Source organism: Escherichia sp. KTE159 (genome assembly GCF_000408805.1).
GTDB lineage: Bacteria > Pseudomonadota > Gammaproteobacteria > Enterobacterales > Enterobacteriaceae > Escherichia > Escherichia marmotae.
In genome coordinates this window covers 1-57,671 of sequence record NZ_KE137293.1, presented here as the reverse complement: position 1 = coordinate 57,671, position 57,671 = coordinate 1, and the positions used below count along the sequence as shown (strand labels likewise).

At 51.0% G+C, this 57,671-nt stretch carries 42 protein-coding genes, 1 rRNA gene, 1 pseudogene and 1 riboswitch (1 of these 45 running past the window's edge); of the genes and pseudogenes, 25 read left to right on the top strand and 19 right to left on the bottom strand.

Features of this window, described 5'->3' with window-relative positions:
- The 3 genes from ftsN to priA form a co-directional block, all read right to left on the bottom strand.
- Positions 1–654: the 5' portion of a cell division protein FtsN gene (gene ftsN, locus A31E_RS04800; RefSeq protein WP_000068823.1), read on the bottom strand. The gene continues 306 nt to the left of window position 1, outside the view; only the first 654 of its 960 coding nucleotides appear in the window; its start codon is at positions 652–654; its stop codon lies off the left edge, out of view.
- A gap of 91 nt (positions 655–745) precedes the next feature.
- Positions 746–1,738: a DNA-binding transcriptional regulator CytR gene (gene cytR, locus A31E_RS04805; protein ID WP_194245949.1), complete on the bottom strand. Its 993-nt coding sequence runs from the start codon at positions 1,736–1,738 to the stop codon at positions 746–748.
- 191 nt (positions 1,739–1,929) lie between these two features.
- A complete protein-coding gene (priA, locus tag A31E_RS04810; protein WP_001517517.1) occupies positions 1,930–4,128 on the bottom strand; it encodes a primosomal protein N' in 2,199 nt (732 codons plus the stop codon).
- Between the two features lie 203 nt (positions 4,129–4,331).
- Here priA and rpmE point away from each other — a divergent pair, with 203 nt between their 5' ends.
- Entirely contained in the window at positions 4,332–4,544 is a 213-nt protein-coding gene (rpmE, locus tag A31E_RS04815) for a 50S ribosomal protein L31 (RefSeq protein WP_000710770.1), read from the top strand.
- A gap of 70 nt (positions 4,545–4,614) precedes the next feature.
- Here rpmE and pgtA read toward each other — a convergent pair whose 3' ends face one another.
- The 4 genes from pgtA to A31E_RS04835 all read right to left on the bottom strand — a co-directional run bounded on the left by pgtA (position 4,615) and on the right by A31E_RS04835 (position 9,506).
- Positions 4,615–5,895 carry a two-component system response regulator PgtA gene (pgtA, locus tag A31E_RS04820; protein ID WP_000132598.1) on the bottom strand — a complete coding sequence of 427 codons (1,281 nt, stop codon included), beginning with the start codon at positions 5,893–5,895 and terminating at the stop codon, positions 4,615–4,617.
- A 2-nt stretch (positions 5,896–5,897) separates the two neighbouring features.
- Entirely contained in the window at positions 5,898–7,925 is a 2,028-nt protein-coding gene (locus A31E_RS04825; protein ID WP_194314693.1) for an ATP-binding protein, read from the bottom strand.
- The gene (locus A31E_RS04830; protein ID WP_010376577.1) at positions 7,862–9,094 is read right to left on the bottom strand and encodes an ABC transporter substrate-binding protein; all 1,233 of its coding nucleotides are present in this window, start codon (positions 9,092–9,094) and stop codon (positions 7,862–7,864) included. The genes A31E_RS04825 and A31E_RS04830 overlap by 64 nt, the downstream gene beginning before the upstream one ends.
- Before the next feature lie 157 nt (positions 9,095–9,251).
- Positions 9,252–9,506, bottom strand: coding sequence for a hypothetical protein (locus tag A31E_RS04835; protein ID WP_232015671.1), 255 nt, complete (start codon positions 9,504–9,506; stop codon positions 9,252–9,254).
- Between the two features lie 373 nt (positions 9,507–9,879).
- Between A31E_RS04835 and pgtP the strand changes: the two genes are divergently transcribed.
- Positions 9,880–11,265, top strand: coding sequence for a phosphoglycerate transporter PgtP (gene pgtP / locus A31E_RS04840; protein WP_000949936.1), 1,386 nt, complete (start codon positions 9,880–9,882; stop codon positions 11,263–11,265).
- A 33-nt stretch (positions 11,266–11,298) separates the two neighbouring features.
- Here pgtP and A31E_RS04845 read toward each other — a convergent pair whose 3' ends face one another.
- Positions 11,299–11,907, bottom strand: coding sequence for a YiiX family permuted papain-like enzyme (locus A31E_RS04845; RefSeq protein ID WP_016249369.1), 609 nt, complete (start codon positions 11,905–11,907; stop codon positions 11,299–11,301).
- Positions 11,908–12,116: 209 nt separating this feature from the next.
- On the bottom strand, positions 12,117–12,434 hold the full coding sequence (metJ, locus tag A31E_RS04850; RefSeq protein WP_000852812.1) for a met regulon transcriptional regulator MetJ: 318 nt from the start codon (positions 12,432–12,434) through the stop codon (positions 12,117–12,119).
- Positions 12,435–12,710: 276 nt separating this feature from the next.
- Here metJ and metB point away from each other — a divergent pair, with 276 nt between their 5' ends.
- The 5 genes from metB to yijE all read left to right on the top strand — a co-directional run bounded on the left by metB (position 12,711) and on the right by yijE (position 21,067).
- A complete protein-coding gene (gene metB, locus A31E_RS04855) occupies positions 12,711–13,871 on the top strand; it encodes a cystathionine gamma-synthase (RefSeq protein ID WP_016249368.1) in 1,161 nt (386 codons plus the stop codon).
- A gap of 2 nt (positions 13,872–13,873) precedes the next feature.
- Positions 13,874–16,306, top strand: coding sequence for a bifunctional aspartate kinase/homoserine dehydrogenase II (gene metL, locus A31E_RS04860; protein WP_000110800.1), 2,433 nt, complete (start codon positions 13,874–13,876; stop codon positions 16,304–16,306).
- 350 nt (positions 16,307–16,656) lie between these two features.
- Positions 16,657–17,547 carry a methylenetetrahydrofolate reductase gene (gene metF, locus A31E_RS04865; RefSeq protein ID WP_000007531.1) on the top strand — a complete coding sequence of 297 codons (891 nt, stop codon included), beginning with the start codon at positions 16,657–16,659 and terminating at the stop codon, positions 17,545–17,547.
- Positions 17,548–17,887: 340 nt separating this feature from the next.
- Entirely contained in the window at positions 17,888–20,068 is a 2,181-nt protein-coding gene (gene katG, locus A31E_RS04870) for a catalase/peroxidase HPI (protein WP_000107702.1), read from the top strand.
- 93 nt (positions 20,069–20,161) lie between these two features.
- Positions 20,162–21,067: a cystine transporter YijE gene (gene yijE, locus A31E_RS04875; protein WP_001271260.1), complete on the top strand. Its 906-nt coding sequence runs from the start codon at positions 20,162–20,164 to the stop codon at positions 21,065–21,067.
- Between the two features lie 26 nt (positions 21,068–21,093).
- Here the strand turns inward: yijE and A31E_RS04880 are convergent, their stop codons facing one another.
- The 4 genes from A31E_RS04880 to ptsP all read right to left on the bottom strand — a co-directional run bounded on the left by A31E_RS04880 (position 21,094) and on the right by ptsP (position 26,275).
- The gene (locus A31E_RS04880; RefSeq protein WP_000647904.1) at positions 21,094–21,711 is read right to left on the bottom strand and encodes a DUF1287 domain-containing protein; all 618 of its coding nucleotides are present in this window, start codon (positions 21,709–21,711) and stop codon (positions 21,094–21,096) included.
- A 274-nt stretch (positions 21,712–21,985) separates the two neighbouring features.
- Positions 21,986–23,089 carry a bifunctional L-1,2-propanediol dehydrogenase/glycerol dehydrogenase gene (gene gldA / locus A31E_RS04885; RefSeq protein WP_000373979.1) on the bottom strand — a complete coding sequence of 368 codons (1,104 nt, stop codon included), beginning with the start codon at positions 23,087–23,089 and terminating at the stop codon, positions 21,986–21,988.
- Positions 23,090–23,099: 10 nt separating this feature from the next.
- Positions 23,100–23,762 carry a fructose-6-phosphate aldolase gene (gene fsa, locus A31E_RS04890; RefSeq protein WP_000424828.1) on the bottom strand — a complete coding sequence of 221 codons (663 nt, stop codon included), beginning with the start codon at positions 23,760–23,762 and terminating at the stop codon, positions 23,100–23,102.
- Between the two features lie 11 nt (positions 23,763–23,773).
- Positions 23,774–26,275, bottom strand: a complete 2,502-nt coding sequence (gene ptsP / locus A31E_RS04895; RefSeq protein WP_001185149.1) for a phosphoenolpyruvate--protein phosphotransferase — start codon at positions 26,273–26,275, stop codon at positions 23,774–23,776.
- Positions 26,276–26,585: 310 nt separating this feature from the next.
- Here ptsP and A31E_RS04900 point away from each other — a divergent pair, with 310 nt between their 5' ends.
- From A31E_RS04900 to A31E_RS04920, 5 genes are read left to right on the top strand one after another with little or no spacing between them, the layout of a single operon-like run.
- On the top strand, positions 26,586–27,665 hold the full coding sequence (locus A31E_RS04900; protein WP_016249367.1) for a PTS fructose transporter subunit EIIC: 1,080 nt from the start codon (positions 26,586–26,588) through the stop codon (positions 27,663–27,665).
- 14 nt (positions 27,666–27,679) lie between these two features.
- Positions 27,680–28,000 (top strand): PTS fructose-like transporter subunit IIB, encoded by a 321-nt coding sequence (locus A31E_RS04905; RefSeq protein ID WP_000161265.1) that lies wholly within the window; start codon positions 27,680–27,682, stop codon positions 27,998–28,000.
- A 50-nt stretch (positions 28,001–28,050) separates the two neighbouring features.
- Positions 28,051–30,348, top strand: coding sequence for a formate C-acetyltransferase (locus A31E_RS04910; protein WP_016249366.1), 2,298 nt, complete (start codon positions 28,051–28,053; stop codon positions 30,346–30,348).
- On the top strand, positions 30,314–31,192 hold the full coding sequence (locus A31E_RS04915; protein ID WP_000175534.1) for a [formate-C-acetyltransferase]-activating enzyme: 879 nt from the start codon (positions 30,314–30,316) through the stop codon (positions 31,190–31,192). Before A31E_RS04910 ends, A31E_RS04915 begins: the two co-directional genes overlap by 35 nt.
- 1 nt (position 31,193) lies before the next feature.
- Complete coding sequence (locus A31E_RS04920) at positions 31,194–31,535, top strand: PTS fructose-like transporter subunit IIB (protein WP_000323857.1); 342 nt, start codon at positions 31,194–31,196, stop codon at positions 31,533–31,535.
- Here A31E_RS04920 and A31E_RS0123140 read toward each other — a convergent pair.
- From A31E_RS0123140 to argE, 4 genes and pseudogenes are all read right to left on the bottom strand, one after another.
- Positions 31,522–32,297: pseudogene (locus A31E_RS0123140) on the bottom strand (helix-turn-helix transcriptional regulator). The gene A31E_RS04920 and the pseudogene A31E_RS0123140 sit on opposite strands and share 14 nt — an antisense overlap.
- 214 nt (positions 32,298–32,511) lie before the next feature.
- The gene (locus tag A31E_RS04925; protein WP_016249364.1) at positions 32,512–34,245 is read right to left on the bottom strand and encodes a phosphoethanolamine transferase CptA; all 1,734 of its coding nucleotides are present in this window, start codon (positions 34,243–34,245) and stop codon (positions 32,512–32,514) included.
- Positions 34,246–34,425: 180 nt separating this feature from the next.
- Complete coding sequence (gene ppc / locus A31E_RS04930) at positions 34,426–37,077, bottom strand: phosphoenolpyruvate carboxylase (protein ID WP_001005558.1); 2,652 nt, start codon at positions 37,075–37,077, stop codon at positions 34,426–34,428.
- Between the two features lie 351 nt (positions 37,078–37,428).
- Positions 37,429–38,580, bottom strand: coding sequence for an acetylornithine deacetylase (gene argE / locus A31E_RS04935; protein ID WP_001517526.1), 1,152 nt, complete (start codon positions 38,578–38,580; stop codon positions 37,429–37,431).
- Positions 38,581–38,733: 153 nt separating this feature from the next.
- Here argE and argC point away from each other — a divergent pair, with 153 nt between their 5' ends.
- The 6 genes from argC (at position 38,734) to oxyR (ending at position 46,206) form a co-directional block, all read left to right on the top strand.
- The gene (gene argC / locus A31E_RS04940) at positions 38,734–39,738 is read left to right on the top strand and encodes an N-acetyl-gamma-glutamyl-phosphate reductase (RefSeq protein ID WP_000935354.1); all 1,005 of its coding nucleotides are present in this window, start codon (positions 38,734–38,736) and stop codon (positions 39,736–39,738) included.
- Between the two features lie 7 nt (positions 39,739–39,745).
- Positions 39,746–40,522, top strand: coding sequence for an acetylglutamate kinase (argB, locus tag A31E_RS04945; RefSeq protein WP_001362445.1), 777 nt, complete (start codon positions 39,746–39,748; stop codon positions 40,520–40,522).
- 59 nt (positions 40,523–40,581) lie between these two features.
- Positions 40,582–41,955 (top strand): argininosuccinate lyase, encoded by a 1,374-nt coding sequence (gene argH / locus A31E_RS04950; RefSeq protein ID WP_001240113.1) that lies wholly within the window; start codon positions 40,582–40,584, stop codon positions 41,953–41,955.
- 501 nt (positions 41,956–42,456) lie between these two features.
- Positions 42,457–43,671 (top strand): D-mannonate dehydratase ManD, encoded by a 1,215-nt coding sequence (manD, locus tag A31E_RS04955; RefSeq protein WP_001517527.1) that lies wholly within the window; start codon positions 42,457–42,459, stop codon positions 43,669–43,671.
- A gap of 83 nt (positions 43,672–43,754) precedes the next feature.
- The gene (locus tag A31E_RS04960; protein ID WP_000382161.1) at positions 43,755–45,038 is read left to right on the top strand and encodes an MFS transporter; all 1,284 of its coding nucleotides are present in this window, start codon (positions 43,755–43,757) and stop codon (positions 45,036–45,038) included.
- 250 nt (positions 45,039–45,288) lie between these two features.
- Positions 45,289–46,206 (top strand): DNA-binding transcriptional regulator OxyR, encoded by a 918-nt coding sequence (gene oxyR, locus A31E_RS04965; protein WP_001025929.1) that lies wholly within the window; start codon positions 45,289–45,291, stop codon positions 46,204–46,206.
- On the opposite strand, the gene sthA is transcribed toward oxyR, so the two are convergent.
- On the bottom strand, positions 46,189–47,589 hold the full coding sequence (sthA, locus tag A31E_RS04970; protein ID WP_000019889.1) for a Si-specific NAD(P)(+) transhydrogenase: 1,401 nt from the start codon (positions 47,587–47,589) through the stop codon (positions 46,189–46,191). The two genes, oxyR and sthA, sit on opposite strands and share 18 nt — an antisense overlap.
- A 329-nt stretch (positions 47,590–47,918) precedes the next feature.
- Between sthA and A31E_RS04975 the strand changes: the two genes are divergently transcribed.
- From A31E_RS04975 to A31E_RS04990, 4 genes are all read left to right on the top strand, one after another.
- A complete protein-coding gene (locus A31E_RS04975) occupies positions 47,919–49,085 on the top strand; it encodes a M20 aminoacylase family protein (protein WP_016249363.1) in 1,167 nt (388 codons plus the stop codon).
- Positions 49,086–49,127: 42 nt separating this feature from the next.
- Positions 49,128–50,444: a citrate-proton symporter gene (locus tag A31E_RS04980; RefSeq protein ID WP_000125454.1), complete on the top strand. Its 1,317-nt coding sequence runs from the start codon at positions 49,128–49,130 to the stop codon at positions 50,442–50,444.
- A 103-nt stretch (positions 50,445–50,547) separates the two neighbouring features.
- Entirely contained in the window at positions 50,548–51,198 is a 651-nt protein-coding gene (fabR, locus tag A31E_RS04985) for an HTH-type transcriptional repressor FabR (RefSeq protein ID WP_001309117.1), read from the top strand.
- Entirely contained in the window at positions 51,198–51,557 is a 360-nt protein-coding gene (locus tag A31E_RS04990) for a YijD family membrane protein (protein ID WP_000806410.1), read from the top strand. Before fabR ends, A31E_RS04990 begins: the two co-directional genes overlap by 1 nt.
- A gap of 39 nt (positions 51,558–51,596) precedes the next feature.
- Here A31E_RS04990 and trmA read toward each other — a convergent pair whose 3' ends face one another.
- Positions 51,597–52,697 carry a tRNA (uridine(54)-C5)-methyltransferase TrmA gene (trmA, locus tag A31E_RS04995; protein ID WP_016249362.1) on the bottom strand — a complete coding sequence of 367 codons (1,101 nt, stop codon included), beginning with the start codon at positions 52,695–52,697 and terminating at the stop codon, positions 51,597–51,599.
- Positions 52,698–52,810: 113 nt separating this feature from the next.
- Positions 52,811–53,002, top strand: a riboswitch (cobalamin riboswitch).
- A gap of 64 nt (positions 53,003–53,066) precedes the next feature.
- Here trmA and btuB point away from each other — a divergent pair.
- The 3 genes from btuB (at position 53,067) to A31E_RS05010 (ending at position 57,627) form a co-directional block, all read left to right on the top strand.
- Entirely contained in the window at positions 53,067–54,911 is a 1,845-nt protein-coding gene (btuB, locus tag A31E_RS05000) for a TonB-dependent vitamin B12 receptor BtuB (protein WP_016249361.1), read from the top strand.
- Positions 54,856–55,713 (top strand): glutamate racemase, encoded by an 858-nt coding sequence (gene murI, locus A31E_RS05005; protein ID WP_000201835.1) that lies wholly within the window; start codon positions 54,856–54,858, stop codon positions 55,711–55,713. The genes btuB and murI overlap by 56 nt, the downstream gene beginning before the upstream one ends.
- A gap of 372 nt (positions 55,714–56,085) precedes the next feature.
- Positions 56,086–57,627 (top strand): 16S ribosomal RNA (locus A31E_RS05010).
- Positions 57,628–57,671 lie beyond the last annotated feature (44 nt).

The window sequence follows — 57,671 nt, the reverse complement described above, 5'->3', positions numbered from 1 at the left end:
AGCAGTATGCGCAGGCGTTTGCAGCAGATCCTGGTACGGTTGCTGAGTGGACGCAGGTTTAGACTGCCGCGGCTGAGACTGTACTGGCGCGGCTTGCGCAGTACGTGTCTGTTGCTGCCAGCTTTGTTCTGTCGCACGTGGCTGCTGGGCCAGACGTTGCTGTTCTGCTAACTGCTGCGCCTGACGCTGGCGTTGTAGCGTTTGCTGGCGCTGTTCCGGCGTCTGCTCATTCCACGGAACTTCAATTAGCTGCGTTGGCTGCTGGCGCATATCGGCCTGCATTTGCTCAAGAAGCTGGCGCTGTTCCGGTGTCAGTTGTTCCGGCGTTTTCACTTCACCACCGGCAGAAGGTTCTGTTGGCGCACGCACACCAGGCTGGCGACTTTCCAGCTCTTTTATGTAACGCCAGCGTTCTTCTGGTTTCGGAGGTAGTCCATTTCCGGTCACTTTCTGGCTTTGCAGCGTCTCGGACTCTTCTTTCTTGTGATGCGTAATGAAGTACAGACCACCGATAAAGGTCACAAGAACGGCGGCAGCAATAGCGACCATTGCGGGAGAAACCGCAGGCAGATTTCGTTGCTTTTTCCGTGAGGTGCTCTTTTTTCGCCGCGAAGGTGCCGGTTGGCTGCGGCGTACATAATCTCGTTGTGCCACTATCGTTTCGCTGTATTTATTCGTTCGTCAGCCCGCCATGTTACTTAAGCGGCGGGCCTTTGACCAGTCACGGAAGTCTTAAAGGTTTACTTTAAGTCAATGTGCGCGTCGATCCCCGGATAATAAGCTCGCAGTCCATTAAACGTGAGCCACTGCCGACCGTTTGCCCTTGCATTTGATCAAGCAATAACAGCATAGCTTCCCGACCGATTTCGTAACGCGGCTGCGCAATGGTTGTCAGCGGCGGATCACAGAATTGCGTCAGGTCGATGTTATCAAAACCGATGATGGAAAGGTCGTCAGGGATTTTCAGCCCCTGACGTTTGGCCTGTGAAAGTGCGCCGAGCGCCATCACATCGCTATGACAGAAGACGGCAGTAGGCGGCTGCGGAAGGTCGAGCAACTGTTGCATGGCCTTACTTCCGGCTTCGAAGGTGAAATCGCCTCGGGCGATATATTGCGGATCAACCATAATTCCGCAGCGACGCAGCGCCTGAACGTAGCCTTGCAGGCGATAGTGACACAGCGGCATCTCTTCTGGACCAGCAATACAGCCAATCCGTTTATGTCCCTGTTCATACAGGTAATTTACCGCATCGAATGCCGCGGTCAGGTTGTCGATATGAACCGTCGGCAGCTCCAGCTCCGGCGCAAATTCGTTCGCCATCACCATAGGCGGCAGATTACGTTGCTCCTCTATGCTGGCATCAAACGGCAGCCTTGAACCCAGCAGCAACATGCCATCAATTTGCTTGGTGATGATTAAATCGATAAAGGTTTTTTCCTGCTGATTTTGATGTGCGCAGTCGCCAATCAGCACCAGATATCCGTGACTTGCCGCCGTAATTTCGATACCGCGAATAATTTCGCTAAAGAAGGGATCACAGATATCCGGGACAATTACCAGAACTGTACGGGACTCATTACGCTTAACGTTACGTCCCATTGGCTGTGGTAAATAACCCACTTCCCGAGCGGCTTTTTCAACCCGATTACGAGTGGCCAGGGAGACTTTATCGGGATTCATCAATGCTCGGGAAACGGTCGCTGTAGAGACTTTTGCTTTCAGGGCAACGTCTTTCATGGTTGCGGCAGTTTCCTGCTTCTTCTTCGCTTTCACACTCACTCCTCGCCTGGCACGTCAGGCGTACTACATCCATGTTTACTTCATATCGGCAACATTTTTAGCAGATAGTGCGTGAAAACGGTTACAGAATTTTCATGAAAAGTGTGATGAATATTTAATTTTTCGATCCGCCTCGCATCGTGAGCGGTTTAGCCTTCAATGGGATCGACATCCAGCACCCATTTCACTTTTCGTGAATCCGGTATTGTGTTGATAAGCGCCAGAGTGCCATTAATGATGTGCTGCAAGCGCACGCGGGAAGGGTGTTGCAACAAGATCTGCCAGCGCCAGCGACCGCCTCGTTTGGGTGCCAGTGCCGGAACCGGGCCGAGAACCCACAGTTTGTCATCCGCCAGCGGACTGGAGAGGATCAGATTGCGCAACTGCTGCAGGAACAGAGGTGCGTGCTGATTATTATGATCTTCTGCGCGCACAATCACATGGCTGGTCCACGGTGGCAGTTGCATCATTCGCCGTTCGGCCAGCGCCTGTTCGGCAAAGGCGTCGTAGCCTTTATAGAGCAACGTTTGCAACAGAGGATGTTCCGGATGGTGTGTTTGCAGCACCACCTCACCCTGTTTACCTGCACGCCCCGCACGACCAGCGACCTGAGTGTAAAGCTGGGCAAAACGTTCTGCTGAGCGAAAATCGGCAGAAAATAGCGCGCCATCGACGTCCAGTAACGCCACAAGCGTGACATCCGGAAAGTGGTGACCTTTCGCCAGCATTTGCGTACCAATCAAAATCCTCGCGCCACCGCGATGCACTTCCGCCAGTTGCTGCTCCAGCGCGCCTTTACGGCTGGTGGTGTCGCGGTCGATACGTGAAATGGCTACACCAGGGAACATCGGCGCAAGCGTCTGTTCAAGCTGCTCAGTGCCCAGCCCCACCGGCATCAGGTGCGTAGAGCCGCAGGACGGACACTGGCGCGGCACCGGGCGCTGGCTATCGCAATGGTGGCAGCGCAGATGTTGCTGTGCCTGATGCAGCGTGTAGTAGTGATCACAACGTGGGCATTCGGCAATCCAGCCGCAGTCGTGGCACAGCAGCGCAGGCGCAAAACCACGGCGATTAAGAAAGAGAATAACCTGGTTGTCGGCCTGTAAATGCTGGCGCATACGACTGATTAACGCTGGAGCCAGCCCCGCCTGCACCTTCTGACCTTTTAAATCCAGCACGTGTTGAATTGCCGGACGCGCATTACCCGCCCGACGTGTCAGGCGCAGCAGGCGATATTTTTTCTGTTGCACGTTGCATAGCGTTTCCAATGCAGGCGTTGCCGAACCGAGAATGATCGGGATTTGCTCGCTGTGCGCGCGATATACCGCCAGGTCGCGGGCATGATAGCGCCAGCCTTCCTGCTGCTTGTAGGAACTGTCATGCTCTTCGTCGATGACAATCACGCCGAGATTTTTAAATGGCGTAAACAGTGCGGAACGCGTACCAATCACAATCGCTGCTTCGCCATTTTTCGCTTTCAGCCACGCCGAAAGGCGTTCGCTGTCGTTCAGACCAGAATGCAGAACTTCCACGGGGGCGTTAAATCGTTCACGAAAACGGGCGATAGTTTGCGGTGTCAGGCCGATTTCCGGCACCATTACCAGAGCCTGCTTGCCCTGGCTGAGAACGTTTTCCAGCACGCTTAAATAGACTTCCGTTTTACCGGAACCGGTGACGCCCGCCAGCAGCCAGGCAGAAAAAGAATCGGCCGCGCTATGAATTGCGCCAACGGCGGTGGCTTGTTCAGTATTCAGCCGCAGACGTTCGCCAGAAACGGCATAGCCCGTTCGCCAGTCGCTAAATTCTGGCGTTTCGCTTGCCAGTTCACACAAACCTTTTTTGCGCAGCGCCTGTAGTGCGGCATCATTAAATTCGAGAGTGGCGACCTGGTCGCGCCAGATTTTCCCTTGCCGCAATGCTGCCAGCGCTTGCTGCTGTTTTGGCGAACGTTTCAGGCTGTTGATATCCACCGCCTGGCCCTGCTCGGTGGCAAACCAGTACCACATTGGCGTGTTCGCCGCAGGTCGCCCCTGGCGCAGTAAAATCGGCAAGGCATGAAATAACACATCGCCAATCGGATGATGATAGTAATCCGCCGCCCATAGCAGTAATCGCCAGACGGAGTGAGTAAACACCGGCTCACTGTCCAGCACTTCTCCCACCGCTTTCAGTTCGTTGAGTGGCAACTCGCTGACGTCGCTAACCGACACCACAATCCCGATGCGTTCTTGCTGTTTGCCAAACGGCACGCGCACGCGACACCCGGCTTTAACCGTCATGCCTTCAGGCAGCAGATAGTCAAAGGTACGAGGGAGCGGAACGGGCAAGGCAACGTGGGCAACGGGCATAGCATCATCCTGACTTGAAATTCGGTGGAACAGTATACACATTGCCGTAGAGGAGTGCGGATCAGTTTGCATACGCTGGTTAATTTCTGTATGATTCGGCGCCTTTGATACGAAATGATCGTATTGAAACTATACTTTAAACATCGCGTGGTGTCTGGCGTTAGGGCTGGAAGAGCGACGCGGCCTTAAACCGAGGTTTTCCCATGAAAAAAGATATTCACCCGAAATACGAAGAAATTACTGCTAGCTGCTCTTGCGGTAACGTAATGAAAATCCGCTCCACCGTTGGTCATGACCTGAACCTCGACGTGTGCAGCAAGTGCCACCCGTTCTTCACTGGCAAACAGCGTGATGTTGCTACCGGTGGCCGTGTTGATCGCTTCAACAAGCGTTTCAGCATCCCAGGCAGCAAATAAGACCGGATTTCCGAAAAAAGCGCCGCACGGCGCTTTTTTTGTGCCTGAAAACTTTCATCAGCAACATAACTCATTGAGTTTGTGTTTTTTTATCTTTTCTTTCATCGCGAAAATCCATTTTATCGATACCGTATTTTTTCATGCGCAAATACAGCTTTTTTCTGGGTATCTGAAAGTAATCTGCAACGTCGTTTATACGACCCTGGTGGAAGTTGAGAGCATCAATAATTATTTGTCTTTCATAACTTTCTACTCGTTCATCCAGCGGTGCTGGATCAGTCTCCATCATCTGCAAATTGACCGAATCGTCCAGCATTAAAACACCTACTGCAACCAGTTCTGCCGCATTCACCAATTCAATGATATTACCCGGCCAGGCACGCGCCATCAGCCGTTTATAAAACGTTTTTCCCAGCAACGGCTGTTGGCGATTTAATCGTTTACAGGTGAGTGTCAGATAATGGTGAAAAATAGGTTCAATATCCCCCGGTCGTTGGCTTAGTGGTGGGCATTCAATGTGGGTGAGTGAAAAAAGAAAATACAATGCGGGAATGATTTTCTGTGCGGCGGCCAGTTCAGCCAGAGGGCTTTGATTAACAACCATCAGACGAAACGATCGATCCTGTGGGCGTTCCTGGAGTTGAATCAAGAGACGCTGATTTTCTTGTGTTAAATGTTCAAGTTCTTTTAATAACAGCGTGCCACCTTCTGCCTCTTTCACCCATTCTTCCAACGGTTGCTGACTATTAGCGCTGAGTGTGCGTTCAATTAAAGGTCTTTCTTTGCGAGAACTAAATTGATGAAGATAATGAGCAGCTAATGTTCTCCCTGTACCCGGTTCGCCGTAAAAACAGACGGGAAGATCGGTTTCTGCCAGTGTTTCAAGTTGTTGGCGTGTCTGGCGGATCCAGCCGCTGTTACCGATTAAGTGTCGATTAAACTGAGTGTGTCGCCATTTTTTTTGTTCCAGATAAGCTTCACGCTCTGCCAGTGCTTTTTCGATAAGTGATAGAAATTGTTCCGGATTGACCGGTTTTTGCAGGAAATCCCACGCTCCCTTTTTTACCGCTTCAACGGCCATAGGAACATCGCCATGACCGGTGATCATCAGAATAGGAAGATTAGGGTCGATCAGCGTTATTTTTTCCAGCAGCGTAATGCCTGAAATATCTGGCATGCAAACGTCGCACACAACGATGCCTTCCCAGGTATTTTGCAGCAATTGTAGGGCCTCTGAAGGGTTGCTACAGGTACATACTACATAACCCTCTTGCTGTAAGAGAGCGCTGTAGGCTTGCAGAACATCATTATCGTCATCAATTAACAGTATTGTTGGGTGAGTGTCTGTCATGCTTAAAGCTTCCTGAAACGTAGAATAACCAGCGCATGGTGGTCGAGAGTAGACGCGATATGTAACTCTCCCTGGCACTGACGCATAATAGAATGACTAATCGAAAGGCCAATACCCAAACCTACAGCTTTGTCAGTGGTAAAAGGTGTTAATAGTCGATCAGCCAGAAGCACAGGCCAGCCTTTTCCATTGTCAGCAATATATAGCGTTACAGTGGTGGCTTCTTCTTCAAAGTTAATGGTTATTGTGGGCGGTTCTTCCAGACAGGCTTCCAGGGCATTGGTAAATAAATTAACTAAAACTTGTTGAATTAAAACATCATCGCCATACACAGCAGGGAAATGATCCGGGTAGTGAAGAGAGGCTTTCAGTGGTCGATGTTTCAATGCCAGAAGTTCCCAGGATGAATAAATTACCTGCTGTAAATTGATTGCGCCGCCAGCTAATTCACTATCACGACGGCGGGCGAAGTTGCGCAGTCGTTTAACGATGTTATCCATGCGTTCGACCAGCGATCGCATAGTGACGATATAATTTTTTACCAAACCAACGTCTTGTTGTTCTAAAGCGCGGTTGGCACTGAACAGATACATAGATAATGCATTAAGTGGTTGATTAATTTCATGTGCCAGTGTTGTCATTGTCTGCCCGACTACGGCCAGTTTTGCGGTTTGGATCAATTCACTTTGTGCAGTACGAAGGTTTTTTTCAGTCGCTATTCGATCGCATATTTCCTGCTCCAGTTGACGTTGTTGTTGATTAATTTGTTCAATGGTCTGGCGGAGCAGGTTGGCAATTCTCCCAAGTTCATCGTTGCCGGAGACAGGGATATCAGCATCGAGTTCACCATTACTTAACTTGACGACGGCATCATTCAGTAACTGAAATCGGCGGATCATTCTGGGACGAATGTAGAGGTAATTTACCAGAATGACGAACAGCAAGGCGGTAACCATAGCCGACAAAATCAGTAGCCCGCTGATTTGCATTATTTTTTCCAATCGTAGATTGAATGTTTGTAGTTGTTGATGGCTATTTCCTAATTGAGTTTCTAATTGGTTGCGTATTTGCGTAAATACACGCTCTTTATCCCCGATAGTACTCATGAGGGTCTGTTGAGCTTGCTGCCAGGCAGCGAGGGTTCCGGGTAGATAATTTTGTTGAGTACCAAGCTCCCACAAGGAATAAACCGTCTGATGTAATGTGATGGTACTGGAATAAGACGATAACGATCTCACATTTTCGTCAATGCTGTGCTTCAAAAAATTCAGGTATTGAATATGTTGTTTTAACGAATCTATATCTCCACTATGTGTGTTAAGCATCTCCTTCAGTGTGCTGACGATCTGGGTTTCTATATGTGAAAGTTCGAAAACAAGTTGTAATTCTTTTTGAATAGTTTGTTGAGCATTTTGCAAATCCTGATTTTCGTGCAGATCTTTTCGTTGGCTGAGTTGATTGAGCAACGACGATTGTTGCCAACTTAAATCCTGAGTCAGAGAGTTAAGCTCATTATTGAAATCATCATGTAACCAGTTAACTCTTGAGGATATAACGTCGAGTTTTCCTTTTTCTTGATTGTTGTTATTCACCGCGCTATCGAGCTTGCTAAGCAATCTGTGACTACTGGCAACCTGTTGGTTAAGCGCATTTTGATGTACTGAATCAAGATGGGGATTAATGGCCTTAATTTTTTGTAGCCGTTGTTCAATTTGTTCCCTCACCTGAAGACGATTAACGGTATTGGTTGTCTGTTGTAGCTCATTGAATTCATTTACCAATGCGGTAAGGTTTTCTTCAAAAAGAAATGAAGCCTGAATCCGCGGGAAATAATCATCAAGCGCGTAGCGAACCTGAGAATTTTGTTCATACCACGAATAGAGGCTAACTACGCTAACGAATAGCGTAAGAACGGCACTAAAAACAAAGGCGAGGCGTAAGCTCGTCCCTATAGTATGTAGTTGTTTCACTTTAATGACTCGAGTTGCATGTTCACTAATTGCTGTTGATGCAGGAAAAACTGCTGCCATGCCATGATCTGAGCTTCACGAAAGCCTGATTGCAGTTCGAATTGCTGCAGATACATGGAATTAATAGCCTGTTGTGGGGTAACAGGAACGGCTGTTAATAATGCGCGCACATCTGGCAATTTACGCTTAAGCCGATGTTCTGCGGCATATAATGATTTCCAGGTGTTTTGAAGTTCGGTAAGGCGAAAAGTAATCGCATTATCAAATAACAATTGCACGAGCTTTTGGCGTTGCATAATCAACGGATAATCAAGGGAAGGGGAGGAAAATAATCGTAGTTGTTGCTCCGCGAGAGGAGTGCCGGAGGGCAGTGGGTATACCGGATACTTTCCTGAGTCAGAATCGCTCAATGCTTGTTGTCCTTCCGGGCTCAATAAGAAATTAATAAAACGACCCGCCTCCTGTGAATGTTCACTGCCGTTTGTGATAGCAATAAACATAGGTGCTGCGCGAGAGTTTGGGAAATAACTGAAACGTAAGGTTGAATTATTAAGCAGTACGTTAGCGTAATTGTCGATTATCGGACCAGCGTCTCCCAACCCTGTGCTGATCTTATTTGCTACACCGAAACTACGTGATGAAATGGTCGCGAGATTGCCGCCTATTTTCAGTAGTGTGCTCCAGCCGTTATTCCATCCTTGTTGTTGCAGGAGATCTTCAATCATCAGATGAGTGGTATCTGAACGCGAAGGGCTACTCATTAATAAGGTTCCTTGATAACGTGACCTGCTTAATTCCTTCCATGAAGTAGGTACTGGCTCATTTTTATCTTCCAGATGCGCTACATTGATCAGGATGCCATAGCCCGATACTGCAACTGCAACGGTGGTTGACCGAATAGAGTCGGGGACTAACTTTCTGCTTGTTTCTATCTGATTATTAAATGGCTGGAGCAGGTTTTTACTTTGTAATCGCTGTAGCAACATGGGGGATGAACTCAATACCAGATCAATATTTTCACCCAATGGATTTTCAAGCAGGCGCTCAATGGATGCACTGGTTCGGTTGAGTGTTCGGATTTGGGTTGCCAGGGGTTGCTTTTGCCATTGACTGATAATGTGCTCTGTCGCTTCCGAAGAAAGCGTTGTAGCAATCACCAGCTCTTGTGCTGAGGTGACGTTGACGCATAAAAGCCAACAGATTAGTGTTCGTTGTATAATACGAATCATGTCAAAAATCCTATTAACGAGAGAAAAACTCTTACGCTGTAATTCATATCATTATCCGTTCGCTAATATACTCAATGAACAGCAAGACACTTGTGTCAGTATCGGAAATTATCATTAATTTGGATGTAGCCAGCGTCACTATATCCGGAAGCGTTTGTTAAAAAAAGATCAATATTGCACCTCTGAACACGTGTATCTTGCGGAAATAGCGGTTGTTATGGGTATGCTCGGTAATTAATTTCCACACTTGCGCTATCGGATTCAGGTTATGACCGGATTCTATTGTTTCTTTGCGCCAGTCTTCATGCGCCGGAAGAATGGCTTTAATTCGAGCGCAAATGTGCTTGTCATGAAGGATATCATGAAAATGTTTAAGTCCTCCTTGTTGTTGAGCGGTGATGAAAACTTTCATGTTGCGCAGCATGATCCTCCGATAGGGTAAAATCAAGTATCTTCAATGATCACGTGTATAGATACAAAATATGTGACTGACATCAAAAACTGAAAAAATTAATAAAAGGAATTATTTTTATATTGGGGCTGTTGTAACCCGTTAAGACTTAAATAAGAGCCGAATTCTATTTTGGGATGTGAAAATGGGAAAGAAATGGAACATGATATTTGTATTTTTGAGTCAATTTTGACTCATTTGCCTTGTATTGTAACTTAAACTCTCTTGCTTCACTATCTTCAAAACCAATGAAGCAAGGGCTTTTGAAATACTCATCAGAGAGTAGCAACTAGCATTGCTGTTTAAAATAACTCTATGAACTGGAAGGTGATGTATGCTTTCTCTATTGAAACCTCAAGTGGCAACACATAAGGTTCCTGAAAGTGAAATAAAGAATACCTATAATCGTTATCGTATGCAGGCGCTATTTAGCGTGTTTATCGGTTATCTTTCGTATTATATTGTCAGGAATAACTTTGTTCTCTCCACACCTTATTTAAAACAAGATCTTAATCTGTCTGCGACTCAAATAGGGCTACTTAGCAGTTGTATGCTAATCGCCTATGGTATTAGTAAAGGGGTAATGAGTAGCCTGGCAGACAAAGCTAATCCTAAAGTCTATATGGCTGTGGGTTTAGTTCTTTGCGCCCTCGTTAACGTGGCGCTTGGTTTTAGTTTTGCTTTTTGGATGTTTGCGGGACTTGTCATTCTGAATGGCCTCTTTCAAGGGATGGGCGTTGGCCCTTCGTTTATTACAATAGCCAACTGGTTCCCTCGTAAAGAACGGGGCATCGTCGGTGCGGTCTGGAATATTTCGCACAATGTGGGGGGCGGTATTGTTGCTCCGATTGTTGGTGGTGCATTTGCCGTATTGGGTACTGAACACTGGAAAATAGCAACGTATGTTGTTCCAGCGATTGTATCAGTTGTCATTGCTATAGTCGTGCTGATGACAGGTAAAGGTTCTCCCGTAAGTGAAGGTTTACCACCATTAAGCGAAATTGTTCCGGACGACGTCAGCATTAAAGCAAAAGATGATCGTGCGCCAGAAGATATGACTGCCTGGCAAATTTTTTGTACCTATGTGCTAAAAAACAAGAATGCATGGTTCGTCTCTTTCGTTGATGTTTTTGTCTATATGGTGCGTTTCGGAATTATCAGTTGGTTGCCCATTTACCTGTTAAGCGTGAAACATTTTACGAAGACTGAAATGAGCACGGCATTTTTAATTTTTGAATGGGCGGCTATTCCAACGACGTTATTTGCTGGCTGGTTGAGTGATAAATTATTTCATGGTCGCCGTATGCCACCCGCGATTATCAGTATGGTATTGATTTTCTTCTGCCTGCTGGGCTACTGGAAAAGCGACTCTCTGCTCTCTATTACCATTTTTGCTGCTTGCGTAGGCTGCCTTATCTATGTTCCGCAGTTCCTGGCTTCTGTGCAGACAATGGAAATTGTCCCCAGTTTTGCCGTGGGTTCCGCAGTCGGTTTGCGTGGTTTTATGAGTTATATTCTTGGCGCAACGCTTGGTACAAGTTTGTTTGGTGTTATGGTCGATCAGGTAGGTTGGGATGGCGGTTTTTATCTTCTGCTTGCTGGTGTTATCTGTTGCATTATTTTCTGTACGCTAACGCACTTTGGCGCGGTCGCTATGGAACGACAGCGTCAAAATGACGTGGCTGCGTTTTCGCAAGAGCTTCAGACCAATAAAAATTAGATTTTGGGGGCCAGTCACGAGGTGATTGGCCCATTACCAGGAAAACAGCGGCCATTCTTTAGCGACGGTAGTGAGTTGTGGCGCATCGAAAACGGCCTGTGGTGAAACCACCGTTTCTTCAAGCGGGATATTTTTGCCGTAGCGTTCTTTGAGCTTCGCCTGGACCAGCGGGTTGCTAAGATCGAACTCTTTCAGTTTTTGCTGCTCGCCCACGCTCATTCCCAGCGCGTTCTGATACACCTTCCACACCACTTCTGAACAATACTGGCGATCGTCGCTCCACGAGAAGCTGAAGTCATACGGTTTACCAAGATAACGTTTTGTCGCTTGCGCCAGTTTTTGCTGTTGTTCGGTATTCAGCCCGCCTTCAACACGGCGCACAATGTATTTGCCCTTTTCACCGTGGGCGATCCACTGCTTCAGCGGGGTGTATTTCACCGGGCCGACGGCTTCAAAGACGTAGGGCTTTTTATTGCGTATCACCAGCATACCGGTATGGCTGTAATCGGAATGGGTCGCCAGTTGGATCGCTTTACTTTGCGATGAGCGAGAGATCTGAAAGATGATGTCGCCGGTTTGTGGCTGCCAGGCAAAGGCTGGCGCAGAAACCAGCAGGCTGGGGATGAGTAGCCTGATTTTCATCGTTAAACGTCCATGTATAAAAAGGCGGTGGGTTAGATCTGAGCCGCTGACAACGTGCTTGTTGTTTATGCCGGATGCGGCGTGAACGCCTTATCCGGCCTACAAGTTCGTGCAAATTCAATAGATTGCAATATGACGTAGGCCTGATAAGCGTAGCGCATCAGGCGATTTTGCCTTTGGCAGCACTCCCCACGCCGCTCTTTTCCGCTTTAGTATTCCCACGTCTCCGGGTTAATCCCCATCTCACGCATGATCTCTTTTGCCGCTTCCGGGATTTCGTCGCTGCGCTCTTTACGCAGATCGGCATCATCCGGCAGCGGTTGCCCGGTAAAGGCATGCAGAAACGCTTCACACAGCAGTTCGCTGTTGGTAGCGTGACGCAGGTTATTCACCTGACGACGCGTGCGCTCATCGGTGAGGATTTTTAACACCTTAAGAGGAATGGAAACCGTAATCTTTTTGACTTGTTCACTCTTCTTGCCGTGCTCAGCGTATGGGCTGATATATTCGCCGCTCCATTCAGCCATGAGATACTTAATCCTCTTCGTCAATAAATTGAGACCAGACCGTACAATTAATAAGGTTACTGGTCATAAACCCGCATAGTTTACCGTACAGGCGCTACCGTGACATCGTGTAATGCGCCTGTCAGCGTGATAATGCATGTAATTTTAACGGCAATTTCTGATTTGCTCAATCTATACGCAAAGAAGTTTAGATGTCCAGATGTATTGACGTCCATTAACACAATGTTTACTCTGGTGCCTGTCTTTTCACCGACTCAGCCCAGGGAACTTCATCACATGACGCGTAAACAGGCCACCATCGCAGTGCGTAGCGGGTTAAATGACGACGAACAGTATGGTTGCGTTGTCCCACCGATCCATCTTTCCAGCACCTATAATTTTACCGGATTTAATGAACCGCGTGCGCATGATTACTCGCGTCGCGGCAACCCGACGCGCGATGTCGTGCAGCGTGCGCTGGCAGAACTGGAAGGTGGCGCTGGCGCGGTGCTTACTAATACCGGCATGTCAGCCATCCATCTGGTGACTACCGTCTTTTTGAAGCCGGGCGATCTGTTGGTTGCGCCGCACGATTGTTACGGCGGCAGCTATCGTCTGTTCGACAGTCTGGCGAAACGTGGTTGTTATCGCGTGCTGTTTGTTGATCAAGGTGATGAGCAGGCATTACAAGCGGCACTGGCAGAAAAGCCCAAACTGGTGTTGGTAGAAAGCCCCAGTAATCCATTGTTACGCGTCGTGGATATTGCGAAAATCTGCCATCTGGCAAGGGAAGTTGGGGCGGTGAGCGTGGTGGATAACACCTTCTTAAGCCCGGCATTACAAAATCCGCTGGCATTGGGTGCCGATCTGGTGTTGCATTCATGTACGAAATATCTGAATGGCCACTCTGACGTAGTGGCTGGCGTGGTGATTGCTAAAGATCCGGATGTGGTCACCGAACTGGCCTGGTGGGCAAACAATATTGGCGTGACGGGTGGTGCGTTTGACAGTTATTTGTTGCTGCGTGGTCTGCGAACTCTGGTTCCGCGTATGGACCTGGCTCAGCGCAACGCGCAGGCGATTGTGAAATATCTGCAAACCCAACCGCTGGTGAAAAAACTTTATCACCCGTCGCTGCCGGAAAATCAGGGGCATGAAATTGCCGTGCGTCAGCAAAAAGGCTTTGGCGCAATGTTGAGTTTTGAACTGGATGGTGATGAGCAGATGCTGCGTCGCTTCCTGGGCGGGCTGTCGTTATTGACGCTGGCGGAATCATTAGGGGGAGTGGAAAGTTTAATCTCTCACGCCGCAACCATGACACACGCAGGCATGGCACCAGAAGCGCGTGCTGCCGCCAGGATCTCCGAGACGCTGTTGCGTATCTCCACCGGTATTGAAGATGGCGAAGATTTAATTGCCGACCTGGAAAATGGCTTCCGGGCTGCAAACAAGGGGTAAAAATGAGTGTGATTGCGCAGGCAGGGGCGAAAGGTCGTCAACTGCATAAATTTGGTGGCAGTAGTCTGGCTGATGTGAAGTGTTATTTGCGTGTTGCGGGCATTATGGCAGAGTACTCTCAGCCCGACGATATGATGGTGGTTTCCGCCGCGGGTAGCACCACTAACCAGTTGATTAACTGGTTGAAACTAAGCCAGACCGATCGTCTCTCTGCGCATCAGGTTCAACAAACGCTACGTCGTTATCAGTGCGATCTGATTAGCGGCCTGTTACCCGCCGAAGAAGCCGATAGCCTCATCAGCGCCTTTGTCAGCGATCTGGAACGTCTGGCGGCGCAGCTCGACAGCGGTATCACCGACGCAGTATATGCGGAAGTGGTAGGCCACGGTGAAGTATGGTCGGCGCGTTTGATGTCCGCGGTGCTTAACCAACAAGGACTGCCTGCGGCCTGGCTCGATGCCCGTGAATTTTTACGCGCTGAACGCGCCGCACAACCGCAGGTTGATGAAGGCCTGTCTTATCCGTTGCTGCAACAATTGCTGGTGCAGCATCCGGGCAAACGTCTGGTTGTGACCGGGTTTATCAGCCGTAACAACGCCGGTGAAACGGTACTGCTGGGGCGTAACGGTTCCGACTATTCCGCCACCCAAATCGGTGCGCTGGCGGGTGTTTCCCGCGTAACTATCTGGAGCGATGTCGCCGGGGTATACAGCGCCGACCCGCGCAAAGTGAAAGATGCCTGTCTGCTGCCATTGCTGCGTCTTGATGAAGCCAGCGAACTGGCGCGTCTGGCAGCCCCTGTTCTCCACGCCCGTACCTTACAGCCCGTTTCTGGTAGCGAAATCGACCTGCAACTGCGCTGTAGCTATACGCCGGATCAAGGTTCTACGCGTATTGAACGTGTACTGGCTTCCGGCACTGGTGCGCGAATTGTCACCAGCCACGACGATGTCTGTTTGATTGAGTTTCAGGTGCCAACCCGCCAGGATTTCAAACTGGCACATAAAGAAATCGACCAGATTTTGAAACGTGCTCAGGTGCGTCCGCTGGCAGTTGGCGTGCATAACGATCGCCAGTTGCTGCAATTTTGCTACACCTCCGAAGTGGCTGATAGCGCCCTGAAAATTCTCGATGAAGCAGGATTGCCAGGCGAACTGCGTCTGCGTCAGGGGCTGGCGTTGGTAGCGATGGTAGGCGCAGGTGTCACCCGTAACCCACTGCATTGCCACCGTTTCTGGCAGCAACTGAAAGGTCAGCCGGTCGAATTTACCTGGCAGTCGGATGACGGTATCAGTCTGGTGGCAGTACTACGCACCGGCCCGACCGAAAGCCTTATTCAGGGACTGCATCAGTCCGTCTTCCGCGCGGAAAAACGCATCGGCCTGGTCCTGTTCGGTAAGGGCAATATCGGTTCGCGTTGGCTGGAACTGTTCTCTCGTGAGCAAAGTACGCTCTCGGCGCGTACCGGATTTGAGTTTGTGCTGGCAGGCGTGGTGGACAGCCGCCGCAGCCTGTTGAGCTATGATGGCCTGGACGCCAGCCGCGCGTTAGCCTTCTTCAATGATGAAGCCGTCGAGCAGGATGAAGAGTCGCTGTTCCTGTGGATGCGCGCCCATCCGTATGATGATTTAGTGGTGCTGGACGTTACCGCCAGTCAGCAGCTTGCTGACCAGTATCTCGATTTCGCCAGTCACGGTTTCCACGTTATCAGCGCCAACAAACTGGCGGGAGCCAGCGACAGCAACAAATATCGCCAGATCCACGACGCTTTCGAAAAGACCGGACGTCACTGGTTGTATAACGCCACCGTCGGCGCGGGCTTGCCGATCAACCACACTGTGCGCGATCTGATCGACAGCGGCGACACTATTTTGTCGATCAGCGGGATCTTCTCCGGCACGCTCTCCTGGCTGTTCCTGCAATTCGACGGCAGCGTGCCGTTTACCGAACTGGTGGATCAGGCGTGGCAACAGGGCTTAACCGAGCCTGACCCGCGTGATGACCTTTCCGGTAAAGACGTGATGCGCAAACTGGTGATTCTGGCGCGTGAAGCGGGTTACAACATTGAACCGGACCAGGTGCGCGTGGAGTCGCTGGTGCCAGCACATTGTGAAGGCGGCAGCATCGACCACTTCTTTGAAAACGGCGATGAACTGAATGAGCAGATGGTGCAACGACTGGAAGCCGCCCGCGAAATGGGGCTGGTGCTGCGCTACGTGGCGCGTTTCGATGCCAATGGCAAAGCGCGTGTTGGTGTAGAAGCGGTGCGTGAAGACCATCCGCTGGCATCACTGCTGCCGTGCGATAACGTCTTTGCCATCGAAAGCCGCTGGTATCGCGATAACCCGCTGGTGATCCGTGGGCCAGGCGCTGGGCGCGACGTCACCGCCGGGGCGATTCAGTCGGATATTAACCGCCTGGCGCAGTTGTTGTAATTTCAGGAATCTAATAATGCCTGGTACACATGTTTTCGTGTCTATGGTTTCTAACTAAATATATTGATTTATCATTTGGTTATAGGCCGGATGAAGCGTTTGCGCTACATCCGGCAAGAAGCAATAAGTACGTTGTCAGCCTGCATCTGTAATCCGGTCTGCCTTGCATTCCGGATTTTCTTTTCCTTACCATCCTGAATTTTTCTCATCTTTCCTGATTTTTCCTCACCATCATTGGTCATTTTTCGGTTGACGCTCCTCCGCTTTTCCTTCATCTTTACATCTGGACGTCTAAACGGATAGATGTTCACAACACAACATATAACTACAAGCGATTGATGAGGTAAGGTATGAGCTTTTTTCACGCCAGCCAGCGGGATGCCCTGAATCAGAGTCTGGCAGAAGTCCAGGGGCAGATTAACGTTTCGTTCGAGTTTTTCCCGCCGCGTACCAGTGAAATGGAGCAGACCCTGTGGAACTCCATCGATCGTCTTAGCAGCCTGAAACCAAAATTTGTTTCGGTGACCTATGGTGCGAACTCCGGCGAGCGCGACCGCACGCACAGTATTATTAAAGGTATTAAAGAGCGTACTGGTCTGGAAGCTGCACCGCATCTTACCTGCATTGATGCGACTCCCGACGAGCTGCGCACCATCGCCCGTGACTACTGGAATAACGGTATTCGCCATATCGTGGCGCTGCGTGGTGACCTGCCGTCGGGAAGCGGTAAGCCGGAAATGTATGCTTCTGACCTGGTGGAGCTGTTAAAAGAAGTCGCGGATTTCGATATTTCAGTAGCGGCGTATCCGGAAGTTCACCCGGAAGCGAAAAGCGCCCAGGCGGATTTACTCAACCTGAGACGCAAAGTGGATGCTGGAGCCAACCGCGCTATCACTCAATTCTTCTTTGATGTCGAAAGCTACCTGCGCTTTCGCGACCGTTGTGTCTCTGCGGGGATTGATGTGGAAATTATTCCGGGCATTTTGCCGGTCTCTAACTTTAAACAGGCGAAGAAATTTGCCGACATGACTAACGTGCGCATTCCGGCGTGGATGGCACAAATGTTTGACGGCCTGGATGACGACGCCGAAACCCGTAAACTGGTGGGTGCAAATATCGCGATGGATATGGTGAAAATTTTAAGCCGTGAAGGGGTAAAAGATTTCCACTTCTATACTCTGAACCGTGCTGAAATGAGTTACGCGATTTGCCATACGCTGGGTGTTAGACCGGGTTTATAAGTGTTTTTGTTTCGGTGAAAATCACACAGTGATCACAAAATTAAAACAAAGCACAAAATGCCTCCTCGAAGCGAGGGGGCAGACCAGCAAAACTATTGACTCGCTTTTTCTCCTTTATTCCTTAAAGGAACAGGGAGAAAACAGCGATAAAGCCTCTTTGTATAAAGTATTTATCCGTAATCGGACATAATCAAAAAGGCTTATTTAAGATCATTTTGATCTACATCTCTTTAACTAATGATATGTAAGATCCCAACTATCGCATCCGTGGATTAATTCAATTATAACTTCTCTCTAACGCTGTGTATCTTAAGGGTAACACTGTAGAGGGAGCATATTGATGAGCACGTCTGACGATATCCATAACACAACAGCTAGCGGAAAATGTCCGTTCCATCATGGCGGTCATGACCAGAGCGCCGGTGCGGGAACAACCACTCATGACTGGTGGCCAAAACAACTCCGTGTTGACCTGTTAAACCAACATTCTAACCGTTCTAACCCACTGGGTGAGGACTTCGACTACCGCAAAGAATTTAGCAAGCTAGATTACTACGGCCTGAAAAAAGATCTGAAAGAGCTGCTGACAGAGTCCCAACCGTGGTGGCCAGCAGACTGGGGCAGCTACGCGGGTCTGTTTATTCGTATGGCCTGGCACGGCGCGGGGACTTACCGTTCAATCGATGGTCGCGGTGGCGCGGGGCGTGGTCAGCAACGTTTTGCACCGCTCAACTCCTGGCCGGATAACGTCAGCCTGGATAAAGCGCGTCGTCTGTTGTGGCCAATCAAACAAAAATATGGTCAGAAAATCTCCTGGGCCGACCTGTTTATCCTTGCGGGTAACGTGGCGCTGGAAAATTCTGGCTTCCGTACTTTCGGTTTTGGTGCCGGTCGTGAAGACGTCTGGGAACCGGATCTCGACGTAAACTGGGGTGATGAAAAAACCTGGCTTGCCCACCGTAATCCGGAAGAGCTGGCAAAACGGCCATTAGCAGCAACCGAAATGGGGCTGATTTACGTTAACCCGGAAGGACCAAATGCCAGCGGTGAACCGCTTTCTGCGGCTGCAGCTATTCGCGCGACATTTGGCAATATGGGAATGAACGACGAAGAAACCGTTGCGCTGATCGCAGGTGGTCATACGTTAGGTAAAACTCACGGCGCAGGCCCGGCAACGCACGTAGGTCCTGATCCGGAAGCCGCACCGATCGAAAACCAGGGCTTAGGCTGGAAAAGTGATTTTGGTTCCGGTGTCGGTGCCGATGCGATTACTTCAGGCCTGGAAGTGGTCTGGACGCAAACGCCGACTCAGTGGAGCAACTATTTCTTCGAAAACCTGTTCAAATATGAGTGGGTACAGACTCGTAGTCCGGCAGGTGCCATCCAGTTTGAAGCAGTCGATGCACCGGAAATTATCCCGGATCCGTTCGATCCGTCGAAGAAACGTAAGCCGACGATGTTGGTCACTGACCTGACTCTGCGTTTTGATCCAGAGTTTGAGAAGATTTCACGTCGCTTCCTCGATGATCCACAAGCGTTCAACGAAGCCTTTGCCCGTGCATGGTTCAAACTGACGCACAGGGATATGGGGCCGAAATCTCGCTACATCGGACCGGAAGTGCCGAAAGAAGATCTGATCTGGCAAGATCCGCTGCCACATGCGTTCTTCAACCCGAGCGAGGAAGATATCCTTAATCTTAAGGCGGCGATTGCTGAATCTGGCCTCTCCGTGAGCGAGCTGGTTTCTGTTGCCTGGGCTTCCGCCTCCACCTTCCGCGGTGGGGATAAACGTGGCGGCGCGAATGGTGCGCGTCTGGCATTGGCTCCACAGCGCGACTGGGAAGTTAATGCCGCAGCAGCACGTGCATTGCCGGTGCTGGAAGGGATCTACAAATCCTCCCATACAGCGTCGCTTGCCGACATTATTGTTCTTGCCGGTGTCGTTGGTGTTGAAAAAGCGGCGAGTGCGGCGGGTATCAGCGTTAATGTTCCGTTTACACCGGGCCGTGTAGACGCGCGCCAGGATCAGACTGACATTGAGATGTTTGAGCTGCTCAAACCTGTTGCCGACGGTTTCCGTAACTATCGTGCTGCGGCGGGTGAGGCTACAACTGAATCTCTGTTGATCGATAAAGCACAGCAATTGACCCTGACTGCACCGGAAATGACGGTGTTGGTCGGCGGGATGCGCGTACTGGGTGCCAACTTCGATGGCAGCAAAAACGGCGTCTTTACTGACCGCGTGGGCGTATTGAGCAATGACTTCTTTGTGAACTTGCTGGATATGCGTTACGAGTGGAAAGCGACCGACGAATCGAAAGAGCTGTTCGAAGGCCGTGACCGTGAAACGGGTGAAGTGAAATACACTGCCAGCCGTGCGGACCTGGTATTTGGTTCTAACTCCGTCCTGCGTGCGCTGGCAGAAGTTTACGCCAGCAGCGACGCCCACGAGAAGTTTGTTAAAGACTTCGTGGCGGCATGGGTGAAAGTGATGAACCTCGACCGTTTCGACCTGCTGTAATCTGAACTCCTTCAGCGACTGCCTTTCAGGCGGTCGCTGAAGTTTCTTTACCAGCGTATAGTGTCCACAGGAAAACTACACACTGGATCTCTCATGTCTGCCGCAGGAAAGAGCAACCCACTGGCAATCAGTGGCCTGGTTGTGCTCACACTTATCTGGAGTTATAGCTGGATTTTCATGAAGCAAGTCACCAGCTACATCGGTGCCTTCGACTTTACTGCTTTACGCTGCATTTTTGGCGCTCTCGTTTTATTCATCGTCCTTTTATTACGTGGTCGCGGTATGCGTCCGACGCCGTTTAAATACACTTTAGCTATTGCCCTGTTACAAACCTGCGGGATGGTGGGACTGGCGCAATGGGCGTTGGTGAGCGGCGGAGCAGGGAAGGTGGCAATCCTGAGCTATACCATGCCGTTCTGGGTGGTGATTCTCGCGGCGCTGTTTCTTGGTGAACGCCTGCGACGCGGGCAATATTTCGCTATTCTGATTGCCGCCGTTGGATTATTGCTGGTGTTACAGCCGTGGCAACTCGATTTCTCCTCGATGAAAAGCGCCATCCTGGCAATCCTCTCCGGCATCAGTTGGGGGGCGAGTGCGATTGTTGCGAAACGCCTTTATGCCCGCTATCCGCGCGTGGATTTATTGTCGTTAACATCCTGGCAGATGCTTTATGCGGCGCTGGTGATGAGTGTGGTCGCCTGGCTGGTGCCGCAACGTGAAATTGACTGGCAGCCCACGGTGTTCTGGGCGCTGGCCTACAGTGCGATTCTGGCGACGGCACTGGCCTGGAGTTTGTGGCTATTTGTACTGAAAAACTTACCTGCCAGTATTGCCAGCTTAAGCACGCTGGCGGTTCCTGTTTGCGGCGTACTCTTTTCCTGGTGGCTGCTTGGTGAAAACCCCGGCGCGGTTGAAGGCAGCGGTATTGTGCTGATTGTGCTGGCACTGGCGCTGGTAAGCCGTAAGAAAAAAGAAGCCGTCAGCGTAAAAAAAATCTGAAGAGCGTCTTCCCTGGGCGCTATCGCTTATTTAGCAAAATAGCGGTAGTGCCCGACAATCTGCCAGCTAAACAACACATCTTCTTCCTGCGCGCCTGCGCCAATGTTATGTATCACCAGTGGCGTACCGTTGCGGGCGAAGCCATCTGAAACCACCCCAATATGTGCCAGCCCGTTATCTAATCGCCAGGAGACAATATCGCCCGCTTGATAGTCACTGGGGTTCTTGCTGGTGGGGCGTGTTTTATCGTGGCGGATAAACCAGGTTTCCAGATTAGGCACCCGACGGTGATCGATGTTGCTGTCCGGGCGCTTTAACTTCCATTTTTGCGGGTACTCGGCAAAATTCTTCGCCATATCTTCATGAACCAGCTTCTGCAAATCTACCTGCTGGCTGCGTAATGCGCGGATCACTACATCAGAACATACGCCGCGTTCCTGCGGGACATCACCGCCAGGATAGGTAAGCTGCACATACGCCGGATCGTAAAATAGCGTGCTGCTAATTTGCTGTCTGGCACCGTCTGCGATGGCAAGGTTGGTGTTGGCCTGGATTTGTACCACGGTTGGTGGAACGGCGGGAGATTTTAAGGAGTGGCTGGTAAATGCCGTTAGAAGGCTGACCAACGCCAGTGAAGCTTTCATCTGTTTCGTCCGTGAAAATAAGAGTCACAGATTCGACCTTCCGGGCTAACGATTGTTCTGTGGAGAAAATGTCCAGAAGCGGATAAAAAACTCCCGAACAACGTGGGAGTTTTAGTTTACTGGCACAGAGTGCCGGATGCGGCGTGAACGCCTTATTCGGCCTACAAAATCACGCAAATTCAATATATTGCAAAGATTACGTAGACCTGATAAGCGTAGCGCATCAGGCTATTTTGCGTTCAAACTCCCGGACAAGCCGGGAGTTTGGCGTAGGTTATTCCCACTCTTGCAGGAAACGCTGACCATACTGGTCGGCTACCAGCAGTGCGGCGTAAACCTGATCTGGCGTGGCGCCGCCAGGCATGTTGTGAATAGTTTCACCTTCTGCACAAGATGCTTCTGCGACAATCCGCATTTTCGCCGGGATATCTTCTTTAATATCCAGTTGTGCCAGGGTAATTGGCAGACCGACAGCATGGCACAGCGCAGCTACGGTTTCGATTTCCTCAACTGGTGCGTTTTCCAGAACCAGTTGCGTCAGCGTACCGAATGCCACTTTTTCACCGTGATAATAGTGATGCGCATCCGGAATGGCCGTCAGGCCATTGTGCACCGCGTGCGCCGCCGCCAGGCCGCCGCTTTCAAAGCCCACGCCGCTCAAATAGGTGTTAGCTTCAATCACACGTTCCAGCGCCGGAGTCACCACATGCTGTTCAGCGGCAAGCATCGCTTTTTCGCCTTCTTCCAGCAGGGTGTTGTAGCACAGTTCAGCCAGAGCCAGTGCTGCCTGAGTACATTTACCGCCCGCCATCGTGGTTGCGCCGCTGCGGGAACAGGCACGTGCTTCAAACCAGGTTGCCAACGCATCGCCAATACCCGCCGCTAACAGACGTGCAGGTGCGCCAGCAACAATTTTGGTATCCACAATGACGCGTTCCGGGTTGTTCGGCAGCAGCAGATAGCGGTCAAACTCACCATCATCGGTGTAGATAACAGACAGCGCACTACACGGTGCGTCGGTAGAGGCGATAGTCGGAGCGATTGCTACCGGAACACCCATGAAATGTGCCAGTGCTTTGGCGGTATCGAGGGTTTTACCGCCGCCAATACCGAGAATTGCACCACACTGTGCGGTTTCTGCGATGCCACGTAGACGATCGATTTCATTTTGCGAACATTCACCGCCAAAGGGTGCGATTTCAACAACCAGCCCGGCATCTTTAAAGCTTTGCTCGACGGTTGCCTGAGCAAAACCTAATACAAATTTATCGCCAACAACTAACCAACGTTCTGCCAGCGGTTTCAGGTATTCGCCCAGGCGATTAATTACATCAGCGCCCTGGATGTATTTACCTGGTGATTGAATAATGCGGTCCATAATTGCTCCTTTAGAGATGAGTATTGCCAAATGCGGCATTCCAGTCGTGCTCGAACTTCTCTATAGCTGACTCTACCGCAGGGGTGTTAAGCATTTGTTGCGCTACATCTAAGGGCAGTGTGATGGATTCACATCCTGCCAGCAAACAATCCAGCGCCTGACGCGGTGTTTTAAAGCTGGCTGCCAGCACCATGCTTTCTGGCGCGTGCATTTCCAGTAACGCTTGCAGCTCCTGTACGGTACGAATGCCGTCTCCGCCCTGAGCGTCCACGCGGTTTACATAGGGGGCCACGTATTTTGCGCCAGCCAGTGCGGCTAATAGCCCTTGTGCGGCGCTGTAGACTGCGGTTCCCAGCGTGGTAATGCCTTCTTTTTTCAGCAATTTAATTGCTGCCAGACCTTCGGATGTTACCGGAATTTTCACCACAATTCCCGGAATAACGTCGCGCAGACGTTTCGCTTCTTCTACCATGCCCTGTGCGTCGCGGCTCATAGTCTGAGCAAACAGAATGCCCTCATCACCAATCGCTTTTTGCAGACGCGGCAGTACATCCCAGATGGACTCCTTGCTGGCAGCAATAATGCTCGGGTTAGTCGTCACTCCGGCAATCGGGAATATGCGTGCCAGACGTTCGACTTCTGCGACGTTAGCGGTGTCCAGATACAGTTCCATGATGTTTCCTTTTACAGTTCCAGTTCATGTTGCAGCAGGCTGGCGATAGCGTCGGCGGAAGCGGCGTTAACCAGCGCGTTACGGAATTCTTCGTGCATGATGCGGCGAGCGAGGCGCGAGAAAATGCGCATATGCTGATCGCCCGCAGCGTGTTTGTTCAGGGTTAACATAATGATGAATTGTGCTTCATCATCGCCCCAGCGCACAGGTGCTTGCAGACGAGCCACACTGATGGTCGACTGCTCAATATGTTCTGATTTGCTGTGTGGAATGGCGAAACTAAAGCCCAGTCCGGTAGAGAAGACGGCCTCACGCGCCCACAGATCGGCTTCCAGTTTCCGCGGATAGCGACAGCGTCCTGCCAGCAGCAGGTTATCGGTCATGCCTTTGAGCACTTCTTCTTTGCTGCGCCAGTCGCTTTCCAGCGTGATGCACTCGGCGGTAACCAGCGGCGCATCCTGTTGCGTCATACGGAACTGCGCCAGCAGATGCTCCACTTCCAGTGAAGTACGGCAGGCCATCGCCTGGTTAAGCAACTGACGACATTCGCGGCTGTCGAGTTGCGCCATGCGTGCTTTTGCCGCCGGAATTGACGGTGCGCTCATGCTAAGTTCATCCAGCCCTAAACCGATCAGCAGCGGCAGTACGGAACCTTTTGCCCCCAGTTCTCCGCACAGGCCGATCCATTTACCCTGGCGATGCACTGCCTGAACGGCGTAATCAAGCGCCCGCAGGAATGCCGGATTCAGACTGTTGTAGTGACGGGTGACTTTAGCGTTATCACGATCCACCGCCAGCAGATACTGCGTCAGGTCGTTACTGCCGATACTAAAGAAATCAATCTCTTCGCAGCACTGGTCGATAATGAACATGACCGACGGCACTTCCAGCATGATGCCGAGTGGGATCTTTTCATCAAACGGAATGTGTTCGTTACGCAGTTGCTGTTTGGCTTCCGCCAGCTTTTCTTTCACCCATAAGATCTCTTCCATTGAGGAGATCATCGGGATCATGATTTTCAGGCTGCCGTGAGCAGAGGCGCGCAGGATCGACCGTAATTGCGTGGTAAACAGTGACGCGTATTCTTCATAAATACGCACCGCGCGATAACCAAGGAATGGGTTGGCTTCTGCGGGAATATTCAGATAATCAACGGGTTTATCGCCGCCAATATCCATAGTACGCACAATAATGCTGCGCCCGTTGGCGGATTCCAGCGCCTGACAAAAAATGTTGTACAACTCGCTTTCGCCCGGTGCACTGGTGCGATCCATATAGAGCATTTCAGTGCGGAACAGACCAACGCCTTCTGCGCCATTGCCAAACGCAGCCTGTGCTTCTACCGAGTGAGCGATGTTAGCAGCAACTTCGATACGAATACCATCAGCGGTGCGGGCTTGCTGGGTCAGCCAGACACGTTGTTGCTCACGCAGAGCGTCCTGTACGCGCGCTTCCTGTTGATAATAACGCGCCACCGCTTCTGTCGGTTCGACCACAATCGCCCCGGCGTTGCCGTCGATATAAATCGTTTGTTGCAGCCACGGGCTAAGGGTCTCGATATCCACGCCGACCAGCGTCGGAATATTAAATGAACGGGCAAGGATCACCGTGTGTGAGGTGGTGCCGCCGCTTTTCAGTAGCAGACCTTTGAGGTGATTTTTATCCAGTTCGAGGAACTGACTGGGGGTTAGTTCATCCGCCATACAAATGGCTGGCTGCGTCAATTTACCCGGTGCCGGGAAGCGTTGTTCGCCGTAAATTTGCTGGAGTAACTGGAAGCAGACGTCGCGCACATCCAGCGCACGCTCTTGCAGGTAGCTACTACTGGAACGGGCGAACTCTTCGCAAAAGTGATTCGCACTGGCAACAATCGCTTCGGCACAGCTTAATCCCTCGCTGACACCCGCCAGTAAGTGTTGACGTAAAGAGGTATCGCCCGCTAACGAACGGTGGGCTTCCAGTATTGCGCTGGTGGCACCGTCGCTATCCAGCAGACGAAACTCAATGTTTTTCAGTACCAGTGTCAGGCCGTTTTCCAGTGCAGATTGTTCGGCGTCAGCATCTTTAGCGGCAGGAAGATTACCCAGTGCATTGAGATCTAAAGAGGAAATCGGCGTCAGGATGCCGCCTGCGCTACCGTTACACACGGTGCGGGCGCGGATAATGCGCGGATTCAGATTAGTCAGTGAAACCGGCAGCGGCTCCAGTTCGTCAGATTTTACTTCTTCCAGCGGCGCGTCACAGTGGGGAAATTCATCGCGCAGCCATTGGCTTAAACGCTGGTGTGCTTCTTGTTCGTCGGCTCCAGAAATCAGTAACTGGCAGTTATCGCCCACCAGTGTATCGGTGCCAATCAGCGCCAGCGCGCTTTTGGCGTTGCCCTTGCGATCGGTACGCAGGTTATGCCACTCAATTTGCGATGAAAAAGTATTACACAGCGTTTCAACGTGGCTTGCCGGACGTGCATGTACGCCATTAGGTAGCTCACAAATAAATTCCACAATCAGGGCCATTGCCTCTCTCCCGGTAAGGTTTTCTGTTTACAGGATAAGAGTGCACGGTAACGGCCTGCCATGTGACAAATCTGTCAAAAGCTGGACAAATGTAATGTAACCGTCAATTTGCGACGCGTCTCACAAGACGCGCCACTCCGGCATGATTCCGAGATAACGCAAGTTATGAGGCGGATCGCATTTTTGTACTGACATTACAAAAGTCCAGTAAATGGCCTTTTTATCCACTGTTTGCTCCGCTTGCGATTGCCTATTGTTTCTCCCATCAAAAAAATATGGACATGGGCTTTTGCAAGCCCAGGAGCAGCTTATGAATGAGTTGGTGCAGATACTGAAAAACACTCGTCAGCATTTAATGACGGGCGTTTCACACATGATTCCCTTCGTAGTATCGGGCGGTATTTTGCTGGCGGTTTCCGTCATGCTGTACGGCAAAGGTGCGGTGCCAGATGCCGTAGCCGATCCGAATCTGAAAAAACTGTTTGATATCGGCGTCGCGGGCTTAACGCTGATGGTGCCTTTCCTTGCTGCTTACATCGGTTATTCCATTGCGGAATGTTCCGCGCTGGCTCCGTGCGCTATTGGTGCCTGGGTCGGTAACAGTTTTGGTGCAGGCTTCTTTGGCGCGCTGATCGCCGGGATTATCGGCGGCATCGTGGTGCATTACCTGAAGAAAATCCCGGTGCATAAAGTTCTGCGTTCTGTCATGCCAATCTTCATTATTCCGATCGTCGGCACCTTAATTACCGCTGGCGTCATGATGTGGGGGCTGGGCGAGCCTGTGGGCGCATTGACTAACAGTCTGACCCAGTGGCTTCAGGGAATGCAGCAGGGCAGCATTATCATGCTGGCGGTCATTATGGGGCTGATGCTGGCGTTCGATATGGGCGGTCCGGTTAACAAAGTGGCGTATGCATTCATGCTGATTTGTGTCGCCCAGGGTGTTTATACCGTGGTGGCGATCGCGGCAGTAGGGATCTGTGTTCCGCCGCTGGGGATGGGGCTGGCGACGCTGATTGGTCGCAAAAACTTCTCCGCAGAAGAACGTGAAACCGGTAAAGCGGCGTTGGTGATGGGCTGTGTTGGTGTCACTGAAGGGGCGATTCCTTTCGCCGCCGCCGATCCGTTGCGTGTGATCCCTTCCATCATGGTGGGCACTGTTTGTGGCACGGTCACCGCGGCATTGGTTGGTGCGCAGTGCTATGCAGGCTGGGGTGGTCTGATTGTGCTGCCGGTAGTTGAAGGCAAGTTGGGTTACATCGCGGCAGTGGCTGTTGGGGCTGTAGCGACGGCTATCTGCGTTAACGTGCTGAAAAGTCTGGCGCGTAAAAATGGGTCTTCAACTGATGAGAAGGAAGACGACCTGGATCTGGATTTTGAAATTAATTAATTGAGGAACGAGCCATGACGAAAATTATTGCAGTAACCGCATGTCCTTCAGGTGTTGCCCATACCTATATGGCGGCAGAGGCGCTGGAAAGTGCCGCGAAAGCAAAAGGCTGGGAAGTGAAAGTAGAAACCCAGGGGTCGATTGGTCTGGAAAACGAACTGACTGCGGAAGACGTGGCGAGCGCCGATATGGTGATTCTGACCAAAGATATCGGCATCAAGTTTGAAGAGCGTTTTGCTGGCAAGACCATCGTGCGTGTCAACATCAGCGACGCAGTAAAACGCGCTGACGCCATTATGAGCAAAATTGAAGCTCACCTGGCGCAAACCGCTTAAGTTCTTATCCCGCCCGCAAGGGCGGGTTCGCTTTCCCACAGGAGTTCCTCATGACGAATCGTATCTCTCGCCTTAAAACTGCACTGTTTGCCAATACCCGTGAAATCTCGTTGGAGCGGGCGCTGCTTTATACCGCCAGCCATCGGCAAACCGAAGGCGAACCGGTGATATTGCGCCGGGCGAAAGCGACAGCGTATATCCTTGAACATGTTGAAATTTCGATTCGTGATGAAGAACTGATTGCCGGTAACCGCACCGTAAAACCGCGCGCCGGGATTATGTCGCCGGAAATGGATCCTTACTGGTTGCTGAAAGAGCTGGATCAATTCCCGACACGCCCGCAGGATCGCTTCGCCATTAGTGAAGAAGATAAACGTATCTATCGCGAAGAGTTGTTCCCGTACTGGGAAAAACGCTCGATGAAAGATTTCATCAATGGGCAGATGACGGACGAAGTTAAAGCGGCGACCAGTACGCAGATTTTCAGCATCAACCAGACGGATAAAGGCCAGGGGCACATCATTATTGATTACCCACGCCTGCTGAATCACGGGCTGGGTGAGCTGGTGGCGCAGATGCAACAACATTGCCAGCAACAGCCGGATAATCACTTTTATCAGGCTGCGCTGTTATTGCTGGAAGCCTCGCAGAAACATATTTTGCGTTACGCCGAACTGGCAGAAACGATGGCAGCAAGCTGCGTTAATGCCCAACGTCGGGAAGAATTGCTGACTATTGCGGAGATCTCCCGTCATAACGCCGAACATAAGCCGCAGACGTTCTGGCAGGCGTGCCAGTTGTTCTGGTACATGAACATCATTCTGCAATATGAATCTAACGCCAGTTCGCTGTCGTTAGGGCGCTTCGATCAGTATATGTTGCCGTTCTATCAGGCCTCGCTGACCCAGGGTGAAGATCCGGCGTTCCTGAAAGAACTGCTCGAGTCCCTGTGGGTGAAATGTAATGACATTGTGCTGTTACGTTCCACCAGCAGCGCGCGCTATTTCGCAGGTTTCCCGACCGGCTATACCGCACTGCTCGGTGGTTTAACGGAAAACGGACGTAGCGCGGTGAATGTGCTTTCGTTTCTCTGTCTCGACGCCTATCAAAGCGTACAGTTGCCGCAGCCAAATCTCGGTGTGCGCACTAACGCCTTGATTGACACGCCGTTCCTGATGAAAACCGCAGAAACCATTCGTCTTGGTACTGGTATTCCGCAAATCTTCAACGATGAAGTGGTGGTGCCCGCGTTCCTCAACCGTGGTGTTTCGCTGGAAGATGCGCGCGACTATTCAGTGGTCGGTTGCGTGGAATTATCCATTCCGGGCAGAACCTACGGTCTGCACGATATCGCGATGTTTAACCTGCTGAAAGTGATGGAAATCTGCCTGCATGAGAATGAAGGTAATTCCGCATTGAGTTATGACGGTTTGCTGGAACAAATTCGCGCGAAGATCAGCCACTACATCACTCTGATGGTTGAAGGCAGCAATATTTGCGATATCGGCCATCGTGACTGGGCACCAGTGCCGCTGCTCTCTTCGTTTATCAGCGATTGTCTGGAAAAAGGCCGCGATATTACCGACAGCGGCGCGCGTTATAACTTTTCCGGCGTGCAGGGGATTGGTATCGCTAACCTGAGTGATTCACTCCATGCGTTGAAAGGGATGGTTTTTGATCAACAACGTTTAAGTTTTGACGAATTGTTGTCGGTATTAAAAGCAAACTTCGAAACGCCAGAAGGCGAAAAAATCCGTGCTCGTTTAATTAACCGCTTTGAGAAGTACGGCAACGATATCGACGAGGTGGATAACATTAGCGCCGAATTGCTGCGCCATTACTGCAAAGAAGTGGAAAAATACCAGAACCCGCGCGGCGGCTACTTCACGCCGGGGTCGTATACCGTTTCTGCTCACGTCCCGTTGGGGTCGGTGGTTGGCGCGACGCCAGACGGCCGCTTCGCCGGAGAACAACTGGCTGATGGTGGTTTGTCACCAATGTTGGGTCAGGACGGACAAGGGCCAACGGCGGTGCTGAAGTCAGTAAGTAAACTTGATAACACGTTGCTTTCTAACGGTACGTTGCTGAATGTGAAATTCACTCCGGCTACCCTGGAAGGTGAAGCGGGATTACGCAAACTGGCTGACTTCTTACGTGCATTTACTCAGCTTAAGTTGCAGCACGTTCAATTTAACGTAGTGAATGCCGACACGTTACGTGAAGCCCAATTGCGCCCGCAGGACTATGCGGGGCTGGTGGTACGCGTTGCCGGATACAGCGCCTTCTTTGTCGAACTCTCGAAGGAAATTCAGGATGACATTATCCGCCGTACAGCGCATCAGTTGTAACGTTGTGGAAACGCGCCGCGAGGATGTGGCGCGTATTTTTAACATTCAGCGTTATTCGCTGAATGACGGTGAGGGTATTCGTACGGTGGTCTTTTTTAAAGGCTGCCCACATCTGTGCCCGTGGTGTGCTAATCCGGAGTCGATCTCCGGCAAAATCCAGACGGTGCGTAGAGAGGCGAAATGTCTGCATTGCGCGAAATGTTTACGTGATGCAGATGAATGTCCTTCCGGCGCATTTGAGCGGATTGGTCGTGATATCAGCCTCGACGCTCTGGAACGGGAAGTGATGAAGGATGACATTTTCTTTCGCACGTCTGGCGGTGGTGTCACGCTTTCTGGCGGTGAAGTGTTGGTGCAAGCGGAGTTTGCTACCCGTTTTTTGCAACGACTGCGGCTGTGGGGCGTGTCATGTGCCATCGAAACTGCCGGAGACGCGCCAGCAAGCAGGTTGCTACCGCTGGCGAAATTGTGCGATGAAGTGTTGTTCGATTTAAAAATTATGGACCCGACAAGAGCGCGGGACGTGGTGAAAATGAATCTGCCGCGCGTGCTGGAGAATCTGCGTTTGCTGGTGAGTGAAGGTATCAATGTGATCCCTCGTTTGCCGCTGATCCCCGGCTATACGCTCAGCAGAGAGAATATGCAGCAGGCGCTGGATGTGTTGATTCCTTTGAATATCAGGCAGATCCACCTGTTGCCGTTTCATCAGTACGGTGAACCGAAATACCGTCTGTTGGGGCGCGAATGGTCGATGAAAGATATACCGGCACCGTCGTCAGCCGATGTGGCATTGATGCGTGAAATGGCTGAACAGGCTGGTTTTCAGGTTACGGTTGGGGGGTAGGATGGCATATCTGGTTGCAGTTACCGCCTGCGTTAGCGGTGTGGCACATACCTATATGGCGGCAGAACGGCTGGAAAAGTTGTGTCAGCAGGAAAAGTGGAGCGTCAGCATTGAAACTCAGGGGGCGCTGGGAACGGAGAACCGCTTATCGGACGAGAATATCCGTCGCGCGGATGTTGTGTTGTTGATTACAGATATCGAGCTTTCTGGTGCCGAGCGTTTTGAACATTGTCGCTATGTACAATGCGGTATCTACGCTTTTCTACGCGAACCTCATCGGGTGATGAGTGCTGTTCGTAAGGTGCTTTCTGCGCCGCAGCAAACGCACCTTATTCTGGAGTAGTTGGTTTTTCTGTCAGTTGGCTGTGGTACTGCCGACGATATTCCGACGGCGAGCGTTCGGTATTTTTACGAAACAGACGGCAGAAGTAGTTGCTGTCGACAAAACCGCAGGCGTGAGCCACTTCTTTTACCTTCAGATCATAGCCTTTCAGTAGCGTCTTAGCATGTTCCAGTCGCGTGTGATTCAGGTATTCGTTAAAGCCAATAGCCCCCGTTTTTTGAAACAGGTGCGATAGGTAGTTTGGTGAAATGTAGAACGCCTGCGCGACAGATTCGCGGGTCAGCGCGGTGGCATAACGTTCGTCGATGTAATCGCGAATGGCTTCGAAAAGTGCCTGGCTGTTTGTTGCTCCTGCGGCTGCATTTGCATTTCATTGAGCGTTTGTAGCAGGAACGAGCCAATACGTGGGCCACGTCGGGCGACGTGTTGCTTCGCCAGATTTTGATATTGTTTGCCATCCCACTGTACGACGCTGAAGCCGAGTTGCTGTTTGCCAAACAGAACGCTAAATGTCGTGGCGGGTGTTTCCCATTGTGGGAAATTCCACCCGCCAGCGGGAACGTACAGTATATCGCCGGAAACTAACGTTGCACCTGTACCGGTATCAACAAACTCGCCTTCCAGCACAATTTCCAGCCGTGGAAAATCGACCTTATACGCGAGATCGGGGGCCGGGCCGTTGCTGCTCGCGAAGTAAACCTGGCGGAGTAACAGCGGGCCGTTGATTAGGCGGGAGAGCAGATAGTTGACGTCGTGATACATGTTATTCCCTCAGGTATGTAGACGGGAAAACAGTAACTGGCATTATGAAAAAAGGCCACCTGAAAAGTGTGGCCTGATGGGAGTGAGATGTAAACATTGCGGCAGTTGTATTGCCGGATGCGGCGTAAACGCCTTATCCGGCCTACCGCCGCGATCTGTAGGCCGGATAAGACGCGTCAAGCGTCGCATCCGGCAAATAGCACCTGGTAGATAATTACTGATTACCCACCTGATCGCCATACGGCAGAGTGTCGTAATCGATCAGCGCATTTTTCTTATACGGGTTACCAATCCAGCGGGTGGTTTCTTTGAATTGCGGGTTCACCACCGAACGGGTTGGATCGTAACCGTCGTAAGATAAGCCCGCCAAATCCGACCAGGTGTGGATCAGTTCAGCCAGGCTGTATTTACGATCGACATCCTGCGAGAAATCACGCGGATGAGTCGCCTGCCATTTTTCCGACGTCCACAGCAGGAACGGAATGGTGTACATGTGGCGCGTCGGGTTGTCTTCATTACGCCCCTGAGTTTTATGCGGTGGTGTGTCATAAACCTCTTCACCGTGGTCAGAGAAGTAAACCAGGAAACCATTCGGATCAGCAGCTTTAAAGTCTTTAATCAGGCTGGCAACTACGTGATCGTTGTACAAGTTGGCGTTGTCGTAATCGTTATACGATTCCAACTCTTCTGCGCTTAATCCCGGCGGCACGTGATCGGTATTGCCATCAAACTTGCCCTGATCTTCCGGGTAACGATATTTGTATTTGATGTGCGTACCCAGCAGATGAACGATGATCAGTTTCTTCGGCGCGGGGTCCTTCAGCACTTCCTGGAACGGCTTCAGCACGTTGGTGTCGTATTCACGCGCACTCTGTGTGCGTTGCTGGTTCATGTAGTACTGTTTATCGGTCTGGCGCGAAAATACCGTCAGCATGGTGTTGCGGGCGGTCATCGTTTGCTGGTTGGTGATCCAGAACGTTTTATAACCCGCCTGTTTCATCATGTTCATCAGCGACGGCTGCGTCAGGTACAGATCCGGATTCTTTTCGTTGGCGAAAGTCAGCGCCTGTTGCAGGATTTCAATGGTGTACGGACGCGATGTGACCACATTATTGAACACGGTCAGGTTTGGGTCGGTTTTATGCAGCGCATCCAGTTCAGGCGTGGTTTCACGCGGATAACCGTACAAGCTCATGCGTCCACGCTGGGTTGATTCGCCAATCACCAGTACTAAGGTGCGCGGTTCGTTGCCCGATTCGTCTTTGAAATTAGCCAGCGGCGGTAATGCGTTATTTTCATTCAGTAGTTTCGTCAGTGAGTTAAGTTGCTGGCGATACTGATAATAACCTGTCAGGAATTGCCACGGCGCGGCGGGTTCCATGCGCGATGCCAGATTATCCAACGTTTTCTCAAACGGTTTGTTTTTGATAAACGTGTTCATGGCGATCGGGTGCAGAATCAAACCATAAAGCAGGGCAAAAGAGACAACATAACGCCACGGCTTCGGAATATAGACCGGGCGCAGGCGTGTCCATAGCAGAACTGCCACTGCTGTATAGGCCAGCGCGATAAGCACAATCTTCAGGCTGAAATACTGGCTTAAATACTCGCTGGCTTCGTTGGTGTTGGTTTCAAACATCACAAACAGAACGCTCTGCGAGAACTCCTGACCGTATATGACGTAGTAACACAGCGCCGCCAGAGAGGCCGCCCACAGCATCACGCCGATTACCGCGGCGATAATTTTAATCCGCTTCGGAAAGAGGAATACCGGGATCAACCACAGCGAACTAAACAACAGCGAGTCGCGCATGCCGTTAGTACCGCTGTAGCCGCTGACGTAAATAATGACCTGTAGTAGGGTAGAGAAAAACCAAAAGTAGAGCAGTGCCCAACCCAGGGCTTTCCAGCTAAAAAGGGGTTTAGCCTGGACTTCTGTGGAATGCATAGTAAGAACCTGTCTCGAAAAAATAGCGCCGAATGTATCGGCAAAACCTTAAGGATATCTGAAGGGATATCCAGAATTTGAATAAAATGCAGACAGAAATATATTGAAAACGAGGGAGTTAGAACAGAAGTATTTCAGAAAACCCTCGCACTATTGCACGAGGGTTGATAGAGGGAGAGATTAGCCGGTATTACGCATACCTGCCGCAATCCCGGCAATAGTGACCATTAACGCTTGTTCTACGCGGGGATCCGGTTCATGACCTTCTTTTTCCGCCTGGCGGGAGCGGTGCAGTAGCTCTGCCTGCAACACGTTCAGCGGGTCGGTGTATATATTCCGTAGCTGAATAGACTCGGCAATCCACGGCAGATCCGCCATCAGATGGGAATCGTTGGCAATCGCCAGCACCACTTTGATGTCTTCTTCTTGCAGATTGCGTAACTCTTTACCTAACGGCCACAGTTCTTTGTCGACCAGGCGTTGGTCATAGTATTCCGCCAGCCACAGATCCGCTTTTGCGAACACCATCTCCAGCATTCCCAGACGTGTTGAGAAGAACGGCCAGTCGCGGCACATGGTTTCCAGTTCGTTCTGTTTGCCATCTTCGACCACTTTTTGCAGCGCTGTACCCGCACCCAGCCAGGCGGGAAGCATCAGGCGGTTTTGCGTCCAGGCGAAGATCCACGGAATGGCGCGCAGTGATTCGACGCCGCCGGTTGGGCGACGTTTCGCCGGACGTGAACCCAACGGCAGTTTGCCCAGTTCCTGTTCTGGCGTAGCGGAACGGAAGTAAGGAACAAAATCTTTGTTTTCACGCACGTAGCCACGATAGACATCGCAAGAGATGACCGACAGTTCATCCATAATCCGACGCCAGCTCTCTTTCGGCTCTGGCGGTGGCAGCAGGTTGGCTTCCAGAATCGCCCCGGTGTACAGCGACAGGCTGCTAACGGTGATTTCCGGTAGACCGTATTTAAAGCGGATCATCTCGCCCTGTTCGGTCACACGCAGGCCGCCTTTCAGGCTTCCCGGCGGTTGCGAAAGCAGTGCTGCATGTGCTGGTGCGCCACCGCGGCCAATGGAACCGCCGCGACCGTGGAACAGCGTCAGTTCAATACCCGCCTTTTCGCAGGTTTTGATTAACGCATCCTGTGCCTGATACTGCGCCCAGGATGCCGCCATCACGCCCGCATCTTTTGCTGAGTCGGAATAGCCAATCATTACCATCTGTTTGCCCTGAATCAGACCGCGATACCAGTCGATATTCAGCAGTTGGGTCATAACATCGTTGGCGTTGTTCAGGTCATCGAGGGTTTCAAACAGCGGTGCGACCGGCATCGCGAATCCAATTCCCGCTTCTTTCAGTAGCAGGTGGACAGCCAGTACGTCAGACGGTGTTTTCGCCATCGAGATCACGTAGGCGGCAATGGAGCCTTGCGGCGCTTCGGCAATCACCTGACACGTATCGAGCACTTCGCGCGTTTCGGCGCTTGGTTGCCAGTTGCGAGGCAGCAACGGACGTTTAGAGTTCAGTTCGCGGATCAGGAACGCCTGTTTGTCGGCCTCTGACCAGCTTTCGTAGTCTCCGATGCCGAGGTAGCGGGTCAGTTCACCCAATGCTTCGGTATGACGAGTACTCTCCTGGCGGATATCAATACGCACCAGCGGTACGCCGAAACATTTCACGCGGCGCAGAGTATCGAGCAGATCGCCGTTGGCGATAATCCCCATGCCACATGCCTGAAGTGACTGGTAGCAAGCGTAGAGCGGCTCCCATAATTCTTCGTTCTGTGTCAGCAGGCCTTCCGGTTTTGGCAGTTCTTCACCTTTCAGGCGCGCTTCCAGCCACGCCTGGGTCGCCATCAGGCGAGAACGCAGGTTTTTCATCAGATAGCGATACGGCTCTGCAGCACCTTCTTCACCGACCAGCGCCAGCAGTTCAGGTGTTGCTTCAACCATCGACAACTCGGAGACCAGAACCTGAATATCTTTCAGGAACAGGTCAGTTGCTTTCCAGCGACTGAGCAGAAGTACGTGACGGGTGATGTCGGCGGTGACGTTTGGGTTGCCATCGCGGTCGCCGCCCATCCACGAGGTAAAACGAACCGGAACAAATTCTACCGGCAGTTTGTAGCCCAGGTTTTCTTCCAGTTGCTCATTCAGTTCGCGCAGGTAATTCGGCACGCCCTGCCACAGGCTGTTTTCTACTACTGCAAAACCCCATTTGGCTTCATCAATTGGGCTTGGGCGTAGTTTACGGATTTCATCGGTATGCCATGACTGGGCGATCAACTGGCGCAGACGGCGCATTAATTGGTGATGTTCGTAGTCAGCGAGATCTTTGTTGTCGAGCTGTTTTAAGCAGGCGTTCACTTCCACCATTTTGTGGATCAGTGTGCGGCGGGTGATTTCGGTTGGGTGTGCGGTAAGAACCAGTTCCAGCGACAACGATTCAACCGCTTTTTTGATAGTTTCTTCGCTAAGGTCTGGCTGGTTTTTTAGTTTACGCAGGGTACGGGCGATCACTTCCGGATTGCTGGCAGCCTCACCTTTTGGCGAAATGCTGTGGTATTGCTCGGCGGTGTTGGCCAGGTTCAGGAACTGGCTAAACGCACGCGCAACGGGTAGCAGCTCGTCGTTCGACAAATTTTGTAAGGTGGTGAGCAACTCCTGGCGGTTAGCATCATTGCCAGCGCGTGAAGATTTGGACAACTTACGGATAGTTTCTACGCGTTCAAGAATGTGTTCTCCCAACGCATCCTTGATGGTTTCTCCCAGCACTTTGCCGAGCATACTGACATTACTGCGCAACGCGGAATATTGTTCGTTCATATGACCCCAGACACCCCATCTTATCGTTTGATAGCCCTGTATCCTTCACGTCGCATTGGCGCGAATATGCTCGGGCTTTGCTTTTCGTCGTCTTTTATAAAGCCACGTAAACGCGGTGACGTCAAATGCTGCGAAATCGCTTCAGCAAACGAATAAATAGCAGGGATTTACGCCATTAAATTCACGACGTTTTAAATAAGCGTAACTTATGGGAATGTTAAAAATTCGCCTCGCGTAACACCAAATACGTAGGTCGGATAAGATGCGCAAGCATCGCATCCGACATTATTGCGTCGCTGGAGTTTGGCAGCAGTGCCGGATGCGGCGCGAGCGCTTTGTCCGGCCTACGTTTTAATGCCAGCAAAAATGGTGAATCACCTGGGTGATCAACTCGCGGGTGGGTTTAATAAACCGTGTCTCCAGATATTCATCAGGCTGATGGGCTTGATTGATTGAACCTGGTCCTAACACCAGCGTCGGGCATAGCGTCTGAATAAACGGTGCTTCGGTACAGTAGTTCACCACTTCGGTCTGTGCGCCGAGCAATTTCTCAACCACTTCAACCAGTTGATGATTCGGCGGGCACTCATAACCAGGGATCGGCGGATGCAGCTCTTCGACCGTCAGACGACCCGGCCAGCGTTCGCTTACCGGTGCCAGCGCGTCGTTGAGCAAGCCGTTAAGTTCATTGAGCGTCATGCCAGGCAGCGGACGAATATCCATATGCAACTCACAGCAGGCGCAAATTCGGTTAGATGCGTCACCGCCGTGAATATGCCCGAGGTTGAGCGTGGGATACGGTACGGTAAACGCTTCATAGTGATAGCGTTCTTTAAGGTCGTCACGTAATTGTAAAATATGGCCGATGGCGTCATGCATCAGCTCGATGGCATTCACCCCGCGTGCCGGATCGCTGGAGTGCCCCGACTGACCCATAATGCGAATGGCGTTAGAAATATGGCCTTTATGTGCGCGTACCGGTTGCAGTGACGTCGGTTCGCCAATGATGGCGCAATCCGGGCGCAGGGCGGTGGTTTCGGCAAAATAACGCGCTCCGGCCATACTGGTTTCTTCATCGGCAGTCGCCAGAATGTAGAGCGGCTTTGCAAGCTTCGTAACGTCGACATCGCGTAGTGCATCAAGGATAAACGCAAAGAAGCCTTTCATGTCGGCGGTGCCCAGACCATAGAGCTTGCCGTCATGCTCAGTCAGCGTAAACGGATCGCGCGTCCAGCGCCCGTCATCAAACGGCACGGTATCGGTATGCCCCGCCAGCAACAAGCCGCCAGCGCCGTGTCCGCAACTTGCCAGCATATTAAATTTGTTGCGTGTTCCCGGCACGGGCTGCACTTCCACATTGAAGCCCAAATCTTTGAACCAACCCGCCAGCAGAGTGATTAAATCTGCATTGCTTTGATCGAGCGCTTCTTCCGTGGCGCTTATTGAAGGTGTGGCAATCAGAGCACGGTAGATCTCGATAAATGGCGGTAATTTGTTTTTCATTGTTGACACACCTCTGGTCATGATAGTATCAATATTCATGCATTAATTGTGAATAAAAATACACTAACGTTGAGCGTAATAAAACCCACCAGCCGTAAGGTGAATATTTTACGTTTAGCCAGGCAAACAGACATAAGAAGGTGAATAGCCCCGATGTTGAATACGCTGATTGTGGGTGCCAGTGGTTACGCTGGCGCAGAGCTAGTGACCTATGTAAATCGCCATCCGCATATGAACATAACCGCTTTGACTGTTTCAGCGCAAAGCAATGATGCGGGAAAGTTAATCTCCGATTTGCATCCGCAGCTCAAAGGCATCGTTGATCTGCCGCTGCAGCCGATGTCGGATATCAGCGAGTTTAGCCCAGGGGTGGATGTGGTGTTTCTCGCCACTGCCCATGAAGTTAGCCACGATTTAGCACCGCAGTTTCTTGATGCAGGCTGTGTGGTATTCGACCTTTCCGGCGCATTCCGCGTTAACGACGCCGCCTTCTATGAAAAATATTACGGCTTTACCCATCAATACCCGGAACTGCTGGAGCAAGCCGCTTATGGTCTGGCGGAGTGGTGCGGCAATAAATTAAAAGAAGCGAATTTGATTGCGGTGCCGGGGTGTTACCCGACGGCAGCGCAGTTGGCGCTTAAACCGTTGATTGATGCCGATCTTCTAGATCTCAATCAGTGGCCGGTCATCAACGCCACCAGCGGTGTAAGCGGTGCAGGACGTAAGGCAGCGATTTCTAACAGCTTTTGTGAAGTCAGCCTGCAACCATACGGTGTCTTTACCCATCGCCATCAACCGGAGATCGCTACACACCTTGGTGCTGACGTGATCTTCACCCCGCATCTGGGCAATTTCCCGCGCGGCATTCTGGAAACGATTACCTGCCGTCTGAAACCGGGCGTGACCCAGGCGCAAGTAGCACAAGTGTTGCAACAGGCATATGCGCATAAACCGCTGGTACGGTTGTATGACAAAGGCGTTCCGGCGCTGAAAAACGTTGTCGGGCTACCGTTCTGCGATATCGGTTTTGCCGTTCAGGGCGAGCATCTGATTGTGGTGGCGACCGAAGACAACTTATTGAAAGGTGCGGCGGCACAGGCAATCCAGTGTGCCAATATTCGTTTCGGCTATGCGGAAACGCAGTCTCTTATTTAAGGGTGCAATGATGAATCCATTAATTATCAAACTGGGCGGCGTATTGCTGGATAGTGAAGAGGCGCTGGAACGGCTGTTTAGCGCACTGGTGAATTATCGCGAGTCTCATCAGCGTCCGTTGGTGATTGTTCACGGCGGCGGCTGCGTGGTGGATGAGTTGATGAAAGGGTTGAATCTGCCGGTGAAAAAGAAAAACGGCCTGCGCGTGACGCCTGCGGATCAGATAGACATTATCACTGGCGCACTGGCGGGAACGGCAAATAAAACCCTGCTGGCGTGGGCGAAGAAACATCAGATTGCTGCTGTGGGGCTGTTTCTCGGTGATGGCGACAGCGTCAAAGTGACCCAGCTCGATGAAGAGTTGGGTCATGTTGGACTGGCGCAGCCAGGTTCGCCTAAGCTTATCAACACGTTGCTGGAAAACGGTTATTTGCCGGTGGTCAGCTCTATTGGTGTGACGGACGAAGGGCAACTGATGAACGTCAATGCTGACCAGGCCGCGACGGCACTGGCGGCAACGCTGGGTGCGGATCTGATTTTGCTTTCTGATGTCAGTGGCATCCTCGACGGTAAAGGGCAACGAATTGCTGAGATGACCGCGGCGAAAGCAGAACAACTGATTGAGCAGGGCATTATTACTGACGGCATGATTGTGAAAGTGAATGCGGCGCTGGACGCTGCACGCACGCTGGGCCGCCCGGTGGACATCGCCTCCTGGCGTCATGCGGAACAGCTTCCGGCACTGTTTAACGGTATGCCGATGGGGACGCGGATTTTAGCTTAATTTTTGTTGGCCGGAGGCACAGCTTCCGGCATTGAATTTCAAAATAAGGAAACAGAGTTATGGCACTTTGGGGCGGGCGTTTTACTCAGGCAGCAGATCAACGGTTCAAACAATTTAATGACTCATTGCGCTTTGATTACCGTCTGGCGGAGCAGGATATTGTCGGCTCTGTAGCCTGGTCCAAAGCCCTGGTAACGGTAGGTGTGTTGACCGCAGAAGAGCAGGTGCAACTAGAAGAGGCGCTGAACGTGCTGCTGGAAGACGTTCGCGCCAGGCCACAACAAATCCTCGAAAGCGACGCCGAAGATATCCATAGCTGGGTGGAAGGTAAACTGATCGACAAAGTGGGTCAGTTAGGCAAAAAACTGCATACCGGGCGTAGCCGTAATGACCAGGTAGCGACTGACCTGAAATTGTGGTGCAAAGAGATGGTCAGCGAGTTGCTGGCGGCTAACCGCCAGTTGCAATCGGCGTTGGTGGAAACGGCGCAAAATAATCAGGACGCAGTGATGCCGGGTTATACCCACCTGCAACGCGCTCAACCGGTGACGTTCGCTCACTGGTGCCTGGCCTATGTTGAGATGCTGGCGCGTGATGAAAGCCGTTTGCAGGACGCGCTTAAGCGTCTGGATGTCAGCCCGTTAGGTTGTGGTGCGCTGGCGGGAACGGCCTATGACATTGACCGTGAACAACTGGCTGGCTGGCTGGGTTTTGCCTCGGCAACGCGTAACAGCCTGGACAGCGTTTCTGACCGTGATCACGTACTGGAACTGCTTTCTGCCGCCGCCATCGGCATGGTGCATCTGTCGCGTTTTGCCGAAGATCTCATTTTCTTTAACACCGGCGAAGCGGGTTTTGTCGAACTGTCTGATCGCGTGACTTCCGGTTCATCCTTAATGCCGCAGAAGAAAAACCCGGATGCGCTGGAGCTGATTCGTGGGAAATGTGGTCGTGTCCAGGGCGCATTAACCGGCATGATGATGACTCTGAAAGGGTTACCGCTGGCCTATAACAAAGACATGCAGGAAGACAAAGAGGGCTTGTTCGACGCACTCGACACCTGGCTGGATTGCCTGCATATGGCGGCGCTGGTGCTGGATGGGATTCAGGTGAAACGCCCGCGTTGTCAGGAAGCGGCGCAACAGGGTTACGCTAACGCCACTGAACTGGCGGATTATCTGGTGGCAAAAGGCGTACCGTTCCGCGAGGCGCACCATATTGTGGGTGAAGCGGTGGTGGAAGCCATTCGTCAAGGCAAACCACTGGAAGAACTGCCGCTGGCTGAGTTGCAGAAATTCAGCAAGGTGATTGGAGAAGATGTGTATCCGATTCTGTCGTTGCAATCGTGCCTCGACAAACGTGCGGCAAAAGGCGGCGTCTCACCGCAGCAGGTGGCGCAGGCGATTGCTTTTGCAAAGGCGCGGTTGGTGTAACTTGTTTATATCGCTCCCCTGAAAACGGGGAGTTTGCCTTATCATGCCTACGTAGTGTTGCGCTTTGTAAGCCAGATAAGGCGTTTACGCCGCATCTGGCAGGAATTTATCATCATCCTGATGCCCCTGAGTTTTACGTCCAGCCACAGCCATTCTTCGTCACATTCCTTTTAATTCTTGCGTCTTCTTTACGTTTACTTTTCCTATAAAAATCATTTTCAAATACATCAAACAATACATATTTTAATTAATTGAATATAATTAATTTCTATTGCTGTGTTCATTTTTAAGATTAATGGAATTTGTTATGTGATTATTTAACGTGTTGTTTTAACGATGATGGTTAATATTGTAGACAATATTTGAGGATATTTCTGTTCCTCGGCGGAAAATTTTATTTTTAATGTGATCACGGTTGAATAATCACTTTTTCTTCCTTGTATGGTAGTAGGCATAAAATTAAGTTTAAAACGTCTATTTAAAACACAGGAGAGTGCAATAATGAAAATTATTGCTGCGGACGTTTTTGTCACTTGCCCCGGGCGTAATTTCGTTACGCTTAAAATAACCACTGAAAGCGGACTTTGTGGGTTGGGAGATGCCACATTAAATGGTCGTGAATTGTCGGTCGCTTCCTATCTGAAAGATCATCTTTGTCCACAATTAATAGGTCGCGATGCCAGCCGTATCGAAGATATCTGGCAATTCTTTTATAAAGGTGCTTACTGGCGGCGTGGCCCCGTTACGATGTCGGCAATCTCTGCCATTGATATGGCGTTATGGGATATCAAAGCTAAAGCAGCCAATATGCCGCTGTATCAACTGCTGGGTGGCGCTTCTCGCGAGGGCGTGATGGTCTATTGCCACACCACCGGGCGTACAATTGATGAAGTCCTTGAAGACTATGCAAAACACCAGCAAATGGGCTTTAAGGCGATTCGGGTGCAGTGCGGCGTGCCGGGTATGCAAACTACCTATGGCCTGGCGAAGGGAAAAGGGCTGGCTTACGAACCGGCAACCAAAGGCCAGTGGCCGGAAGAACAATTGTGGTCTTCAGAAAAGTATCTCGATTTTACGCCGAAGCTCTTTGAGGCCGTGCGCAACAAGTTCGGTTTTAATGAACATCTGTTGCATGACATGCACCATCGCCTTACCCCTATTGAAGCGGCGCGCTTTGGTAAGAGCATTGAAGATTACCGCCTGTTCTGGATGGAAGACCCGACACCTGCCGAGAATCAGGAGTGTTTCCGTTTGATTCGCCAGCATACCGTGACACCAATTGCGGTCGGAGAAGTCTTTAATAGTATCTGGGATTGTAAGCAGTTAATCGAAGAGCAGTTAATTGACTATATCCGCACGACGATTACCCATACTGGTGGAATTACCGGGATGCGACGGATTGCCGATTTTGCATCGCTTTATCAGGTGCGTACCGGTTCGCATGGCCCTTCTGATTTATCGCCCATTTGCCATGCGGCAGCGCTGCATTTTGATCTCTGGGTGCCTAACTTCGGTGTTCAGGAGTACATGGGTTATTCCGAACAAATGCTTGAGGTCTTCCCGCATAGCTGGCGCTTCGACGCGGGTTATATGCACCCAGGCGATGAACCAGGGCTGGGTATCTCCTTTGATGAGAAGCTGGCGGCGAAATATCCGTATGATCCGGCGTATCTCCCCGTTGCGCGTCTGGAAGACGGTACATTGTGGAATTGGTAGTGATTTAAGCGAAACCGTATATCTGTCGCTTAATTTATTTATTGAGTAATCAAATCTATTCAATTTTCTCAAGGAGTATAAAAATGGATGTTGATTTGCCAGGTAGTGTTGCGGGTAATAAACCGCAACGGATTCGCCGTATTCAGACGGTGGCGCTGGTTTTATTATTTATGGCGGGAATCGTTAATTTTCTCGATCGCTCATCATTGAGCGTGGCAGGCGAGGCGATTCGTGGCGAGTTAGGATTATCAGCCACAGAGTTTGGCGTTTTACTTTCTGCATTTTCTCTGTCTTATGGTTTTTCACAACTGCCTTCCGGTATTTTGTTAGATCGTTTTGGTCCACGAATTGTGTTAGGCGCAGGATTAATATTCTGGTCATTAATGCAGGCATTAACAGGAATGGTTAATTCCTTTAGCCACTTTATTATTATGCGTATTGGACTGGGTATTGGTGAAGCGCCGTTTATGCCTGCGGGGGTGAAATCTATCACTGACTGGTATGCGCAAAAAGAACGCGGCACGGCGCTGGGGATCCTTAACTCATCTACCGTTATCGGTCAGGCCATCGCGCCCCCTGTTCTTGTATTGATGCAACTGGCGTGGGGCTGGAGGACGATGTTTGTCATCATCGGCCTGGCGGGGATTCTGGTTGGGATTTGCTGGTACGCATGGTATCGCAACCGGGCGCAGTTTGTCCTGACCGATGAAGAACGAGCGTATCTCTCTGCACCGGTTAAGCCGCGTCCACAATTGCAATTTAGCGAGTGGCTGGCGCTGTTTAAACATCGGACAACCTGGGGGATGATTTTAGGTTTCGCTGGTGTCAACTATACCGGTTGGCTCTACATTGCGTGGTTACCCGGTTATTTGCAGGCTGCACAAGGTTTCAGTCTGGCAAAAACCGGCTGGGTGGCGGCGATTCCTTTCCTTGCGGCGGCAGTCGGGATGTGGATCAACGGTATTGTTGTCGATAGACTGGCGAAAAAAGGCTACGACCTGGCGAAGACGCGTAAAACGGCCATTGTTTGCGGTTTGATGATGTCGGCATTAGGGACGTTGCTGGTGGTGCAATCTTCCTCGCCTGCGCAGGCGGTGGCGTTTATCTCAATGGCGTTGTTCTGCGTGCATTTCGCGGGAACATCGGCATGGGGACTGGTGCAGGTGATGGTGTCAGAAACAAAAGTGGCTTCCATCGCTGGTATTCAAAACTTTGGCAGTTTTGTCTTTGCTTCCTTTGCCCCGATCGTGACCGGCTGGGTAGTGGATACTACGCACTCGTTTAATCTGGCGCTGGTTATTGCGGCCTGCGTGACCTTCATCGGCGCGCTGTGTTACTTCTTTATCGTCAAAGATCGCATTGAATAAATATTGGGTCTGGCTCTCTTGTGGGAGCCGGGCGAAATAAAAAAAAAGCGGATCCTGGAGATCCGCAAAAGTTCACGTTGGCTTTAGTTATTCGAGTTGAGAAACTCTCGAAACGGGCAGTGACTTCAAGGGTTAAAGAGGTGCCGCTCCGTTTCTGTGAGCAATTATCAGTCAGAATGCTTGATAGGGATAATCGTTCGTTGCTATGCTACCTATCGCCATGAACTATCGTGGCGATGGAGGATGGATAATGAATATTCGTGATCTTGAGTACCTGGTGGCATTGGCCGAACACCGCCATTTTCGCCGTGCGGCAGATTCCTGCCACGTCAGCCAGCCAACCCTGAGTGGGCAAATTCGTAAGCTGGAAGATGAGCTGGGCGTGATGTTGCTGGAGCGGACCAGCCGTAAAGTGTTATTCACCCAGGCGGGAATGCTGCTGGTGGATCAGGCGCGTACCGTGCTGCGTGAGGTGAAAGTCCTTAAAGAGATGGCAAGCCAGCAGGGCGAGACCATGTCCGGGCCGCTGCACATTGGTTTGATTCCAACGGTCGGGCCTTACCTGCTACCGCATATTATCCCGATGCTGCATCAGGCTTTTCCGAAGCTGGAAATGTATCTGCATGAAGCCCAGACCCATCAATTACTGGCGCAACTGGACAGCGGCAAACTCGACTGTGTGATCCTCGCACTGGTGAAGGAGAGCGAAGCATTCATTGAAGTGCCGTTGTTTGATGAGCCAATGCTGTTGGCAATCTATGAAGATCACCCGTGGGCTGATCGTGAATGTGTACCGATGGCCGATCTGGCCGGGGAAAAACTGCTGATGCTGGAAGATGGTCACTGTCTGCGCGATCAGGCAATGGGCTTCTGCTTTGAAGCGGGGGCGGATGAAGATACACACTTCCGCGCGACCAGTCTGGAGACGCTGCGTAACATGGTGGCGGCTGGTAGCGGTATCACTTTACTGCCTGCGCTGGCCGTGCCGCCGGAGCGTAAACGTGATGGCGTTGTTTATCTGCCGTGCATTAAGCCAGAACCACGCCGCACTGTTGGCCTGGTTTACCGTCCGGGTTCGCCGCTGCGCAGTCGCTATGAGCAACTGGCAGAGGCCATCCGTGCAAGAATGGATGGCCATTTCGGTAAAACGTTAAAACAGGCGATTTAAGCCGTTTAGCGCCGCGACCCGATAGGCTTCCGCCATAGTCGGGTAGTTAAAGGTGGTGTTGACGAAGTACTCAATCGTGTTGCCGCCACCTTTCTGTTCCATAATCGCCTGACCGATATGAATAATTTCGGCAGCGCGCTCACCAAAGCAGTGAATTCCCAGAATCTCTTTTGTTTCCCGATGGAACAAAATTTTCAACGTGCCCACGTTCATCCCGACAATTTGCGCACGAGCCAGATGTTTAAACTGGGCACGGCCCACTTCATACGGCACTTTCATCGCGGTCAGTTGCTGTTCCGTTTTACCGACCGAGCTGATTTCCGGAATGGTGTAGATGCCGGTAGGGATATCTTCAATCAGATGCGCGGTGGCTTCGCCTTTCACCAGCGCCTGTGCGGCAATGCGTCCCTGGTCGTAGGCCGCCGACGCCAGGCTTGGATAACCAATCACGTCGCCCACCGCGTAAACGTGCGGCTGCGCGGTCTGGTACATGCTATTGACCTTTAGCTGACCGCGGCTGTCAGTTTCCAGTCCAATGTTCTGTAACGCCAGTGAATCGGTATTACCGGTGCGACCGTTGGCATAGAGCAGGCAGTCTGCTTTCAGCTTTTTGCCTGACTTCAGGTGCATGATCACGCCGTCGTCACAGCCTTCGATCTTCTCGTACTCTTCGTTGTGACGGATCACCACGCCACTGTTCCAGAAGTGATAGGAGAGAGAATCTGACATCTCCTGATCCAGAAATGCCAGCAGGCGATCACGGGTGTTGATCAGATCGACTTTCACATCCATTCCACGGAAGATCGACGCATATTCGCAGCCGATCACCCCGGCACCGTAGATAAGTACATGGCGCGGTTCGTGATGCATGCTAAGAATCGAGTCGCTGTCGTAAATGCGCGGATGGGTAAAATCGACGTCTGCCGGATGATAAGGGCGAGAACCGCAGGCAATGACATATTTTTCTGCGGTCAGCGTTTCTACCGTGCCGTCAGGGCAATCCAGCGCCAACGTGTGCTCGTCAACAAAGCGAGCGTTCCCCTGCAATATTTCGCAGTGATTACGTTCGTAAAATCCCTGACGCATGCGCGTTTGTTGATTAATCACATTATCGGCATGGTTGAGGATATCGGCAAAAGAAGAGCGGAGCAGCCGTGAATGATCGCTATAAAGAGGGTTTTGATTAAATTCTATAATGCGGCTGACAGCGTGACGGAGGGCTTTCGACGGAATGGTGCCCCAGTGGGTGCAACCGCCGCCAACATTTTGATAACGCTCGATAACTGCGACGCGCGCACCTTGCTTAACCAGACCCATTGCAGCGCCTTCGCCGCCGGGGCCGGAACCTATTACTATGGCATCGTAATCGTAGGAATGTGACATGGTAGGGCTTACCTGTTCTTATACATAAAAGCAACAGAATGGTAACATTTTATCGCGGGTAAGCCAATTGATCCCCGTCATTTATCTGGTTATATCGTGAGCGGCCTTTGCTTTGTCTGTTCCTTCCCTGTCTCATTAATTCGCAATTAAACGCTTTTTCTTATGGCAGATAGTTTTATCTTGCTGAAAAGTGCCTTTTTGTTATTGTCTCCGTGAAATCATTTTATAAAACAAATAGATAAACATTTTATATTGATTGGTTATTTGTATTTATACCATCAATGCAATCCGTTAATTAGCCTGTTTATCAGTGAATAAAGGAATAGCCGATGATCGAACACTCTATTCGTGGGTTTGAGGAAGAACTGCGCGAGATCCGCCATCAGATCCATGAAAATCCGGAGCTGGGGTTAAAGGAGTTTAAAACCAGTGCGCTGGTGGCGGAAAAGTTACGCCTGTGGGGTTATGAAGTTGAACAAGGGCTGGCGACGACGGGCGTGGTCGCTACCTTAAAAGTCGGTGACGGAGAGAAAAGTATTGGCTTGCGTGCCGATATGGATGCGCTGCCAATTTATGAAAATAGCGGCAAGTCCTGGGCCAGTAAACATCCCGGTTTAATGCATGCCTGCGGGCATGACGGACATACCACAATATTGCTGGGTGCCGCGCGCTATCTTGCTGAAACCCGCCGCTTTAACGGCACGTTGCGCCTTATCTTCCAGCCAGCGGAAGAAATGATTAACGGCGGCGAGATCATGGTTAAAGAAGGACTTTTTGACCGTTTCCCCTGCGATGTCATTTTCGGCATGCATAACATGCCCGGTCTGCCAGTGGGTAAGTTTTATTTCCAGCCCGGAGCGCTGATGGCGTCAATGGATCAATTCCATATTACGGTTCGTGGTTGTGGCGGACACGGTGCGATCCCTCACAAAGCGATTGATCCGGTGCTGGTTGCCGCACATATCACCACCGCATTACAAAGCATTGTGTCGCGCAATGTCGATCCGCTGGAGGCAGCAGTCATTACCGTCGGCAGTATTGTTGCGGGTGAGGCCGCTAACGTCATTCCTGATAGTGCTGAGATGAAAATTAGCGTCCGCTCTCTTAGCCGTGAAACCCGGCAACTTCTGTTGGCCCGTATTCCCGCTCTGGCACAAGCCCAGGCTATCAGCTTTGGTGCTACGGCTGATGTGACGCATGTTAACGGTACTCCGGTGTTGGTCAACGATGAAGAGATGGCGCGCTTTGCCTGGCAGGTGGCGTGTAAAACGTTTGGTGAAGATCGGGCCGGGTTTGGCATCAAGCCTCTGATGGGCAGTGAAGATTTCTCTTTCATGCTGGAAGCCCAGCCGAAAGGTGCTTTTTTGCTGTTCGGTAATGGCGATGTCGGGGAAGGGGCATGCATGGTGCATAACCCAGGTTACGACTTCAACGATGCAAGTCTGGTTCCGGCAAGCAGCTACTGGGGCGCACTGGTGGAAGCCTGGCTGCAATAAATAAAACAACACACAACATCACTATCTGGCAAGGAACATGGAATGACGGCGATCGTAAATGAAACAGTGGACGTAAGGAAAAAGCCCAGCGGCAAACGGGTGATTTTTGCCTCGGCGTTTGGCAATGCGCTCGAATTTTTTGATTTTGGCGTTTACAACTTTTTTGTGGTCTATATCAGCACGCTTTTCTTTCCACCCAGTGCCGATCACAATGTCGCGCTGTTACTGGCATTTGCAACGTTTGGCGTGAGCTTTTTTATGCGCCCGCTTGGTGGGATTATCGTTGGTGCCTGGGCCGATCGTTTCGGGCGTAAACCGGCGATGGTGTTTACCATTGCCCTGATGAGTCTCGGTACGCTGATGATCGGCATTGCGCCAACATATGCGACGGCGGGATATTGGGGAACAGCGACGCTGGTGCTGGCGCGCCTGATTCAGGGCGTTGCGGCAGGCGGTGAAGTCGGTGCCTCAATGTCTTTGCTGGTTGAGTCAGCTCCGGCAAATCGTCGCGGCTTTTACAGTAGCTGGTCGCTGGCGACCCAGGGGCTGGCAACGACCTTTGGTGGTGTCGTCGCTTTGGGTTTGAGCGCATGGCTGCCGTTCGCCACAGGTTCAGAAACCGTAATGGCGGAGTGGGGCTGGCGTGTACCGTTTTTTATTGGTGTGCTGTTAGCGCCCATCGGTTGCTGGCTGCGCCTGAGTCTGGAAAACGATGTGCCTGAACCTGTGCACCATAAAAAAGCCGCAGCCAGCGAAAGCGCGTTTTCTCTGCTCTTGCAACATAAAGCAACCATCGTTAATGGTGTTTTACTCGCTATTGGTAGTACGGTTGCAACCTATATCTCCCTCTTTTACTACGGCACCTGGGCTGCGAAGTATCTGGCGATGCCTCAACACTATTCTCATGCAGCGATGTTACTGGCGGGCGTTATTACGTTTGTGGGGGCGTTGTTGGTGGGGATGCTGTGTGATTCGGTCGGGCGTAAAAAGCTGATTTTAATCTCCCGGGTGATGGTGTTGATCTGTAGCTGGCCATCGTTCTGGCTGTTGGTGAATTATCCCAGTCCCGGCATGTTGCTGACGGTGGTTTTCGTGATGGTCAGCTTCACCACGCTTGGCGGTGTACCGGTAATGTTGCTGATTTCCGAACTGTTACCGAAACGGATTCGGGCATTGGGCTTCGCACTGGTTTATAGCATTGGCGTAGCAATCTTCGGCGGGTTTGCGCAATACTTTGCCACGCAATCCATTGTGTTACTGGATAGCCTGACGGCGCCAGCGTGGTATCTGGGCGGAGGTACGTTGTTGTCGATGCTGGCGTTGTTGTTTGTGAAAGAACCGGCTAAAGAGTTGCAGTAAATGTGTTTTATTGCGTTACCGTTCATTCACAACACTGGAGCAATCCAGTATGTTCATTCTCTGGTATAGTGCCAACAGTACTTTTGGCAAGGATTTAGACATCGTGATGGGCGTAAGAGCGCAACAAAAAGAAAAAACCCGCCGTTCTCTGGTGGAAGCCGCATTTAGCCAATTAAGTGCTGAACGTAGCTTCGCCAGCCTGAGTTTGCGTGAAGTGGCGCGTGAAGCGGGCATTGCTCCCACCTCTTTTTATCGGCATTTCCGCGACGTAGACGAACTTGGTCTGACCATGGTTGATGAGAGCGGTTTAATGCTGCGCCAACTCATGCGCCAGGCGCGTCAGCGTATTGCTAAAGGCGGGAGTGTGATCCGCACCTCGGTCTCCACATTTATGGAGTTCATCGGTAATAATCCGAACGCCTTCCGGTTATTATTGCGGGAACGCTCCGGCACCTCCGCTGCGTTCCGTGCCGCTGTTGCGCGTGAAATTCAGCACTTCATTGCGGAACTTGCGGACTATCTGGAACTCGAAAACCATATGCCTCGTGCGTTTACTGAAGCGCAAGCCGAAGCAATGGTGACGATTGTCTTCAGTGCGGGTGCCGAGGCGTTGGATGTCGGCGTCGAACAACGTCGGCAATTAGAAGAGCGACTGGTACTGCAACTGCGAATGATTTCGAAAGGGGCTTATTACTGGTATCGCCGTGAACAAGAAAAAACCGCAATTATTCCGGGAAATGTGAAGGACGAGTAATGAAACAAGCAAATCAAGATAGAGGTACGCTGCTGCTGGCGCTGGTTGCAGGCTTATCGATCAATGGTACTTTTGCGGCGCTGTTTAGCTCCATTGTGCCATTTTCTGTATTCCCGATTATTTCCCTGGTGCTGACGGTCTACTGCCTGCATCAACGTTATCTTAATCGCACTATGCCGGTAGGTTTGCCGGGTCTGGCTGCTGCCTGTTTTATTCTCGGTGTTCTGCTGTACAGCACGGTGGTTCGTGCGGAATATCCGGATATCGGTTCTAACTTCTTCCCGGCCGTGCTGTCCGTCATTATGGTGTTCTGGATTGGCGCGAAGATGCGTAACCGTAAGCAGGAAATTGCTGAGTAATCAGTATCATGCTGGATGCTGGCGCATCCAGCATGGGTTTTACTTAGCGGTTAGTAATACGCCGCACTCCATATGGTGCGTGTAGGGGAACTGATCAAACAGAGCCAGACGTTCAACCTTGTGCGTCTGGCTTAATGTTTCCAGATTCTTACATAACGTTTCCGGGTTGCAGGAGATATACAAAATACGCGGATACGCCTGCACCATTTTCTCGGTTTCACTGTCCAGACCGCTGCGCGGTGGGTCGACAAAAATGGTTTCGCACTGATAACTCTTCAGGTCGATACCTTGCAGACGGTTAAACTCACGCACGCCATTCATCGCCTGAGTAAACTCTTCTGCCGCCATACGAATAATTTGTACGTTATCTATATGGTTAGCAGCAATATTGTATTGCGCGGCAGCGACCGACGGCTTGGCGATTTCGGTGGCTAATACTCGATCAAAATTGCGCGCCAGAGCTAATGAAAAATTACCGTTGCCGCAGTACAACTCCAGTAAATCGCCTTTTGAGCCTTTGGTAACATCCAGCGCCCATTCCAGCATCTGAATATTCATCGCCGCGTTTGGCTGGGTGAAGCTGTTTTCTACCTGACGGTAGATCATCTCTTTCCCTGCGACCGGCAGACGCTCATCAATGTAATCCTGATCCAGCTCGATTTTTGTTTTCGTTGCCCGACCAATCAAATGCACATTCAGATTCTGCGCTCGCAGTGCATCGCGCAGGGCTTCTGCCTGCTGACGCCACTCGTCATCCAGCTTTTTATGGTACAGCAGAGAAACGACGGCCTGATTGCTCAATGTGGTGAGGTAATCAATCTGGAACAGCTTGTGGCGCAGAACGGGATTATTACGCACACCCGCAATCATCGCCATCATCAACTGGTTGATCAGTTCACTGGCGGCGGGGAAGCTATCTACGCGGATGCGGCTTTTGGTCTGTTGATCGAAAATGATGTGGTACAGGTCATCGCCATCGTGCCAGATGCGGAATTCTGCTCGCATCCGATAATGACTGACCGGCGAGCGAAACACTTCCGGAACCAGGTCAGAAAACGGCGCCATCATACTTTGTAAACGTACCACTTTTTCGGCTAACTGCGCTTCATACTGTTCTGTTGGAAGGTGTTCGGGGGTCATGATGTATCCTGAAAATGAAATGTACGCGGCGATTGTAGGGATTGCTCATCAGATGTCCAGATCTTGATGAATTCCTATTTATGCGCGACGTCTGGACAGCAACTTGTTACAACCTGTAGCATCCACTCGCCGGTCCTGTGAGTTAATAGGGAATCCAGTGCGAATCTGGAGCTGACGCGCAGCGGTAAGGAAAGGTGCGATGATTGCGTAATGCGGACACTGCCATCCGGTGGGAAGTCATCATCTCTTTGTATCCTCAGATACCCCTCCAAGCCCGAAGACCTGCCGGCCAACGTCGCATCTGGTTCTCATCATCGCGTAATATTGATGAAACCTGCGGCATCCTTCTTCTATTGTGGATGCTTTACAATGATTAAAAAAGCTTCGCTGCTGACGGCGTGTTCCGTCACAGCCTTTTCCGCTTGGGCACAGGACACCAGCCCGGATACTCTCGTTGTTACTGCTAACCGTTTTGAACAGCCTCGCAGCACTGTGCTTGCTCCAACTACCGTTGTGACACGTCAGGATATTGACCGCTGGCAGTCGGCCTCGGTGAACGATGTTCTACGTCGTCTGCCGGGCGTGGATATCACCCAGAATGGCGGTTCAGGTCAGCTCTCTTCTATTTTTATTCGTGGTACAAACGCCAGCCATGTATTGGTGTTAATTGATGGCGTACGCCTGAATTTGGCGGGGGTCAGTGGTTCTGCCGACCTTAGCCAATTCCCTATTGCGCTTGTCCAGCGAGTTGAATATATCCGTGGACCGCGATCTGCCGTTTATGGTTCTGATGCAATAGGCGGAGTGGTGAATATCATCACCACGCGGGATGAATCCGGCACGGAAATTTCAGCGGGATGGGGAAGTAATAGTTATCAGAACTACGATGTTTCTACGCAGCAACAACTGGGGGATAAAACACGGGTAACTCTGTTGGCCGATTATGCCCATACCCATGGATTTGATGTTGTCGCCTATGGCAATACCGGAACGCAAGCACAACCAGATAACGATGGTTTTTTAAGTAAAACGCTTTATGGTGCGCTGGAGCATAATTTTACTGACACCTGGAGCGGCTTTGTGCGCGGCTATGGCTATGATAATCGTACCAATTATGACGCGTATTATTCTCCCGGCTCACCGTTACTCGATACCCGTAAACTCTATAGCCAAAGTTGGGACACCGGGCTGCGCTATAACGGCGAGCTGATTAAATCACAACTGATTACCAGTTACAGCCACAGCAAAGATTACAACTACGATCCGCATTATGGTCGTTATGATTCGTCCGCGACGCTCGATGAGATGAAGCAGTACACCGTCCAGTGGGCAAACAACGTCACCGTTGGTCACGGTAATATCGGCGCGGGTGTTGACTGGCAGAAGCAAACTACGGCGCCAGGCACTGGATATGTTGCAGATGGGTATGATCAACGTAATACGGGGATCTATCTGACCGGGGTACAACAAGTTGGCGATTTTACGTTTGAAGGTGCTGCACGCAGCGATGATAACTCACAGTTTGGTCGTCATGGCACCTGGCAAACCAGTGCTGGTTGGGAGTTCATTGAAGGCTATCGCTTTATCGCTTCTTATGGCACGTCGTACAAGGCACCTAATCTTGGGCAACTGTACGGTTTCTACGGTAATCCGGATCTGAACCCCGAGAAAAGCAAACAGTGGGAAGGTGCGTTTGAGGGTTTAACCGCCGGGGTGAACTGGCGTATCTCCGGGTATCGTAACGATATCAGTGACCTGATCGATTATGACGATCACATCCTGAAATACTACAACGAAGGGAAAGCGCGGATTAAAGGCGTCGAGGCGACCGCCAATTTTGATACCGGACCGCTAACACATACGGTGAGTTACGATTATGTCGACGCACGTAATGCGATTACCGACACGCCGTTATTACGTCGTGCTAAACAGCAGGTGAAATATCAGCTCGACTGGCAACTGTATGATTTTGATTGGGGTATTACTTACCAGTATTTAGGTACTCGCTATGATAAGGATTACTCATCTTATCCCTATCAAACTGTGAAAATGGGCGGTGTGAGCTTGTGGGATATTGCGGTTGCATATCCGGTCACCTCTCATCTGACTGTTCGTGGTAAAATAGCCAACCTGTTCGACAAAGATTACGAGACAGTCTATGGCTACCAAACTGCAGGACGGGAATACACCTTGTCTGGCAGCTACACCTTCTGAACCACGTCCCACCGTGCTGGTGTTTGACTCCGGCGTCGGTGGGCTGTCGGTCTATGACGAGATCCGGCGTCTCTTACCGGATCTCCATTACATTTATGCTTTTGATAACGTCGCTTTCCCGTATGGCGAAAAAAGCGAAGAGTTTATTGTTGAGCGCGTGGTGGAAATTGTCACTGCAGTGCAAGAACGTTATCCCCTTGCATTGGCGGTGGTGGCTTGCAACACCGCCAGTACCGTTTCACTTCCTGCATTACGCGAAAAGTTTGACTTCCCGGTTGTCGGCGTCGTTCCGGCGATTAAACCCGCAGCGCGTCTGACCGCTAATGGCATTGTTGGACTGCTGGCAACTCGCGGAACAGTTAAACGTTCTTATACCCATGAGTTGATCGCGCGTTTCGCCAATGAATGCCAGATAGAAATGCTCGGTTCGGCAGAGATGGTCGAGCTGGCTGAAGCGAAGCTGCATGGCAATGAAGTTTCTCTGGATGCACTAAAGCGTATCTTGCGCCCGTGGTTAAGAATGAAAGAGCCGCCAGATACTGTTGTTCTGGGATGTACCCACTTCCCTCTATTACAAGATGAACTGTTGCAGGTGCTGCCAGAGGGAACCCGGTTGGTGGATTCAGGCGCAGCGATTGCCCGCCGAACGGCCTGGTTACTGGAGCATGAAGCCCCTGATGCAAAATCAGTCGATGCGAATATTGCCTTTTGTATGGCAATGACGCCAGAAGCTGAACAGTTATTGTCCGTTTTACAGCGTTACGGCTTTAAAACGCTCGAAAAACTGACAGTTTCAGGCTGATTTGATTGAAACTTGCGCATTCGGAAAATTATTTTAAATTTCCTCTTGTCAGGCCGGAATAACTCCCTATAATGCGCCACCACTGACACGGAACAACGGCAAATAAGCCGCCGGGTCAGCGGGGTTCTCCTGAGAACTTCGACAGAGAAAAGCGAAAAAATGCTTGACTCTGTAGCGGGAAAGCGTATTATGCACACCCCGCGCCGCTGAGAAAAAGCGAAGCGGCACTGCTCTTTAACAATTTATCAGGCAATCTGTGTGGGCACTCGAAGATACGGATTCTTAACGTCGCAAGACGCTAAATGAATACCAAGTCTCAAGAGTGAACACGTAATTCATTACGAAGTTTAATTCTTTGAGCATCAAACTTTTAAATTGAAGAGTTTGATCATGGCTCAGATTGAACGCTGGCGGCAGGCCTAACACATGCAAGTCGAACGGTAACAGAAAGAAGCTTGCTTCTTTGCTGACGAGTGGCGGACGGGTGAGTAATGTCTGGGAAACTGCCCGATGGAGGGGGATAACTACTGGAAACGGTAGCTAATACCGCATAACGTCGCAAGACCAAAGAGGGGGACCTTCGGGCCTCTTGCCATCGGATGTGCCCAGATGGGATTAGCTAGTAGGCGGGGTAACGGCCCACCTAGGCGACGATCTCTAGCTGGTCTGAGAGGATGACCAGCCACACTGGAACTGAGACACGGTCCAGACTCCTACGGGAGGCAGCAGTGGGGAATATTGCACAATGGGCGCAAGCCTGATGCAGCCATGCCGCGTGTATGAAGAAGGCCTTCGGGTTGTAAAGTACTTTCAGCGGGGAGGAAGGGAGTAAAGTTAATACCTTTGCTCATTGACGTTACCCGCAGAAGAAGCACCGGCTAACTCCGTGCCAGCAGCCGCGGTAATACGGAGGGTGCAAGCGTTAATCGGAATTACTGGGCGTAAAGCGCACGCAGGCGGTTTGTTAAGTCAGATGTGAAATCCCCGGGCTCAACCTGGGAACTGCATCTGATACTGGCAAGCTTGAGTCTCGTAGAGGGGGGTAGAATTCCAGGTGTAGCGGTGAAATGCGTAGAGATCTGGAGGAATACCGGTGGCGAAGGCGGCCCCCTGGACGAAGACTGACGCTCAGGTGCGAAAGCGTGGGGAGCAAACAGGATTAGATACCCTGGTAGTCCACGCCGTAAACGATGTCGACTTGGAGGTTGTGCCCTTGAGGCGTGGCTTCCGGAGCTAACGCGTTAAGTCGACCGCCTGGGGAGTACGGCCGCAAGGTTAAAACTCAAATGAATTGACGGGGGCCCGCACAAGCGGTGGAGCATGTGGTTTAATTCGATGCAACGCGAAGAACCTTACCTGGTCTTGACATCCACAGAACATTCCAGAGATGGGATGGTGCCTTCGGGAACTGTGAGACAGGTGCTGCATGGCTGTCGTCAGCTCGTGTTGTGAAATGTTGGGTTAAGTCCCGCAACGAGCGCAACCCTTATCCTTTGTTGCCAGCGGTCCGGCCGGGAACTCAAAGGAGACTGCCAGTGATAAACTGGAGGAAGGTGGGGATGACGTCAAGTCATCATGGCCCTTACGACCAGGGCTACACACGTGCTACAATGGCGCATACAAAGAGAAGCGACCTCGCGAGAGCAAGCGGACCTCATAAAGTGCGTCGTAGTCCGGATTGGAGTCTGCAACTCGACTCCATGAAGTCGGAATCGCTAGTAATCGTGGATCAGAATGCCACGGTGAATACGTTCCCGGGCCTTGTACACACCGCCCGTCACACCATGGGAGTGGGTTGCAAAAGAAGTAGGTAGCTTAACCTTCGGGAGGGCGCTTACCACTTTGTGATTCATGACTGGGGTGAAGTCGTAACAAGGTAACCGTAGGGGAACCTGCGGTTGGATCACCTCCTTACCTTAAAGAAGCGTTCTTTGAAGTGCTCACACAGATTGTCTGAT

Bases quoted from the DNA above. Each gene is read 5' to 3' on its own strand.
- argC (WP_000935354.1), top strand. From the start codon at position 38,734: ATGTTGAATACGCTGATTGTGGGTGCCAGTGGTTACGCTGGCGCAGAG.
- fsa (WP_000424828.1), bottom strand. From the start codon at position 23,762: ATGGAACTGTATCTGGACACCGCTAACGTCGCAGAAGTCGAACGTCTG.
- A31E_RS04835 (WP_232015671.1), bottom strand. From the start codon at position 9,506: ATGAAAGTTTTCATCACCGCTCAACAACAAGGAGGACTTAAACATTTT.
- A31E_RS04845 (WP_016249369.1), bottom strand. From the start codon at position 11,907: ATGAAAATCAGGCTACTCATCCCCAGCCTGCTGGTTTCTGCGCCAGCC.
- sthA (WP_000019889.1), bottom strand. From the start codon at position 47,589: ATGTCACATTCCTACGATTACGATGCCATAGTAATAGGTTCCGGCCCC.
- A31E_RS04825 (WP_194314693.1), bottom strand. From the start codon at position 7,925: ATGGCAGCAGTTTTTCCTGCATCAACAGCAATTAGTGAACATGCAACT.
- pgtP (WP_000949936.1), top strand. From the start codon at position 9,880: ATGCTTTCTCTATTGAAACCTCAAGTGGCAACACATAAGGTTCCTGAA.
- A31E_RS04880 (WP_000647904.1), bottom strand. From the start codon at position 21,711: ATGAAAGCTTCACTGGCGTTGGTCAGCCTTCTAACGGCATTTACCAGC.
- cytR (WP_194245949.1), bottom strand. From the start codon at position 1,738: ATGAAAGACGTTGCCCTGAAAGCAAAAGTCTCTACAGCGACCGTTTCC.
- ptsP (WP_001185149.1), bottom strand. From the start codon at position 26,275: ATGGCCCTGATTGTGGAATTTATTTGTGAGCTACCTAATGGCGTACAT.
- A31E_RS04960 (WP_000382161.1), top strand. From the start codon at position 43,755: ATGGATGTTGATTTGCCAGGTAGTGTTGCGGGTAATAAACCGCAACGG.
- A31E_RS04925 (WP_016249364.1), bottom strand. From the start codon at position 34,245: ATGCATTCCACAGAAGTCCAGGCTAAACCCCTTTTTAGCTGGAAAGCC.
- A31E_RS04920 (WP_000323857.1), top strand. From the start codon at position 31,194: ATGGCATATCTGGTTGCAGTTACCGCCTGCGTTAGCGGTGTGGCACAT.
- ppc (WP_001005558.1), bottom strand. From the start codon at position 37,077: ATGAACGAACAATATTCCGCGTTGCGCAGTAATGTCAGTATGCTCGGC.
- pgtA (WP_000132598.1), bottom strand. From the start codon at position 5,895: ATGACAGACACTCACCCAACAATACTGTTAATTGATGACGATAATGAT.
- rpmE (WP_000710770.1), top strand. From the start codon at position 4,332: ATGAAAAAAGATATTCACCCGAAATACGAAGAAATTACTGCTAGCTGC.
- A31E_RS04975 (WP_016249363.1), top strand. From the start codon at position 47,919: ATGATCGAACACTCTATTCGTGGGTTTGAGGAAGAACTGCGCGAGATC.
- A31E_RS04900 (WP_016249367.1), top strand. From the start codon at position 26,586: ATGAATGAGTTGGTGCAGATACTGAAAAACACTCGTCAGCATTTAATG.
- argH (WP_001240113.1), top strand. From the start codon at position 40,582: ATGGCACTTTGGGGCGGGCGTTTTACTCAGGCAGCAGATCAACGGTTC.
- metB (WP_016249368.1), top strand. From the start codon at position 12,711: ATGACGCGTAAACAGGCCACCATCGCAGTGCGTAGCGGGTTAAATGAC.
- argB (WP_001362445.1), top strand. From the start codon at position 39,746: ATGATGAATCCATTAATTATCAAACTGGGCGGCGTATTGCTGGATAGT.
- btuB (WP_016249361.1), top strand. From the start codon at position 53,067: ATGATTAAAAAAGCTTCGCTGCTGACGGCGTGTTCCGTCACAGCCTTT.
- gldA (WP_000373979.1), bottom strand. From the start codon at position 23,089: ATGGACCGCATTATTCAATCACCAGGTAAATACATCCAGGGCGCTGAT.
- argE (WP_001517526.1), bottom strand. From the start codon at position 38,580: ATGAAAAACAAATTACCGCCATTTATCGAGATCTACCGTGCTCTGATT.
- A31E_RS04980 (WP_000125454.1), top strand. From the start codon at position 49,128: ATGACGGCGATCGTAAATGAAACAGTGGACGTAAGGAAAAAGCCCAGC.
- A31E_RS04905 (WP_000161265.1), top strand. From the start codon at position 27,680: ATGACGAAAATTATTGCAGTAACCGCATGTCCTTCAGGTGTTGCCCAT.
- priA (WP_001517517.1), bottom strand. From the start codon at position 4,128: ATGCCCGTTGCCCACGTTGCCTTGCCCGTTCCGCTCCCTCGTACCTTT.
- metJ (WP_000852812.1), bottom strand. From the start codon at position 12,434: ATGGCTGAATGGAGCGGCGAATATATCAGCCCATACGCTGAGCACGGC.
- A31E_RS04915 (WP_000175534.1), top strand. From the start codon at position 30,314: ATGACATTATCCGCCGTACAGCGCATCAGTTGTAACGTTGTGGAAACG.
- A31E_RS04910 (WP_016249366.1), top strand. From the start codon at position 28,051: ATGACGAATCGTATCTCTCGCCTTAAAACTGCACTGTTTGCCAATACC.
- manD (WP_001517527.1), top strand. From the start codon at position 42,457: ATGAAAATTATTGCTGCGGACGTTTTTGTCACTTGCCCCGGGCGTAAT.
- murI (WP_000201835.1), top strand. From the start codon at position 54,856: ATGGCTACCAAACTGCAGGACGGGAATACACCTTGTCTGGCAGCTACA.
- A31E_RS04830 (WP_010376577.1), bottom strand. From the start codon at position 9,094: ATGATTCGTATTATACAACGAACACTAATCTGTTGGCTTTTATGCGTC.
- trmA (WP_016249362.1), bottom strand. From the start codon at position 52,697: ATGACCCCCGAACACCTTCCAACAGAACAGTATGAAGCGCAGTTAGCC.
- A31E_RS04990 (WP_000806410.1), top strand. From the start codon at position 51,198: ATGAAACAAGCAAATCAAGATAGAGGTACGCTGCTGCTGGCGCTGGTT.
- metF (WP_000007531.1), top strand. From the start codon at position 16,657: ATGAGCTTTTTTCACGCCAGCCAGCGGGATGCCCTGAATCAGAGTCTG.
- metL (WP_000110800.1), top strand. From the start codon at position 13,874: ATGAGTGTGATTGCGCAGGCAGGGGCGAAAGGTCGTCAACTGCATAAA.
- katG (WP_000107702.1), top strand. From the start codon at position 17,888: ATGAGCACGTCTGACGATATCCATAACACAACAGCTAGCGGAAAATGT.
- oxyR (WP_001025929.1), top strand. From the start codon at position 45,289: ATGAATATTCGTGATCTTGAGTACCTGGTGGCATTGGCCGAACACCGC.
- yijE (WP_001271260.1), top strand. From the start codon at position 20,162: ATGTCTGCCGCAGGAAAGAGCAACCCACTGGCAATCAGTGGCCTGGTT.